Genomic DNA, 57,671 nt, shown 5'->3' with positions numbered 1-57,671 from the left:
CCCGCCGGCGCCCCGCACCTGGCCACCGGCGAGCTGCTCACCTCCGTGCACCTGCTGCTCGGCCTGCTCTGGTCGGGCGTGCTGGTGGGCTTCGCCCAGGCGCTGCGGGGCTGGCTGCGCCGCCCGTCCGCGCGCCGCACGCTCGACCGGGTCACCGGCACGGTGATCGCCGGGTTCGGGCTGCGGCTGGCCCTGGAAGGCTGACCGGCCGGGCCCGCGGGCCCGCGCGGCCACCGGGACGCGGCGGTCGGGGAGAATGGCCGGCATGAGCCGACGTACCACCAAGCGCCCGAAGACCGCCCGGCCCGAGGCGGCGCCGTTCAGCGACTCCTCCCCCTGTCCGTGCGGGCTGCCGGCCTCCTACGGCGAGTGTTGCGGCCGGCTGCACCGGGGCGCGGCCGAGGCCGTGACGGCGGAGCAGCTGATGCGGTCGCGGTTCAGCGCCTTCGCCGTCCGGGACGCGGGCTACCTGCTGCGCAGCTGGGACCCGGCGACCCGGCCGGCCGAGCTGGAGCTCGGGCCGCAGCCGCGCTGGGTGCGGCTGGAGATCCTGGGCGGCACGGACGGCGGGGCGTTCCACACCGAGGGGACGGTCGCCTTCCGGGCGCACTTCACCGAACGGGGCCGGGCCGGTTCGATGACCGAGCACAGCCGCTTCCGGCGGCACGAGGGCCGCTGGGTGTACCTGGACGCGCTGCCGGAGGACTGACGGCCGGTCACCCCGGCCCGCGCGAGGGCGGGCCGGGGTGACCGGCTCCTGGTCTAGAGTCCGCCGTTGACCACGGCGCTGCTGACCGCGCCGGACTCCACGTTCCACTTGGCGAGCAGTTTGTCGTACTCGCCGTTGCGGATCAGCTGGTCCAGCGCCTTCGAGACGACGTAACGCAGGTCGGCGCTCTCCTTGTTGACGGTGATCCCGTACGGGCCGGGCTGCAGGTAGCCGCCCGCCAGTTGGAAGCGGCCGCCGCGGTCGGCGGACTTGGTGTTGTACTCGGCCACCGGGTAGTCGTTCAGGTCGGCGGCGGCCGTGCCCGCGGCCACCTCCGCGAGTGCCTTGTCGTCGGTGTCGAGCGAGTGGATCTGCAGCGGCTTGCCGAGCTTGGTGCAGGCCGCCGTCTGGCGCTGCGCGAGCTCGTCCTGGACGGTGCCGCGCTGGACGGCGACGGTGCGCCCGCAGAGGCTGTCCAGGTTGTTGATGCCCAGCGGGTTGCCGGTACGCACCAGGATCGAGGTGCCGGTCATGAAGTAGTCGATGAAGTCGACGCCCGGGTTCTTCTGCCGGCCGTACTCGTCGGTGCCGTCCTGGCGCTGCTTGGTGTCGATGACGGCCGACATCGCCAGGTCGACCTCCTTGGCCTGGACCGCCGGGATCACCTTCTCGAAGGGCATGTCCACGAAGGTGACCTTCAGGCCGAGGTACCTGCCGATGGCGGCGGCGAGTTCCGGGTCGATCCCGGCCGGGTTGCCGTCGGCGCCCTTGAAGTCCACCGGGGCGTAGTTGAGGTTCGAGGCGATGCGCAGCAGCCCGGCCTTCTTGATCTGCTCCGGGATGCGGGCCCGCAGGCCGCTCTGGCCGCCGCCGGGGCCGACCTCGGCGGAGGCGCAGCCGGACAGCAGCAGGCCGCCCGCTCCGAGGGCGGCGAGGAGTCGTGAGGGTGTGCGGGAGTCGTCGAGCATGGTGGTGCCGCTTCCTGAGGGAGGGAAGGAGGTGAGGGGGGAATCGCGCCGCCGGGGCTGCCTGGGTGCGCAGCGCGGACCTCGTCCGTCGCCCCTGGGCCGCTGCGGGGATGGGCGGACGGCCGGCCGGCGGGGGCCCGCCGTCGGGGACGGAGCCTGGCCCTCCCGCCGGGGCCGGCCGGAGCGGCCACCGGGGTCGGGCCGTATCGGCGGAAACCGGGGCAGGTCGGGCTACCGGCGTTCTGTCGGGCCCCACTCTGGGGCATCGCCGACCGGTCGGGGAACTGTCGGTACCGACAAGGCGGGCGCCGCCCGGGGGCCGCGGGGCGTACGAAACGCCGGGCCGGCGGCGGTCCGTGCGGCGTGGCCCGCCGGGTCAGCCGGTCGCCAGCCGGGCCCGCAGGCGTTCGTCCGGGCGGCCCTGCTCGGTCGCGAGTTCCAGGGCCCGGCGCCAGTGCTCGGTGGCCGTCTCACGCCGGCCGCGCTCGTCCAGGACCGTGCCCATGAACTCCGCGAAGTCGAACTCCACGTGCGCGCTGCCCTGTTCGCGCCCGAGCGCGCGCAACTCGTGGATCCGGTCGATCGCCTCGTCGTAGCGGCCGAGCCGGTGCAGGATCTGCGCGTAGGTCTTGGTCGACACCACCAGGTACGGGTCGGAGCTGCGGCCCGCCAGCAGGCCCATCGACTCCTCGGCGTACGGCAGCGCGGTGGCCGGATCGCCGGACTTGGCCCAGGCGTTGGCCAGGTTGTTCAGCGCCTGGGCCAGCAGCCGCGGGTCCTCGCCCGCGCGGGCGGAGGCCACGATCGCCTCGGAGTCCGGGATCGCCTCCGCCGCCCGGCCCGACCGGACCAGCACGCTGGAGCGCAGCGCCCGGAAGCGGTGCAGCAGCATCGCCCGGTCGGCGGGCCCGGCCAGCAGGCTGGCCCGTTCGGACTGGCCGAGCGCCTCGTCGAACCGGCCCAGCCAGGCCAGCGCCAGGCTGTGGTTGGAGTGCAGGTGCGGCCAGCGTTCGGCGTCGCCCGCCGCGCCGGCCGCGGCCAGCGCCGCGCGGGCCGTCTCCTCCCACGGGCGGAACAGGCCGACGTCGTTGTAGAGGAACCCGGCGTTCTCCACCAGCCGGCAGGCCCGCTCGTACTGCTCCCCGGACTCCCCGGCGGCCAGGACCAGCTGCCGGACGGCCGGCTCCTCCCGGCGGAACCACGCGTGCACCGCCGCCGGGCCGTCGAAGGAGGGCACGGCGGTGACGGGCACGGCCGGGTGGTGCAGCCGGTGCCAGGCGCGGATCCGGCCGACCGCCGCGGCGGTCGCGGCCAGGTAGTGGTCGAGCAGCCGGACGGTGGCGAGCTGCCGCTGCGCGCCGTCGAGCTCCTCCTCGGCCAGCCGGCGGCAGTACAGCCGGACCAGGTCGTGCGCCTGGAAGCACCCCGGGCCGGTCTCCTGGAGCAAGTGCAGGCCGGCGAGCGCGGCCAGCGCACCCCGGCCGGCGCCGGGCGGGCGGTCGAGCAGGGCGGCGGCCGCGTACGCGTCGATCTCCGCCCCCGGGTGCAGCGCGAGCAGCGGCAGCAACCGGGACGCCGGCTCCGGCAGATGACGCCGGCTGAGGCCCAACTCCCGCTCCACGCCCAGCCGGTCGGGCCCGCCGAACGCGGCCAGCCGGACCTGCTCGTCCTCCAGCTCGCCGACCAGGTCGGCGACCGACCAGGCGGGGCGGGCCACCAACCGGGCGAGCGCGATCGCGAGGGCCAGCGGCAGGTGGTCGCAGAGCTCGGCCAGCCGGCGCGAGGCGCGGGTGTCCTCCAGCGCCCGGCGGTCGCCGAGGCGCAGCCGCAGCAGCTCGTGGGCCGTGGTGGTGGTGAACACCCCGACCGGGTGGAAGGCGGCCTCCCTGGTAACGACCAGCTCGGTCAGCGCGTCGCGGCTGCAGACCACCGTCATCGCGGGGCCGGCCTCCGGCAGGAACGGTTCGGCGTCGGCCGGGCGCGCCACGTTGTCCAGCACCACCAGCAGGCGCCGCGCGCGCAGCTGCTCCCGGAACAGCTCGGCGCGGGCGGCGGTGTCGGCCGGGACCGCCTGGTCCGGTACGCCGAGGGCGCGCAGGAAGCCGTGCGCCACGTCGCCGGGGTCGGCCGGCCCCTGCGGGCCGAAACCCTGGAGATCGCCGTACAGCTGACCGTCCGGGAACCGGTCGGCGGCGGCGTGCGCCCAGCGGACCACCAGGGTGGTCTTGCCGCTGCCGGCCGGCCCGGCGACCACCACCGGGCCGGGAGCGGCGGCTCCGGCGAGCTCGTCCAGCCGGGCCCACTCCTGCCGACGCTCGACGAAGCCCGCGAGCGGGCGGGGCAGGGTTCGCGGCGGCGTCGGGCGGGCCCCATCGGTGGTGGGGACGATGGTGGGTGTCGGGGTGGCGGCCGGGGGGTCGAGGGACGGGTCGGCGCACAGGATCCGCTCGTACAGGCGGGCCAGAGTCGGGCCGGGGGCGACGCCCAGGTCGGCGTCCAGCCGCCGGCGCACGTCCTGGAAGACCGCGATGGCCTCGGCCTGGCGGCCGCAGCGGTAGAGGGCCAGCATCGACAGCTCGCGCAGCCGCTCGCGCAGCGGGTGGGCGGCCGTGAGCTCGGCCAGGCCCGCGACCAGCTCGGCGTGCCGGCCGAGATCCAGGCCGAGTTCGGCGCGCTGCTGCTCCGCGTCGACGATCCGCTCGGCCAGGCGCTCGCGGTGGCGCTCGGCGTACCGGCCCGGCAGGCCCGCCAACGGGGCGCCGGTGGGCAGCGCCAGGGCCTCGGCGAGCAGGGTCTCGGCCCGCGCCGGCCGCCCCGCCGTCCGGGCCTGCGCGGCCTCGCGCAGCAGGTGCTCGAACCGGACGCCGTCCACGCTCCCGGGCGGTATGCACAGCAGGTAGCCGCCGTCGGACCAGACCAGCGGCCCCGCCGCACCAGCCGGGGCACCGAGGGTGCGGCGCAGCCTGGAGACGTAGCCGCGCAGCGTGGCGACGGCCGCTGCGGGCAGCTGCTCGCCCCAGACGGCGTCCAGCAGCACCTCGAGGCCGACCGGGCGGCCCGGGTCGAGGAGCAGCGCGGCCAGGACGACCTGCTGCTGCGGGCGGCCTGCGGCCAGCTGCACGGGCCCGCGCCAGGCCCGCACCGGGCCGAGCAGCGAGAACCGCAGCTCGTCGTCCACCGGATCCGGCATCCGCCACCCCACCCGAGCTGAAGGAACGTTCCCGGCGATTATTCCAGCCCCGGTGGGGGGTGGGGCGCGCGGGCCTTGCGGGGACGGGGGCGGGGTGGGCAGGCGCGTTGGCGGGTGCGGGGCCCGGGGGTGCTGACTCGCGCAGTTCCCCGCGCCCCTGAAGAGCTACTGCCGGGGGGCTGGCGTGGGGGCGGCAATCGGGTGGCCATCGAAGGGCAATCGTGCGCGACGACAATGCGTCCCGCCGTCCGCCCCGCGCTCGGTGGCGGGCCCGTGCGGCCCGGACCGGGTGGCCGGACGGCTCCCGCCCGGCGGGCTCCCCCGCTGCCGGCCGCCTTCAGAAAGGACCTCGCCATGCGCCTCGTGGCCCCCGCCACCGACCCTGCCGCCGTCCCGTCCCCCGCCGGGCGGCTCGCCGCCCGGGCCGGCTCCGCCCTCTCCGCCGCCCTGCTGGTCGCCCTCGCGGGCGCCGCCGCCCTTCCGGCCGCGGGCGCCGGCGTCGCCGTCCTGGCGGGCGGCGAGGCCCCGCCGGTGCCGGGCAACACCCACGTGTCGACCTGGAACAAGGGCCTCAACTAGGCACCGGCGGAACGACCCTGCGCGGGCACCTTCCGGCCGACCGGCCGGGTGGTGCCCGCGTTCGCGTCGGCGTCCGCGCGGGTGCGTCCGGCGCCGGGTCCGGCTGCCGTAACGGCCGCCACGGTCTCGTGGTCCGCGCCCTCCCGGAGGTATCGTGCGCACGACACGCTCCGGACGACCGAGGGAGGAGCCGTGGGGTCGACCGCCACCACCGCGCTGATTCCACTGGTGCTGCTGCTCGCGTCGGTGCTCTGGGTGTACCAGGACGCCTCGGCGCACGACGACCGCGGAGCGTCCGTCCGGTTCTCGGCCGGTTCGGTCGAGGTGAGCGGGCCCGCGGTCTGGGCGGTGGGCTGCCTGTGCCTGTGGGTCGTCTTCATGCCGCTCTACCTGGTCTGCCGGCGGCAGGCAGGCTGAGCGGGAGGGACCGCAAGCCGCCCGGCTACAGGGACTTCGCGGCGTCGCGGATCACGTCCAGCACGAAGTCCGGGTGGGAGAGCATCGGGACGTGGCTGCTGTCGACGTCGTAGGTCTTGGCGCCCATCCGGTCGGCGGCGAAGCGCTCCAGGTCCGGGTTCACGGTGCGGTCCTGGTTGGCGACGATGTACCAGCTGGGCTTGGTGCGCCAGGCGGTGCCGGGCACCTGCTGGTCGAACAGGTCCGCGGTGGGCACCGCACCGGTGGCCAGCACGAGCTTCTGCTCCGCCGCCGGCAGGTCGCCGCAGAAGTCCGGTACGCCCGAGGGCTTGAGCCACAGCCGCCCGTCGGCGACCTCGAGGTGCTGGAAGACGGGCGTGGGATCGAACTGTGCCTGGTGCTGCTGCGAGGTCTCGTTCTCGTCCGGGGCCAGCGCGGCGATGTAGACCAGCGCGCCGACCCGGTCGTGGGTGCCCGCCTTGGTGATCAGGGTGCCGCCGTAGGAGTGGCCGACGAGCACGAGCGGCCCGGGCACGTGGTTGAGCGTGAAGGTGACGCACGCGACGTCGCTCTCCAGGGAGTTGAGGCCGTGCTGCGAGGCGAAGACCTCGTGGCCCTCGGCCTGGAGGGCCGGGATCAGCTTGTTGAAGCACGATCCGTCGGCCCAGAGCCCGTGGGCGAATACGATGCCGGGCTTGCCCGCCATGTCGGTACCTCCTGCGTGAAGTCCTGCACGATGCGTTGCTCGAACTCCCCCCGGCGGCCGGGAGCGGCCGAGCCCGATCGTCCCGTAGTCCGTGCGTCCCGGCCCCGCGACGCCCCACGGCCGGACGGTTCCGTGACCCGTTCGGCGGCACCGGGGGCGCGCGTCGTCCGATCGACCTCCACCCCGTCCGGCCGTGCTGTCGGAGGCGGCTGACAGGATGCCAGAACACGGAGCCGGAAGAGAGAAGGAATCGATGACCCTGACGCACCACCCCCGCAGGGCCCCGCGCGGCGCGGCCGCCGCGATCGCCGCGACCCTGCTGCTCGCCGCCCTGGCCGGCTGCTCGGACGACAAGGAGACGATGGCCTCCTGGGCCCAGAAGGGCGGCAAGGACCAGACGGTGACCATCGCCCAGGACGTGAAGACCGTGATCCAGGAGTCCGAGCCGTCGTCCCGGTCGGCCGACCACTGCCGCCAGGTGCTCGCCGACGTGAAGGCGGCGAGGGCGTACCACCCGATGCCGGACCAGGGCACCCGCACCGTCTGGAACGAGTCGCTCGACCGGCTCGACACCGCCGCGACCACCTGCGTGCACAACGCCGAGGCCGGCACCGGCGGCGCCAGCCTCCAGGAGGCGATAGCCGCCGAGACCTCCTACCGCAGCTTCGCGGACAGTTACGGGCGACAGGTCAACGCCAAGCCCTGACGGGCGCCGGGCCCGGCCGGGTGGGCGACGGTCGTCGGGGTGCCGCAGTCAGGTACGGCGGTCACGGACGACGGGCACCACCCGCGCCTAGGATGCACGCATGCCCGCCTACGCCTTGGCTGTCGCCTTCTTCGTGGTCTTCGCCATCGGGGTGCGTCGTGACCGGCGACGGTTCGGGAACGGCGTGCTGCTCGGGCTGTCCGTGCTCTTCCTGGCCGCCGGGATCCTGGGCGAGCTGGCCCAGCTGCCGGACGTGGTCGTCGACACCGCCACGGCGGCGATCCCTGCCGCCGCGGCGCTCGGCCTGCTGGCGGTCGCCCTGTTCCTGCTCGCCAACGGCATCACGATGCTCCGCCAGGAGGGCGGCCGGTTTGCCAATCTGCTCCCCCTCCTGCTCGGCCTCGTCCTGCTCGCGCTCCTCGCCCTCCTTCTCGCCGCCGTCCACATCGACTCCCCGGCGCTGCGCGCCGTGGCGGGCGGCACGCTGCTGGTCGCCGGGTACTTCGGGTTCGTCTTCGTCTGCTTCCTCGGCTACGCCTTCCTGTACGGGCGGGTGACCACCCGTCGGGACGTCGACTTCGTGGTGGTGCTGGGCGCCGGCCTCACCGACGGCGACCAGGTACCGCCGCTGCTGGCGGCCCGATTGGAACGGGCCTGGGGCGTGTACCGGGCCCAGGCGGCCCGCGGCCGGCCGCCGAAGGTGCTGGCCTCCGGCGGCAAGGGCGACGACGAGCGGGTCCCGGAGTCGCAGGCGATGGCCGACCACCTGGCCGCCCTCGGCTGCCCGGCGGACCGGATCGTCCAGGAGGACCGGTCGGTCAGCACCGAGGAGAACCTACGGTTCAGCCGGGTCGTGATGGAGCGGCAGCACGGGCCCGGCTACCGCTGCGTGGTGGTCACCAGCACCTTCCACGTCCTGCGCTCCGCGGTCCTCGCGCGGCGGGCCGGCCTCCCGGGACACGTGCTCGGGGCGCACACCGCGCCGTACTACTGGCCGAGCGCCATCATCCGCGAGTTCGTCGCCGTCCTCGCCCTGTACCCGACCGCCAACGCGGCGGCGGTCGCGGTACTCGGCGCGGTCGGCGCCGTGGTCGGCAGGATCGCCTGATGCTCCGCCGCGCCTGCCACGGAGGCCGGCCCTGGTTCGGCTCCGCAGCCGGCTCAGGTCCGCCCGTAATGCGCGAGGTAGCCCGCGAGCTCGTCGTCCATGGTCTCCTCCCCGTAGCCGTTCAGCGCGCACCACAGGCGGTTCTCCACCCAGAAGCGGTACGCGAACTCCTCGAACGAGGTGGCGCACCGGGCGATCGCCCCGAACCAGTCCACCGGCACGTCCGGTTCGTCCGGGTCGGGCGCGTCCTCGAGGTCGAGCGGCGAGGCCACCACGTAGGCCCCGCCGGTCGGGCGGAGGTAGAGGTACCAGTGCACGCAGTCCTGCTGGTCACGCAGGAAGCGGACCAGGAAGGCGCCGGGCTCCACCGGGCTCGGTATCGGCTCGGAGACGTCCGTCCAGCAGGCCGTGGCCGACACCGCGTCCAGCGCCCGGTGGCTGTTGACGCCGGTCTGGAACGCGACGAAATCAGCGGGCAGGACGATCCCGACGCCCGCCAGCTCCCCGGCAAGGGCATCGAGGTGCCCGGCGAGTTCCGGCACCGCCGGGCCCGTGCCGCCGAGCCACCCGAACCCACCGTCGAACCGGGCCGGGTCCAGCGGCGGCAACGTGTCCGAGGCGTACCACTCGTACGTACCGCGGCACGGCCGATGCGGACCCAGGTCGGTGGCGCACCAGAAGGACTGGAAGACGGGGTTGTGGATCGGCCCGGTGGTGGCGGTCACGGCACTCCTCGCATGCGTTGCTGTGTCACCCGGATCCTGCCGGGCGCCACTGACAGTCCGCGGCGTGGGGCCTGGGACCGCGTTTGAGATCTGCGGCAAGCCGACGGCCTACTGAACGAAGTCCCGCCAGAAGGCGACGGTGGCGCGCGGGTTCCAGGCCTCGGGGTATTCGTGCCCTTCTTCGAACTCATGGCTGATGTACTCGGCAAGATCTTCGCCGTAGTAGATGATGTCCGTGCCCCAGATCGACAGGACCGGGTGACCGTAGGTTCCACGGCCTGCGGGAATGAACCGATGTGCGTACAGCGGCACCAGTTGGGGCACCGCCGCCAGGTGATCTTCTGCCGTAGCCCGGGCGTCTTCTGGTTCAGCGGGGCGCGTGCCCCACGAGGTGTGCCAGTAGCCGCGCACGACGGCCCGTTGTACTCCCTCGATCGGCCATACGAGGTGGGAACGGAGTTCGTCTGCGTTGCCGTTGCGCCAGTCGGGCCAGGGCTTGTCCCAGGTGGCGCCTTCTTCGGGTGGCGAACAGACGGGCAGGCCGGCCGCCAGGAAGGCGCGATGGTCGTCGGAGAACTGGATGCCGTACTCCGACTCGACGCGCTTGAACTCGTCCTCGCTGAGGCCGGGTTCTATGGTGCAGCAGTCGGCCTGTCGCAGGCGGCGGGCGGCTTCGGCCCCGAGACGGGCTCCGTCGATGTCGATCACGGCGGAACAGTAGCCCTTGCCGGAACGGACGGTCAGCTGGGGGTAGTCGGTCTGCAGTGGACAAGCAGGCGCGGACCGGGGCGGGTTGCCGCTCGGCCTCGGGCGAGTCGACGGACCATTACGCCGATCATCGCCCAGCGGATCATGGTCTCGGAGCGAGCCGGGCCGGTCTCGCAGTCCCGGGCCAGGCGCCGGTGGGCGGTGAGCCAGGAGAAGGTCCGCTCTACCGCCCACCGCTTGGGCTGGACCTGGAATCCGCGCTGGTCAGGGTCCTTGCGGACGATCTCCAGGTCGCGGCCGAGGACCGTAGCCGCCCAGTCGACCAGGCGGCCGGCGAAGCATTGGTCGGCCCAGACCTTCTTGACGCTGGGGTGGTCGAGCCTGGTCCACAGCAGCGGCCGTTTCGCGCCGTCGCGGTCCTGGATGCTCGCCGCGACGACGTGGACGGCCAGGACCAGGCCGAGGGTGTCTGTAACGATGAACCGCTTGCGGCCCTTCACCTTCTTACCCGCGTCGAAGCCGCTGGTGGCCGCAGGGACGGTGTCGGCGGTGCGGACGGACTGCGAGTCGATCAGGCCCGCGCCCGGCTCCGCATCGCGGCCATCGGTGTTTCTCCCGTCGACCGCCCTTCGGGCCCACCCGTGCAGGCGGGAGCAACGGCTCCACCAGCGCCCACTGCTCATCCGCCAGGTCCGACGGATACCCGCCCCCAACACCACTCACAGCATGCTCGACGACCCCTTCAGTGACTGGACACGGCAGATCTCAAACGCGGTCCGAGGACTGTCGGTCTCGCCGGCAGCCCGACAAACGCACCCAGGTCGGCCAGCACCAGCCAGGCCGCCTGCCACACCCAGGCGAGCCCCGTCCGGCGCCAACTGCGTACCGCAACCTGCTTCTCCAGCGTCCCCCTCGTTTCCACGGTTCCTGGAGAACGACATCATCGGTCGGGGCGCGCCTCCCGCCGAACGGCGTCAGGCCGAGCGCTGCACGACGATCTGCTCGCCCTCGCCGACCGGTTCCTCGAAGGCAGCCAGGTAGCGGCTGAACAGCGTCTCGTCCACCGTGACGGCGTTGGCGCCCTCGACGCTGTTGCGGAGTTCCAGGCGGCGTTCCAGCGTCGTCCGGTCGGCCTTGAGGTGGACCAGTTCCCAGCGGCAACCGTGGCTTTCGATCAGCAGCTTGTAGTCGTCACGCGCGGCACGGCTCCAGAAGCTGTAGTCCACCACCACGTCGCGCCCGGCCAGCATCAGCTCGATCAGCTCCTGCCGCTGTTCGCGGCGGACCTCTTCCTTGAGCCGGTCGTACGCCGCGGTTTCCAGCACCAGGCCGGCGTCACGCCGCCCGAGTCGTCGCCAGACCACCTCGTCGATCGACAGCCGGGCGTAGCCGCGTCGAACCAGGTCCATCGCGTAGGTGGTCTTGCCCGCTCCCGGAAGACCGCACATCAGCACCACCGTGCCCAATTGCTCTGCCACGCAGCCAGGTTAGACCCCGGATCGCGCCCCACCGGCGGCCACCGGCGGTCCGCGACCTGGCAGGGCGGCTCCCGGCGCGTTTCACTGGGAACTGAGCGGTGCCCCGCGGCAGGCGTGGGACACCCGCGCGATGCTGTCGACGACCGCATCCGGAGGTCACTGTGAGTGCCCGTGCGACGACGGATTTCGACCCCACCCGTGTGCCACACCTGTCGGGACCGTTCGCCCCGGTCACCGACGAGGTGGGTGCGGTCGACCTGGAGATCACCGGCGAACTGCCGGCCGCACTCGCCGGGACGTACGTCCGCAACGGGCCCAACCCTCGGTTCACCCCGATCGGCTCCTACCTCTACCCGCTCGACGGGGACGGGATGCTGCACGCCGTGCACATCGCGGACGGCCGTGCCCGCTACCTCAACCGCTTCGTCCGCACGCCCGCGCTCGTCGCCGAGGAGAAGGCGGGGCGCGCCCTGTGGGGCGGCCTGGAGTCGATGATCATCCCGGAGGCCGGTGCCGTCGGTCCGGACCTCGCCGGTACGTTCAAGGACCTGCCGGACATCAACGTGGTCCGTCACGCCGGCCGCATGCTCGCCCTGGCCGAGGCCGCCTGCCCGTACCGTTTCGACGCCGACCTCAGGACCCTCGGGCGCGAGGACTTCGAGGGCGCGCTGCCCGCCGGCATCACCGCCCACCCCAAGATCGACCCGGTCACGGGCGAGATGGCCGTCTTCTGCTACGCCCTGGAGCCGCCCTACCTGACCTGGTCGCTGATCGGCCCCGACGGACGGGTGAGCCGTGGGCCGACCCCGCTGGCCGGCGTGGACGAGCCCCTGATGATCCACGACATGGCCCTCACCGCGCGCTACCTGGTCCTGGTCCTCGCCCCGGCCTTCTTCGACCTCGACGCCGCCATGGCCGGTGGCTCCTTCCTCGCCTGGCGGCCGGAGCGCGGAACGCAGATCGTGCTCGTCCCGCGCGACGGCGGACCACCGGTGCGGGTCCGGGACGACGCCTTCTGGATGTGGCACTCGGTCAACGCCTACGACGACGGAGCCCAACCGCAGGCACCGGTCGTCCTCGACTACGTGGAGTGGAACCGGCTCACCGTCGGACCGGGCACCGGGGGCGGGTCCGACCCGGTGACCGCCCGCCTGGTGCGCGCCCGGATCGACCCCGCGGGCGGTCGCATGTCCCGGACGGTCCTGGACGACGCCCGGGTCGAGTTCCCGAGGATCGACGACCGGCTCATCGGCCGGCGCCATCGGCGTACCGCCCTGGCCACCGGGACCGGCCGCACCGATCTCCTGGCCGGCGAGTACGACGCCCTCCGCTGGTACGACCTCGACTCGGGCGCCACCGAGGTGTGGGACGCGGGCGACCTCGCGGTCGGCGAGCCGGTCTTCGCTCCCGAGCCCGGACCTCAGGCCGGTGCGGACGGCCACGGATACTGGATGACCTTCGCCACCGACCGCACCGACGGGACGAGTTGGTTCCTGGTGCTGCCCGCCGAGGACCCGGCCGCCGGCCCCGTCGCCCGCGCGCGCATCCCGGTCCGCGTCCCGCTCGGCCTGCACGGGGCATGGCTCCCCACCGAGGAGCCCTGACCGCAGCGCGGACCCGACCGGGGCCGGCACCCGGGTGGGAGGCGGCCAGGGCCTGTCGGGAGACTCGGTAGCAGGAGAATCTTTCGTGCGTTCACCGGCGGGAGCCTCGATGGACGAGGCATCTGCCGAAGAATTTCCTGCCTTGGGGGTCGACCCCGGTCCGGGGACAACGGGCACCGGCTGCCGGGCCGCGGGGGCAATCCCCACCTCCAAGCGTGCGGCGTGCCCCAGTGACTGACGCTGCGTCACATTGGAAAGCTGTGGGCATGACACCAGAGGCACAGCCCGCAGCGCACCACCCCGGCGCGTACCGACCTGCCCGCCGTCACCCGGCCGCGCGTCGGCGCCGGGCCGACCGCACCTCGGCCGCTGCCCTTCTCGCCGTCACCGGCCTGGTCCTCGCCGTCGGCGTGCCGGGTCGAGCGGTCGCCGACACCGCCCACGCCCCTGACCTCGCGCCCTCCGCGGCCTCGGATTCCACCTCCCTGACCGGCACCAAGGCCCGGCAGCGCACCCAACTGGAGTACCTGGCACGGGCCTTGGTCGCCGCCGGTGCCCCCGGGGTCGTCGTGCGGGTGGACGACGGCCGGGGCGAGCCGATCGAGATAGCCGAGCAGGCGGCCTGGACCGTACGCGATCACCGGCTCCGACCCGGGGACCAGGTGCGGATGGGTTCCAACACCAAGACCATGGTGGCCACCCTCGTGCTGCAACTGGTCGGTGAGGGCAGGCTCGCCCTGACCGACCCCGTGGACAGGTGGCTGCCGGGCCGGATCCCCAACGGCCACGCGATCACGCTGCGCATGCTGCTCAACCACACCAGCGGCCTGTTCGACTACACGCAGGACCCCGCGATGCTCCCCTCGATCATGGGGACCGACCGCAGGCCGCACTCCCCCGCGCAGCTCCTCGCGATCAGCGCCGAGCACGATCCGCTCTTCGCGCCCGGCGCCGGATGGTCGTACAGCAACACCAACTACATCGCGATCGGTGCCGTCCTGGAGAAGGTCACGGGGCGGAGCCTGGCCGATCTGATCCGGGACCGCATCGCCCGGCCGCTCCACCTCGGGAACACCTACCTGGCCACCGGCCCGACCTGGCAGGGACCGCACGCCCGTGGGTACGAACCCGACGCGGCCCACATGCCGCCGGACGTCCCGACCGAGCTGAGGACCTACGGCGGGGCCCGCCACGACGACCATGTGGACGTCACCGACAACAACCCCTGGTGGGCCGGGGCCGCCGGCGCGGTCGTGTCCGACGCCGCCGACTGGGGCCGCTTCTACACCGCCCTGTTCACCGGGAAGCTCCTGCCCGCCGCGCAGCTGGCGCAGATGCGCACCACCGTACCGATCTTCCCCGACCAGCCGGACGGGCCCGGCTACGGACTGGGCATCGAGACCGGCGAGACCGCGTGCGGCACGGTGTGGTCCCACGACGGCGGCATCGCCGGCTACCTGACCACCAACGCCACCGATCCCACCGGCACCCGCACCGTCTCGATCCTCGTCCAGACCGAGGCCTTCGCCGAGACCCCGGCAGCCTTCCCGGAGCTCTCCCGAGCCGCGCAGGAGCTCCAGAGCGCCGCGGTGTGCAGCATGTTCGACAAGTGACGCGGGAGGACGTCGACGCGACACCGGGCCCGCGCGGTCCGGCGCCGCTCGATCCCACGGGAACCGAACGGTGTCCGATCGCGTGCAGTGAGTGGGCCGGCCCGGCCCGGGAGCCGTTCGTCGTTTCGGGAGCACGCCGTGAAGATCCGTCACCTGACCACCGCCACCGCGCTGGCCTGCGGGGTGCTCACGCTGGCCGCCTGCGGACCGACCGGGACCCCGGCGGCGGCGCCGGCCACCCCGGCCGCGGGCACGGCCGCGAGCACGGCTGCCGGCAACGCGCCCGCGGCCGCCAGCGGTTCGCCGCAGCCCGGCGGGAAGCCAAGCTCGACGATCGTGGCGGAGGCTCCGGCATGCGGCGGCTCCGAGCGTGAGAGCGACATCACCGGCGAGCTGACCGAACTGGACCGGAGCGCCGCTCCCCGGTGGTCCGGCCTCATCAAGCTCACCAACACCTCCGCGCACGCCTGCAAGCTGTACGGACCGGCCGATGTGCGGACCGACGGCGCCAACGGCTCCTTCACCAAGCTGGCCACCGGAGTCCTGGGCAACGTCAAGTTCGTCACCGACAAGGCCCACGCGACGGTCGTCATGCCCGGCGAATCCCTCTACCAGGCCGTCAGCTGGTTCTCCTCCCCGCCGACCGCCCCGAACGCCAGCTGCACCACCGGCTCCCTGCTCGTCCTGGCCCGCAACGAGGAGACCCTGTTCGTGACCATCCCGGTCAAGGACGCCCGCTTCTGTCCCGTCACGGACATCGACTCCCCGCAGATCCTGATCGGCGCCCAGCTCGCCGTCCAGGCCCAGGCCCGCGCCCAACTGCAGGCCCTCACCACCAAGTAGCACCCCCGCCGATCAGCCGGTCGGGAGGGGAGCTCCGTAGGTGACGGCGACGCCGGCCCGCGCGGCGCGGTCGACGACGGCCGGGACGGCGCGTTCGGCCAGGGCAGCGATGGTGAGGGAGGGGTTGACCGTGAGGGAGGTCGGCACGGCCGCGCCGTCGGTCACGAACAGCCCGGGGTGGCCGCGCAGTTCGTGCTGGTCCGTGAGGGCGGAGGTGGCCGGGTCGTCGCCGATCCGGCAGGAGCCGAGCGGGTGCGCGGTGACCGCACCGGCGACGGCCTCGGTCCACGGCCTGACCTCCGCGAGCCCGTCCTTCTGCAGGACGGCCCGCAGTTCGGCGTCGGCGGCGGCCCAGCCCGCCCTGGTCCGGGCGGTGGCCGCGAAGGACATGCTGCCCAGGCCGATGCCCGGGGCGACCCGGGTGAACCCGCCGGTCAGCGGCGGGAGTCCGAAGCTGCCCTCGTTGTCGTCCTCGGTCATCGCCAGCAGCGTGAGCCAGGACGTCCACTCGTGCCGCATCCGCCGTTTGGCCACGCCGAACCAGCCGTCCGCCGCCTGCGCCAGGACGTTGGTGACCGGTGGGAAGTAGATCTGCTGCACCGTGAACCGGCTGAACTCCGGTGCGGTCGGGTCGAGATGGTCGAAGCTGGCGGCGGTGATGGGCTTGCCGACCGGCAGCGCGGCATAGGCGGCGCCGCCCGGGCGGGAGAGCCCGAGCAGGCTCGCCGCCTTCTGCTCGTCCACCACGGCGGTGCTGACCCGGTCCCCGTTGCCGGAGAAGTACCGGCCCACCGCGGCCGGTACGCCGCCCAGCAGCGGCGCCGAGCGCTGCAGGAGGACCGGGGTGCCGACCGCGCCGGCGGCCAGTACGACCACCTTGGCGTGGATGGTGCCGACCTCACCGGTGCAGGAGTAGTCCGCCGGGTCCAGCACCGCGAAGGTGGCGGCGTACCGGTGGCCGGGCAGCGGCGACGGGGCGAGCGTCTGGACCTCGTGCAGCGGCAGCACCTCGGCCCCGTGCGCCTCGGCGGCGGGCAGGTAGTTGAGCAGCAGCGAGCGTTTGGCGTCGAACCGGCAGCCGGAGAGCATCCAGTTGCAGTCGGTGCAGCGCGCCGTGTCCACCGCCACCGGCACGGGGTTGCAGGTCCGGCCGGCCCGGGCGCAGGCAGCGGCCAGGACGCCGCCCGCGTAGGAGACGTCCGGCCAGTCCAGGCGGGTGACCGGCAGGGCTTCCTCGACCCGCTCGTACCAGGGGTCGAGCGCGGCCCGGGTGAGCGCGGCCGGCCACAGCCGCCGGCGCAGGCTGCCGCGGCGCTCGAAGACGAAGGCGGGTGCGCGCAGCGAGGCGGCGAAGTAGACCACGCTGCCGCCGCCGACGCAGTTCCCGGCGATCACCGAGATGCCGTCGCCCTTGATCACGTCGACGATCCGGTTGTAGGTGCCGAGCCTGAGGCTGTGCGAGAAGTCGGCGGCGGCCAGCCGGGGCCCGCGTTCCAGGACGGTGACCCGGGCCCCGCCGGCCGCCAGGTGGTACGCCGGGATCGCCCCGCCGAACCCGCTGCCGATGACCAGGACATCGGTCGTCCAGGCGCTCATGCGGGGCTCCCCGAGGGGGTGGTGGCGGGGTGCAGGGGGGCGAGCGCGGCGCCGTACGAGTGGTCGGGGAAGCGCCACAGCCCGTCCGGGCCGGGGGCCGGGAAGTCCAGCCAGGTGAGGCCGGGGTGGCCGGCGCGGACCGCGGCGGCGGTGTCCAGCTGGGCGGCGGTGTCGAAGGCCAGGCTTACCAGCAGGGCGAGGACCTGCCAGATCGACCGGTCCAGGCCGTCCGTGCCGGTGAGTTCCCCGACCAGGCCGGTGCGGTGGGTGAAGGACAGGCCGACGAACGGCGGCACGGTGGGCGGCAGCAGGATCAGCCGGGCCGCGGCGTACGCCAGCGCGTGGGCGTCGAGCAGCGCGGCGACCTCGGGCAGCCAGGGGGCGAGCGGCAGGTCCGGGGAGGAGAGCACCGCGACGGCGCCGGCCTCGACCGCCCCCGGCCCCGTGACCGCCCCGGCCACGGCGCGGTCGCCGGGGAAGCGGCGTTGTCCGGGGACGAGGGTGTCGGCGAAGGCCTCCAGCGTCTGCACGCTCCAACTCCCGGGCGCGGAGGCGTCGGTGGCCGCCGGTGCGGTGTCGGTGGCGGCTGCGGCGGCCGGAGCGGCGAGGGTGGCGGGCGCGCCCGCGACCAGCACGGCGGCGGTGGCGGCCAGCGCCTTGAGCACGGCTCTGCGGTCGGTGGTCACGGCGTCACCCGGCCGTCGCGCAGGCCAGGTCGAAGCCGAGTCCGACCGTGGTGCCGCTCTCGCCGGACTCCTCGCCGTAGGTGGCGAGCACCTCGGCGATCTCGGGGTAGCGGGGGCGCAGCGCGGCGACCGCGTCACCGATGCCGACCGGTGTGCCGTCGACCCGGAAGTGGGTGAGGCGGGCCCCGGCGTGCCGGGCGGTCCGGTCCCACCAGTACTGGCCGTCCCACTGGACGTAGGGCACCGCGCCGGTGGTCGCCTGCACGCTCCAGTGGTCCTTCTGGTAGTAGCGGCAGGTCAGCAGGGCGACCGCGAAGCGGGACGGCTCGGCGAGCAGGAAGCGCAGCGCGCCGCCGTTGTCGAAGGTGATGTCGCGCTTGCTGTACTCCACGCAGAGCGGGTTCTGCAGCGCCAGCCACCACGGCGGCTGCTCGCCCTCGCCGAAGCTGTGCCAGGTGCAGGTCGCGGCGAACGACGGTTCGGTGAACGGGCCGGGCACCTGCACGGCGGCGGCCGGTCCGGGGGCGGGACGGCTCGCGGCGGACGCGGCACCGGGGAACGCGGTGCACAGGCCGAGCGCGAGTGCGAGGGCTGCGATCATCCTGCTGGGACGCCGGTCGGGCATGGGACCTCCTCGGTCGGTGCCGCTGCATGCCGCAGCGGCCCCGGCCGGGGCGGCGCGAGGCCGGGGTGCTCCCGAGGATGGGGCATGACTACTCGTCAGTACAAGAGGTGGAACAGTGACTCATCCACTGGACCACTCGGAGTCGCTCCCTGCCGGGAGGCGGAACGGCCGCCCCTCCCGCCCGCCAGGGAGCGTCCGAGCGGCCGTCAGGACGGGTGGCGGGCGTGCCGCGCGCGGTGCGAGGCGTCGTGCCGGCCGATCGCGGCGCGCGGGCCGCGGTGCCGGTGCGCCCTGGCCGGGACGGTGGCCAGCAGGACGGCCGCGAGCACGAGCGGCGCGAGCAGCAGCATCATGGCGGTGGACATCTGCACCTCCGGAGGTCGTCGGGTTCGCTGCACCCCGCCTGCCCGCCCGCACCGAAGTCATGCCGGCCGTCACCCGTCCGCGCGCGAACCGCCCGTCAGGCGGCGGCGGGAACGGCCAACGCCCGCGGCCCGGTGGCGCCCGCATCGGCGCCCCGGGCGCCCCCGCTCAGCCGTCGCGCAGGATCCGCCGGCCGAGACCGGGGGCGACCCGGAGCAGGGCGAGCAGCGGGCGGGCGGCGCCGACCGGCACCACCGGCCGGCCGCGCCGGATCCCGGCCAGGATCGCCTCGGCGGCCTGTTCCGGGGTGAGCTTGCGGGCCGGGCCCTCCCGGCCGGCGGTCATCGCGGTGTCCACCAGCGGCAGCACCACCTCCTGCACCCGTACCCCCGGGGTGGCGTTGGCGGCCTGGTGGCGGAGCGCCTCGACCAGGATCCGCAGCCCGGCCTTGGTGGCGCAGTAGACCGGCGCGCTGCGCTTGGGCGCGTAGCCGAGGCCGGAGCCGATCGCCACGAAGGCCGAGCGGTGTCCGGCGGCCAGGTGCGGCCAGCCGGCGACGGCCAGTTCGGCCACCGAGGCGAGGTTGACCTCGATCTCCTCGCGGACCCGTGCCAGCAGGTCGGGCTGCGGGCCGCCGGTGAGCGGACTCGGGTACTGCACACCGGCGTTGGCGATGATCAGGTCGAGGCCGCCGAGCCGGGCCGCGGCCTGCTCGACCACCCGGGCCGCCTCGCCGGGGCGGGCCAGGTCGGCCCGGATCTCGATCAGGTCGGTGCGGTCGGGGTCGGCGCGGCGCCCGCAGACGGCCACCTTCGCGCCGCGGGCCACCAGTGCGGTGGCGAGGGCCCGGCCGACTCCGCCGGTGCCGCCGGTGATCAGGGTTCGCTGTGCGTCGTGTTCCACGGCCCCGATGCTGCCGGTCCGCCCGCCGGTCGGCTTGTACGATCGCGCCACTACGATCACGCCATGCCCAGAGACCCCGCCGACCAAGCCCGCAGCGTGCACCCGGCGATGGCCCGGACCGTGCTGCGGGTGCTGGAGCAGCGCGGCGGCGCCGCGGGGCGCGCCGGGGTGCGGCCGGTGGCGGAGCTGCTGGAGCGGGGTGCGCCGGTGCCCGAGCGGCTGCACGCCGGTCAGCTGGCGGCGCTCTTCGCGCTGGGGCCCACGGCGCAGACCGAGGCGGCGGAGCGGCTGATGGCCGAGCCGCCCGCGCAGCTGGCCGCCCTGCCGGGCACCGCCGACCTGCACCGGCTGGCCGCGTTCTCGGCCCTGGTGGAGCCCTGGTTCCACGTCGGGCACCGGACCTCGGTGGTGGTCGACGGCCACGGGCTGACCTTCCGCCACCTGGGCCGGCTCGGTCGCGCCCCGCAGCCCGCCGAAACGCTGTTCGTGGCGGCGCTGTACGCCGCGGGCACCGGCTCCTTGGCGGGCCGGGCGCCGCAGGTCCGGCTGCTGGGCGCCGACGGGACGCAGCTGCCGCCCTCCGCCGGGTGGGGGCGCGCCGCGCTGCGGCCGGCCGGCTGGCGGCTGAGCTGGGGTTCCGGGACGGTGCTCGCGCCGGTGCCGCCCGTGGTGGCGGTCCGCGGCTGGATCGCGCGGGACCCGGCCGGCCCGTGGCGGCTGGCCCGGGCGGCCGAGCTGCTGGGCCGTTCGCCGCGCACCGTGCAGCGTGAACTGGCGGGCGCGGGCACCTCGTTCCAGGCCGAGCTGCTCGCCGTCCGGCTGGAGCTGGCGGCGCAGCTGATCGCGCGCACCGCGCTCCCGTTGGCCGAGGTCGCGGCGGCCGCGGGGTTCGCCGACCACGCGCACCTGGCGCACCGGTTCCGGCGGTCGTACGGCTGCGCACCGTCCCGCTACCGGGCGGCCGGCGGCCCGTCCGCGGCAGCGCCGGCTGCACGCACCCTGGACGAATCCTGACCTGAACATGTAAAAAGTCGTATCCCAGTGCCGCCCGTCGGAGCCGGTCCGGCTCCGCACGCCCTCAGGTACAGCGCCACGCCCTGCCGGGGACGGAGCGCACCCCTGCTCCCGCACCCCCGGACTCCCCCACGCACCCGAGGAGCCCGATGCGCACCAGGACCCGCACCACCGCCCTCGCCACCACCGTCGCCCTGGCGGCGGGCACCCTGCTCGCCGTCACCGCGCAGGCCGCGCCCGCCGCCGGCGCCGGCAGCCGGCCGACGCCCGCGACCGCGGTCGCCCGGGCGGACGCCGCGCTCGGCGCGCACGCGGCCGAACTCGGCCTCACCGACCGGCAGTCCCGCTCGGTGCGGGACGTGCTGATCGACGCCGACGGCAGCCAGCACGTCCGCTACGACCGCACCTTCGCCGGCCTGCCGGTGCTCGGCGGCGACCTGATCGTCCACCTCGCCCCCGGCGGCGGCTACCGCGGCGCCGACCGGGCCACCACCGCCGCACCCACGGTGCGCAGCACGGTGCCCACGGTCGCGGCGGACGCCGCGGCCGCCGCGGCCGAGTCCGCGCTGCGCACGGCCGTGCCCGGGCGCACCTCCGTGACGCCCGGCGCCGCGCCGGAGCTGGTGGTCGACGCCGGCCACGGCGCGGCCCGGCTGGCCTGGCGCACCACCGCCGCCGGACAGGACTACCTGGGCAACCCGGTGGCCCGTACCGTCCTGACCGACGCCACCACCGGGCAGCTGATCGACGCCTGGGACGGTCTGGAGACGGCGGCCGGGGACGGCGCCTCGCTGTACGGCGGCACGGTGCCGCTGGAGACCACCGCGTCCGGCGGCAGCTACCAGCTGAAGGACCCGACCCGGGGCGCCACCTACACCGGGGACGCGGCCAACAAGACCGACCTGTGCCTCGGCTCGATCTGCCTGTTCCGCGCCCCCGCGACGGTCTTCACCGACGCGGACAACCACTGGGGCACCGGCACCACCGCCGACCGCGCCAGCGCCGCCGTGGACGCCCAGTACGGCACCGACACCACCTGGGACTACTACAAGAACGTGCACGGCCGCAGCGGTATCGCCGGTGACGGCAAGGGCTCGTACAACCGGGTGCACTACGGCAGCAACTACAACAACGCCTTCTGGCAGGACAGTTGCTTCTGCATGACGTACGGCGACGGGGACGGCTCGACGTTCGGGCCGCTGGTCGCGCTGGACGTGGCCGGCCACGAGATGTCGCACGGGGTCACCTCGCGCACCGCCAAGCTCAACTACTCGGGCGAGTCCGGCGGCCTGAACGAGGCCACCTCCGACATCATGGGCACCCTGGTCGAGTGGTACGCGGCCAACCCGGCCGACCCGGGTGACTACCTGATCGGCGAGGAGATCGTGAAGCCCGGCTTCGGCAAGCCCGCGCTGCGCTTCATGGACCAGCCCTCCAAGGACACCAAGTCCGCCGACTGCTGGAGCTCGTCCGTCGGCGGCCTGGACGTGCACTACTCCTCCGGCGTGGCCAACCACTTCGCCTTCCTGCTCGCGGAGGGCAGCGGCGCCCGGGTGGTCGGCGGCGTCGCCTACAACAGCCCCACCTGCAACGGCTCCACCGTCACCGGCATCGGCCGGGACAAGCTCGGCAAGATCTGGTACCGGGCGCTCACCACCTACATGACCTCCACCACCAACTACGCCGGGGCGCGCACCGCCACCCTCAAGGCGGCCACCGACCTGTACGGCGCCGGCAGCGCCGAGTACGCGGCGGTGGCGGCGGCCTGGTCGGCCGTCGCGGTCAACTGATCCACCCGCACACACCCCTGCCGGGGCCCGACCGTCCGGGCCCCGGCAGCCCAGCATCGCCTGGCCCGGCCATCAATTGAGCGATGATATGAGGTATTTGCCCCGCATTGACGCGGTATCATCCGCTGCCTAGATTGGGGGTCAGCGAGCCGGCAGGCACCACCCGGGGAGAGTGCGCCATGTCCAGCACCGATTCCGCTCCGTCCTCGGCCATGCCGCCCGGCGTGCTGCTGTTCCGCCACCCCGACCATCCCGCGGTGTTCGCGCTCTACCCGAACGGACTGCGGATCCGGCTGCCGTGGTGCGTCCTCGACGCCTGGGGCAGCCCCCAGGTGATCCTGATGAACAAGGCGAACGGCACCGCGGACGGCGACTACGCCGACTTCGTCGCCTACGACCGGGCACTGCGGCAGTGAGCGCCCTCGCGCTGCGGCTGGCCGGCGGCGTGCCGGGCGGGCGCAGCCGGCAGCGGGACGCGGTGATCGCCCGCGCCACCGATCTGGTCGGCGTGCACGGGAGCGGCGGCGCCGACGGCCGATCCGGCGATCTCACCCCGTTCGGGCGGCAGTTCGGCGAGGACGGCGTGCCCTGGAGCCAGGTCTTCGTCCGGTGCGTCTTCGCCGACCTGCGCCTCGACCACCTGCTGTACGGGAAATTCGACCGGCCCGCCGCCGCACTGGCCGCCTTCCGGGCCCAGGGCCGGACCTCCTGGTACCCGGCGCTCGGTGCCCAGGTGCTGCTGGGCACCGCGGGGGCCGAGCACACCGGCATCGTGATCGGCTTCGACGCGACCACCGTCACCACCGTGGAGGGCGACCGCGGCGACCGGGTCCAACGGCTGACCCGGCAGCGGACGGACCCGTACGTGTACGCCTACGGGTACCCGGAGTACGCCGAGGGCACCGTCTCCGCCGACCCCGGCCTGACCGCCCCCGCGCCCGACACCCCGCAGTCGGGGCCGATCGGCCCGCGCTCCGTGCTGTTCGACCCGTACACCGGCGGCGGCGGCGTGGACGCGTGGATCCGGGCGGCCTGCCAGGCGGCCGGGCTCCCGTTCACCGAGGCCTGGCGCAGCGGGTACCGGACGCTCTGCGCCCGCGAGTCCTCCGGCGACCCGAACGCGGTCAACACCACCGATGCCAACGCGGTCGACCCGCCCGGGTACCGGACGGCCTCCGACGGGCACCCGTTCCAGTGCTCGCGCGGGGTCGCCCAGTGCATCCCGCAGACCTTCGCGGCGCACCACTGCCCCGGGTCCTCGCTGGACATCTACCACCCGGTGGCGAACATCGCCGCCTCCATCCGCTACGTGCGGGCCGCGTACGGGGTGGCGGCGGACGGCTCCGACCTCGCCGCCCGGGTGCAGCAGGCCGATCCGAGCAGGCCGCCGGCGGGCTACTGACCGCGGGCGGCGGTGCAGCGTGCCGTCCGGCTCAGGCCCGGCCGAGCGCCCGGTCCACGGTGATCTCGATCACCACGCGGTCGGGGTTGACCCGGGGCTCCCGGTAGCGCTCGGTGTAGCGGCGGACCCCGTCGGCCACCGACTCGGCGTCCTCGCGCAGCACGGCCACCCCCTCCAGGGTGGCCCAGCGCGCCCGGTCGACCTGGCAGAGCGCCACCCGCAGGCCGGCCTCGCCGGCCGCGCGGACGTGCGCGGCCTTGCGGCTGGTGCCGCTGGTGATCACCCGGGCGATGCCGGTGGCCGGGTCGAAGGTGGCCCCGACCGGCACCACGTGCGGGCTCCCGTCCGGGCGCAGCGTGGTGAGGGTGCACAGCTGGCGCTCGCGCCAGAACGCGAGGTAGCCCTCGTCGAGGGCGCTGAGGTCGTGGGCCATACCGGCATGCTGCCACATCCGCGGGCGGGGCCGGTGGGCCAGGTCGGGTCGGGCAGCGGTACGGTTCGACGCTGCGGGAACCGGCGGGGCCTGCGGGAACGTCAGCTGAGAGCGTGCGAGCAGAACGGAGTCCGGTGGTGGGGATGGGCGTGCAGACGGTGGACGGCAGAGGGACGGCCGGGCGGGGGCCGGCGGTGGCGGGGTTCGCGCCCTGGCCGCCGCAGGGCGGTGCCAAGGAGCGCGGCCGCGCCCTGCGGGAGAAGGCCCCGCGGGAGGCGCACGCCCACCTGACGGTGACGGCGGACCGGCCGGGTGTGGTGGAGGCCGTCGAGCTGGCCAACCTCGGGCGCCTGGCGGACCTGGTGCCGATAAGGATCGGCCGGATGGCGGCCTCGCCGTTCGCGTTCCTGCGCGGCTCGGCCGGGCTGATGGCGCACGACCTGGCGACCACCTCGGCGTCCGGCGTCACCGCCCAGCTCTGCGGTGACGCGCACGCGGCCAACTTCGGCCTGTACGGCGATGCCCGCGGCCACCTGGTGATGGACATCAACGACTTCGACGAGACCGTGCCCGGCCCCTGGGAGTGGGACCTCAAGCGGCTCGCCGCCAGCCTGGTGCTGGCCGGACGGCAGGCCGGCGCCGACGAGCGGATCTGCCGGGAGGCGGCGGCCGACGCCAGCGCCTCCTACCGGCGGACCATGCGCCGGCTCGCCAAGCTGCCCGCCCTGGACGCCTGGAACGCCGTCACCGACGAGCAGCTGGTCAGCTTCACCGACTCGCACGACCTCGGCGAGGTGCTGGCCGGCGTGTCGGCCAAGGCACTGCGCAACACCAGCGCCCGGTTCGCGGCGAAGGCCACCGTCCGCACCGAGGACGGCCGGTGGCGGTTCACCGCCGCCCCGCCGGTGCTCAGCGAGGTCCCGGACGCCGATGCCGCGGCGGTCTCCGCCTCGCTCGGCGAGTACCTGGAGACGGTGCCCGCCGAACTGCACCCGCTGCTGGCCCGCTACAGCATCCAGGACGTGGCCTTCCGGATCGTCGGCACCGGCAGCGTCGGCACCCGCTCCTACGTGGTGCTGCTGACCGACCGGCGGGAGGAGCCGCTGGTGCTCCAGGTCAAGGAGGCCCGCCCGTCGGTGCTGCTGCCGCACCTGGCCCGGGCCGGCTTCGAGCCCGCCGCCCCGATCACCCACGAGGGCCGCCGGGTGGTGCTCGGCCAGAAGCGCATGCAGGTGGTCAGCGACGTCCTGATGGGCTGGACGACCGTGGACGGACTGCCGTACCAGGTGCGGCAGTTCCGCAACCGCAAGGGCAGCGTGGACCCGGCCGCGCTGCGCCCCGCACTGCTGGACGACTACGCCCGGCTGACCGGCGCGCTGCTGGCCCGGGCGCACGGGCACACCGCCGAGGCCGGCGTCATCGCCGGGTACTGCGGCAAGGGCGAGGAGCTGGACACCGCGATCGCCGCCTTCGCGGTCGCCTACGCGGACCGCAGCGAGGCCGACCATGCGGAGCTGGTGGCTGCCGTCCGCTCGGGCCGGCTGCCGGCCGAGACCGGCATCTGACACCACGGTTCCTGACAGCACGTCATTCCGGCCGTCGGGCAACGCCGTTCACGCCACGGCTGCGCCCGATGGCCGGTTCGTGTCCTGTCCGTCCGGGCCCGTCCCCCGTACGGTCGAAGCGCGAACCGCCCCCGCGGTTCGCCCACGGCCGAACCGCCAGGAGGACGGATGACCACCGAGCCACGGCAGGCACCGGATGCCCCGCTCGTCCCGCTGCACTGCCTGCGCCACGCCGAACCGGGCCCGCCCCGGCTGGCCGCGCTGCCGACCGGCACGCCGGTCTGGGTGTGCACCCGGCACGCCGACGTCCGCCAGGTGCTGACCGACCCGCGGATCGGCCGCGCCCCGCTGTTCACCCCGGACGCGCCGCCGATCACGGCCACCCCCAACATCCTCGACGACCCCGACTCGATGCTGAACAGCGACGGCCCCGAGCACCAGAGAGTGCGCCGGACGGTGCAGCGGGCGTTCACCCCGCGCGCCATCGCGCGCTGGCGGCCCTGGGTCGCCTCGGTGGTCGAGGAGTTGATCGACCGGCTGGAGGACGCGGGATCCCCCGCCGAGATCATCGGCACCTTCAGCCGCCCGCTGCCGGTCGCCGTGATCAGCCGGCTGATGGACCTCGACGGTCTCGACCTGGACCGGCTCGCGCACTGGAGCGACCACGCGCTCTCGACCACTGCGTACTCCGCCGAGGAGATCGGCACCGCGATGCGGGAGTTCGGCAACTTCGGCTTCCAGCTGGTGGCCGCGCGCCGCAAGGAGCCCGGCGACGACCTGGTCAGCGACCTGGTGCAGGCCGCCGACCAGACCGGCGGCGTCACCGAGGAGCAACTCACCGCGCTGGTGTGCGGGTTGGTGGTGGGCGGCCACGAGACCACGATGACCACGCTCGGCAACGCGCTGGTCTACCTGCTCGACCAGGACCGGGACGCCTGGGAGCGGATCGGCGCCGACCCGCAGGCCGCGACCGCGGCCACCGAGCAGCTGCTGCGGACCATCCCGCTGGGCGAGCGGACCACCTTCCCCGGCATCCTGCGCCGGACCGTCGAGGAGGTGGAGATCGGCGGGGTGCTCATCCCGGCCGGCGCGGTGGTCGCCGCCGACACCACGGCCGCCAACCACGACCCCGACCTCTACCCGGCGGGACCGGCCGACCTGTTCGCCCCGCTCGGCACCCCCAGCCTCACCTTCGGCGCCGGCCCGCACCACTGCCTGGGCGCCTGGCTGGCCCGGATGGAGCTGGAACTCGGACTGCACACGCTCGCCCGCCGGCTGCCCGGACTGCGGCTGACCGCGCCGGTCGAGGCGATCGCCTGGCGCACGGGCCTGCTCACCCGCAGCCCGTCGGCCCTGGAGGTCGCCTGGTGAGCGCGGCGGACGAGCTCGTGGTGACGGTGGACCGGGCGCGCTGCGTCGGTACCGGCCTGTGCGCGGCCACCGCCCCCGGGGACCTCACCCTCGGCGCCGACGGCCGGGCGCTCGCCCGGCACCGGACGGCCGCGCTCTCCGCCGAGCTGGCCGAGGCGGCCGAGATGTGCCCGGTCGAGGCCATCGCCGTGCTGCGCCCCGCCACCGGCGAGCAGGTCGCCCCGGCGTACTGAGCACCGCCCCGGTCCGGGCCCGGCGGTCCCGCCGCGGGGCCCGGCCGGGGCGCGGGCCGGGGCACGAGTCAGGGCACGGACCGGGCCGCGGGCCGGGGCACGGACCGGGCCGCGGGCTCTCCCGGCGTCAGACGTGCTCCATCACGATCAGCGCGGTGGTGTCGGGCTCCAGCGCCCGGAACACGTGCGTGGCATCGCCCGGGTAGGCGATGTAGTCGCCCGGGCCGAGTTCCACCGGCTCCTCGGCCGGCCCGACCAGGGCCCGGCCGGTACCGACCACCAGGTGCTCGACCGTGCCGGCCATGTGCGGGTCGGAGACCCGGGACCCGCCCGGCTGCGCGTCGATCCGGTACAGGTCGCGCCGCGCGTTCGGCGGGCAGGAGGCCAGCAGGGTGGCCGCGTAGTCGGCCCGTTCGGAGTAGGTCACCGGGCCCTCGCCGGCCCGCACCACCCGGACCGCCGGGCGCGGCGGGTCGACCAGCCGGCTGAACGGCACGCCCAGCGCCACCCCGAGCGCCCACAGCGTCTCCACGCTCGGGTTCCCGGCCCCGGACTCCAGCTGCGACAGCGTGGACTTGGCGATGCCGGCCCGCTTGGCCAGTTCGGTCAGCGACAGCCCGACCCGGGCCCGCTCGCGCCGGATCGAGGCGGCGATCAGGGCGATCAGGTCCAGGCGCGGCCGGGCGACGTCACCCGGTTCGACGGTTTCCATGCGTTCGCTCCAGAAGTCCACTCGTTCGGGTTGACGAACACCCCGAGGGGCGTTCACTGTAGTGGACATGAGTTCATCATGGCGAACGCTCGACCGTGGCACGATCCACGACATCGCCCTGGTCTGCCTCGCCGACTCGCTGGTCGGCGCCTCCTTCGGTGCCATCAGCGTCTCCGGCGGCCTGCCGGCCTGGGTACCGATCGCGCTGTCCGTGCTGGTCTTCGCCGGCGGCTCGCAGTTCGCCGCCGTCGGCGTGCTGCTCGCGGGCGGCGGCCCGCTCGCCGCGGTCGCCACCGGCCTGGTGCTCAACACCCGGCTGCTGCCGCTCGGCTTCGCGGTCGGCGACGTGCTCGGCGGCCCGCGCTGGTCCCGGCTGCTCGGCGCCCACCTGCTGACCGACGAATCGGCCGCCTTCGCCCTGCGGCACCAGGACCCGGCCCGCCGCCGGGCCGCGTTCTGGCTCTGCGGCCTCGCCCTGTTCGCCTGCTGGAACCTGTCCGTGGTGCTGGGCGCCGTGGCCGGCGGGGCGATCGGCGACACCGCCGCGCTCGGGCTGGACGCCGCCTTCCCGACCGTCCTGCTGGCGCTGCTGCTGCCCGCCCTCGCCGACCGGGCCACCCGCAACGCCACCTTCCTGGGCGCGGCGGCCGCCCTGGCGGCGACCCCGTTCCTGCCGCCCGGCCTGCCGGTCCTGCTGGCACTGGTCGGCCTGCTCCCCGCACTGCTCACCAGGCCCGCGACCGCGGAACGGGCCACCGCAGCCGACCGCGCCACCGCACCCGATCGCTCCGCCGTGACCGCCCCGGCCGCCGCCCCCGCCCCGGAGGCCCCCCGATGCCCCTGATCGCCCTGCTCGCCCTCGCCGCCGGCACGTACGCGCTGCGCCTGGCCGGCCCCGCCTTCCGCGACCGGCTGCGCCTGCCGGACCACCTCCGGGCGCTGCTCGCGGTCGCCGCACCCGTCCTGCTGGTCGCCCTGGTGGCGACCGCCACCCTCACCGAGGGCCACGGCTTCGCCGGCTGGGCCCGCCCGGCCGGCGTCCTGGTCGGCGGCGTCCTGGCGGTGCGCCGGCTCCCGTTCCCGGTCGTCGTGGTCGCGGCGGCGGCGACCACCGCGCTGCTCAGGCTGGCCGGGGTGGGCTGAACCGCTCTCCCGAGCGATCAACCGGACGGGCGCATATGGTGATCGCACCATCACACTCCGCACTCCGGTGCGGCCCGAGGAGAGGACCTCCCGTGATCACAGCCCGTGACATCATGCACCGCGGCGCCCAGTGCATCGACGGCGACCAGACCTTGATGGAGGCGGCCCGCATGATGCGCGAGATGGGCGTCGGCGCCCTGCCCATCTGCGGTGACGACAAGATGCTCAAAGGCATCATCACCGACCGCGACATCGTGGTCCGATGTCTCGCCGAGGGCAAGGACCCGATGACCATGAAGGCCATGGAGCTGGCCGGGCACCTGCACTGCGTGCGGGCCGAGGACGACATCGAGGCCGTGCTCAAGAAGATGGAGCAGCACCAGATCCGCCGGATCCCGGTGATCGACGACGGCAAGCTGATCGGCATGATCAGCGAGTCGGACCTGGCCAGCGGCCACCGCGAGGGCAACCTGCTGACCGACCGCCAGATCATCGAGTTCATGGACAGCATCTACCTGAGCCACTGACCCGGCGCCCGCCTGCGGTCCGGACGGCGCGGGGGCCCGGCCCCCGCGCCGTCCGCGCACCGTCGGACGGTCAGACCGGGGCCGGCACCGGCTCGGTGCTCCCGATCCCCGCGGGCTCGACCGCCGGGGCACCGCGGCGGTCGGCCGCCCAGGAGACCACGGCGATGGCGCAGCCGACGGCCGCCAGCGCGGCGCCGACCAGGGTCGGCGAGGTCCAGCCGAGGCCGGCGCCGAGCGCGAGCCCGCCGAACCAGGCGCCCTGCGCGTTGGCCAGGTTGAAGGCGCCCTGGACGGTCCCGGACGCCAGGGTCGGCGCCCGGCGGGCCTTCTGCATCACCAGGGTCTGCACGGTGGGCACGGTCGCGAAGCCGAACATCCCGATCAGCACCACGGTCACCGCCGCCGACCAGCGCGCGTGCGCGGTGAGCGCGAACAGCGCCAGCGCCCCCGACATCAGCAGGAACGCGGCGCAGATGCTCGGCCGCAGCGCCCGGTCCGCCGCGTACCCGCCGATGGCGTTGCCGAGCGTCATCCCGACCCCGAACAGGGCCAGCACCAGCGTCACCGAGCCCTCGCCGAAGCCGGCGACCTCGGTGAGCGTCGGGGTGATGTAGGTGTAGCAGGCGAACAGTCCGGCGCAGCCGAACACCACCGTGGCCAGGGCGGCCCAGAGCTGGCCGCTGCGGAAGGTGGACAGTTCGGTGCGCAGGCCGGCCTGCGGGTGGCTGGGCAGGTGCGGCACCAGCCGGGCGGTCGCCGCGACACCGACCGCGCCGATCACGACCACCACCAGCATCGCGGCGCGCCAGCCGAGGTGCTGGCCGAGCAGGGTGGCGGCCGGCACGCCGAGGATGTTGGCGACCGTCAGGCCGGAGAACATCACCGAGACGGCGCGGGCCCGCAGGTGCGGGGCGGCGAGTTCGGCGGCGGCCACCGCGCCGGCGCCGAAGAACGCGCCGTGCGGCAGCCCGGTGATCAGGCGGGCCACGGCGAGCACGCCGAAGCCGGGGGCGAGCGCGCAGAGCAGGTTGCCCGCGGTGAACAGGCCGGCCAGGCCGATCAGGACGGCCTTGCGGGGCAGTCGGGCGCAGGCGGCGGTGAGCAGCGGGGCGCCGATCACCACGCCGATGGCGTACAGCGAGATCAGCCAGCCGGCCTGCGGGATGCTCACCCCGAGGTCGCCGGCGACCTGCGGGAGCAGGCCCATGGCGGCGAACTCGGTGGTGCCGATGGCGAATGCGGTGATGGCGAGGGCGACGAGCGCCAGTGGCATGAGGGGGCTCCGGGGTCGCCCTGCGGCGTTACGGGGTGCGGGCGATCGCCGGTGACCGCCGAGGGGACGGGCGGGTGGCCGGGCCGTGACGGTTCGGGCGGCCCGGTGCGTCGCCGTCGGGCAGTCTACCGGGCACCCGCCGGCCGGCCGGCGACGGTCAGGCGACCGCCGGGCGGCGGCCCGGTGGCCGGCTTCCGGCGGCGGTGAGCGCCTGGATGCGGTCGAGTTCGGCGAGGATGTCGGCCAGGGTCCGGCAGCCGTCGGCCTGGGCCGGGCGGGCCGCGGGCCGGGGGTCCGCGGGCCGGGCGTCGGCCGCCGGGGCGGCGTGCTCCAGGGCGTCGGCCGCCGCGTCGAGCGCGACGCCGATCCGGTGGGCCGCCACGGCGTCCGGCCGCGGGGCGCCGTACTCGATCCGTACGGCGCATGCGGTGGCGGCGTCCGCGATGCGCTCGGCGCGGGCGGTGACGCGCAGCCAGTCGGGTTCCGGGCCGGCGGTGAGCTCGGCGGCGGCGCTCTCCGCGGCCGCGCGGGCCTCGGCGAGCGCGTGGTAGGCGGCGCGGCGCAGTTCGGCGCGGGGGCGGCCGGGTGCTCCGGCGAGCACGTGGTCGAGGTAGTCGCGGGTGCGGCGCAGGGCGAGCGCGCAGCGGTGGCCGACCCGGGCGCGGCTGTCGGACAGCCGGGGCAGATGGCCGGTCAGCAGCACGATCGCGCAGGCGAGCGCGGTGTCCGTGAGGCGGGTGCCGGCGGCCTGGCGGTCCCCGGCGGCCGAGACGAAGGCGAGCACGGTGACGGTGACCACGGCCGTCTGGACGGCGAAGTGCCGGGCGGCGGCGGGGACCAGCGCCCCGGTGACAGCCACCGTGGCGACGGTGAGCCAGGGCCCCGCCGGGGCGGCCGTCAGGGCGGCGGCGACCAGCACCCCGGCGGCCGTGCCGGCGAAGCGGTTGACCACCCGGGAGAACAGCGGGCCGAAGTCGGGTTTGACCAGGAAGGCGGCGGTGGCGGGGAGCCAGAACCAGTGGCCGGTGTGCAGCAGCAGGGCCGCCACGGTGCTCGCGGTGACGCAGACGGCGACCCGCAGGCCGTACTCGCGTCCGGCCGGGCCGGCGGGGTGCGCGCCGTGCGCGCCGCGGTGCGGGATGCGCCGGGGGCCGCCCCGGTCCGGCGCCGGTGGGCCGGCGAACGCGAGGCCGGCGGCGAGGACCGCGCGGTCGAAGGCGGCGCCGGCCGGGGTGTCGGCGACCGGGGCCGGCAGGGCGCCCGGCAGGTTCCCGGCGCGGACGGCGGCGGCCAGCCGGCGGGGGCCGGTGGCGAGCCGGGCCGGGAGGCGATCCCCCTCCCAGAGCAGGGCGACGGCCGCCTCGCAGAGGGCCGCCGCGGCGGCCAGGCGTCCGGCCAGCACGGCCCGTTCGCGCGCGGCGCCGGGCAGCGGGAGCAGCCGGTGCAGGCGCAGCGCGTGGTCGGCCCGGTCGAGGGCGGCGGTGAGCCGGCGGCGGGCGGGTTCGGCGGCGGGGGTGCCGACGGCGTCCAGCGCGCCGGCGAGCGCGTCGAAGACCGCGGCGACGGCGTGCCGCTCGCCGTGGCGACGGCCGGGGGTGGTGGGCAGCCGCAGCAGGAGCAGCCAGCCCGCCCCGGCCAGGTACCAGCCGGCGGCGGTCGGTCCGGGCAGCGGCAGGGCCAGGCCGCTGCCGACGGCGGTGAGCACCAGCAGTTGCAGGGCGGCGGCCGAGCAGACCGGCCCGGCCACGCTGACCGCGCCGGAGACCAGAGCGACCGTCAGCAGCAGCGGCACCGCCCACCAGCCGGTCGCGACCCCGAGCAGCAGACCGACCGCGCCGCCGAGGGCCGGGCCGCCGATCTGGACCAGGCCGGCCCGGCGGGTGCCCGGCCGGTCGTTGATCCCGGCGAACAGGGCCCCGAGCCCGGCGAGCAGGCCGACCTCGGGCCGGCCGGCGGCCAGCGCGGCGCCGAGCAGCGGCGCCATCCCGAGCGCGCCCCGGAGGGTGGCGCCCCACGGGATCGGGCCGCGCTGCCAGCGCAGCGGATGGGCCAGCCAGTCGGGTGGGCGGCGGGGCACGGTCCTCCTCGGTTCGGTCCGCCCGGCCGCAGAGCCGTCCGGGCACCGGGGCACCGACAGGCCTGCGCGGCGGGCGTCCCCCGGAGCCTAACCGGCCTGCTTGTCGGTCCCGCTTCGTCCGGGTTACGCCCCGATGTCCCCCGCCACCCCGGCGCCGGAGACGCCTCGCCGTCCCCGCTGCCGCGGGCGCCGCTCAGAGGCTGACCGGGTGCGCCGTGGCCGTGATCGGGCTGGGCAGGGCGGTGTCGCCGGTCAGGTAGCGGTCGACGGCGGCGGCCACCGCGCGGCCCTCGGCGATCGCCCAGACGATCAGCGACTGGCCCCGGCCGGCATCGCCCGCCACGAAGACGCCCTCCGCGGTGGTGCCGAAGCCGGTATCCCGGGCGACGTTGCCGGCCGGGTCGAGCGCGAGGCCGAGCTGCGGGATCAGCCGGCTGTCGGGTTCGGGGCCGGTGAAGCCGAGGGCGAGCAGCACCAGCTCGGCGGGGACGGTGTGCTCGGTGCCCGGGCGCGGGGTACGGCCGGCGGGTTCGGCCTCGGCCAACCGGACGGCGCTGACCCGCCCGGCGGGGTCGCCCTCGAGCGCCACGGTGACGGCGGAGTACGTCCGGGCGTCCGGCGCCCCGGTCAGCGCGCGGGCCTCCTCGTGCGAGGCGGTGAGCCGGTACACCTTGGGGTGGACCGGCCAGGGCTGCCGCTCCGTGCGGGTGCCGCCGGGGCAGGGGTTGATGTCGAGCTGGGTGACCTCGGCCGCCCCCTGGCGCAGCGCGGTGCCCAGGCAGTCGGCGGCGGTGTCCCCGCCGCCGATGATCACCACGTGCAGGCCGGTGGCCCGCACCGGCGGGTCCACGCTCTCCCCCTGCGCCTCCCGGTTCGCCAGCGGCAGGTACTCCATCGCCTGGTGGACGCCGGCCAGCCGCCGGCCGTCGACCGGCAGGTCGCGGGGCGCGGTGGCGCCGATCGCGACCACCACCGCGTCGTGGCGGGTGCGCAGCCGGTCGGCGGGCAGGTCGGTGCCGATCGTGACGCCGGTGCGGAACTCGGTGCCTTCGGCCCGCAGCTGGTCGATCCGCCGGTCCAGCAGGCGCTTCTCCAGCCGGAAGGACGGGATGCCGTAGCGCAGCAGGCCGCCGGGCCGGTCGGCGCGCTCGTAGACGACGACGGTGTGGCCGGCCCGGGTGAGCTGCTGGGCGGCGGCCAGGCCGGCGGGGCCGGAGCCGACCACGGCGACGGTCCGGCCCGAGCGGTACTCCGGCGGGCGGGCGGCGGCCAGGCCGCGTTCCCAGGCCTGGTCGGCGATGGCGGCCTCGACGTTCTTGATGGTGACGGCGTCGCCGCCGTCGACGGCGAGCACGCAGGCGCTCTCGCAGGGGGCCGGGCAGAGCCGGCCGGTGAATTCGGGGAAGTTGTTGGTGGCGTGCAGGCGGTCCGCGGCGGTCTCCCAATCGCCGCAGGAGACCAGGAAGTTCCAGTCCGGGATGAGGTTCCCGAGCGGGCATTCGCTGTGGCAGAACGGGATGCCGCAGTCCATGCAGCGCGCGGCCTGGCCGTCGATGATCGGCAGCAGGCCGCCGGGCGCGTTCACCTCGGCCCAGTCGTGCACGCGTTCCTCGGCCGCGCGGCGGGTCCGCAGGACGCGCGGGGTGGTGAGGAATGCCTTCGGATCGGCCATCGGCCGCCTCCGTCGTCCGCGCCGGGGTCGTCCGCACCGGATCGTCCGCGCTGAGCTCGCAACGTGCACCGTGTGTGTGGCCGGACGGGGAGCGAAGCGCGCGTCGAGCCGGTCCCATGCAGCGCGCCGGTCGACGATCGGGGTCGTACGCGGCGTGTCAAGCCACCATACGTCCGTTCGGGCCGCGGTTCGATCGCACGGGCCGGCCGGGGCGCGGTGCCCCGGCCGGCCGTGGTCGCGGCGGGCTCCTCGGATCAGGCCAGCGGGCGGCAGAGCAGGGCGTCGGGCACCCCGCCGTGCAGCCAGCGCCAGGTGTAGGCGACGCCGGCCAGGTACTCGCCGTCCGCGCACTGGCCCTTGTAGTAGCCGGGCGCCCAGTCGCTGCCGGTGGAGCCGCCGCTCGCCGGGCGGTTGTCGCCGTGGTCGAACCAGACGTTGTGCCCGCCGGTGGGCAGGGCGTTCGCCGCCGGGGCGCAGAGCAGCGCGGACATCGCGTTGCCGCGCACGCTGAAGCCGACGGCGAAGGTCCGGTCGGGGCACTGGAGCTTGTTGTAGCCGGAGGCCCAGTCGCCGCCGGTGACGTACCGCTCGTCGGTCACCACCTGGTACGGCGCCGCGGTGCGGGCCGGACCGCCGGCGTCGGTGCACAGGCCGCGGCCGTCACTGCGGGCGAGGCCGGTCAGGCGTTCGGTGTCGGGGCAGCTGCCCTTGCGGGCGCCGCTGTCCCAGTCCGGCAGGGCGAGCATCCGTTCGGAGGTGTCGAGGTCGGCGTGGTCGAGGCCGAGCATGTTCCACCGGGGGGTCGGCGGCACCGGTCCGGTGCGGCCGGGTGCGTCGACCAGGCGGTGCCAGTCGGCGGCCCGCCAGTCGCCGGGGTCGTCGATGCCGAGCCGGGTGCCGGCGGGGTCGTAGGAGAGCAGCGCCCAGTTGTCCTGCGGGACGCCGTCGCGGGTCCAGCCGATCAGCGGCCAGACGGCGAAGTCGGTGTCGGCGGCGACCAGGATGTCGGTGAAGGCGTCGAGCCAGGCGCGTTCCTTGGGGTCGGTGGCGCCGCGGCCGGTGGCACCGAACTCGCTGATCCACACGGGTGCGGTGAAGTGCTGGCCGGCCCGGGTGACGAACAGGGCCTGCTGGTCGACCACCTGGGCGAGCTGGGCGGGGGTGAGGTCCTGGTAGCGCGGGTCGTGGGTCTCACCGAGGCCGGTCGCGCCGCTGTGGTTGGGGCCGGTGTAGGCGTAGAAGTGCGCGGAGTAGACCAGCTTGCCGGAGCGGATCAGGGTGTTGGAGAGGTTCTGCACCGGCGTGAGCATCGGCCGGCCGTGCGGCAGCCCGTCGAGCGGGATGCCCTGCCAGTTGATGCCCTCCATGACGATCAGCAGGTCGGGGTCGGTCTGCAGGATCCGGTTGCCGGCCGCCTCGAAGGCCGCGTACTCGTCGTGGGCGTCGCCCCAGCCCCAGTTCGGGTCGTCCCAGGTGTCGCGGCGGACCTCGTTGCGCAGGTCGGCGCCGACCACCCGCTTGTTGTCCTTGTAGCGGCCGGCCAGGAACACCCAGTCGGCGATCCACTGCTCGGTGCTCTGGCCGCTGTTCCAGCGTTCGTTGCCGTCCAGCCCGCAGCACCACCGGGCGGTGGTGGTGTGGTTGTTGAGGATCACGGCGAAGCCGTCGGCGGTGAGCGCGGCGATCACGGCGTCGAAGACCTGGAGCGCGGTCCGGCCGCGCAGCTGGGGGTTGGCGGCGACGGCGGCGTCCGGGACCAGCGCGGTCTGGTGGATCATCGCGTTGGAGAACGGGAGCCGGATGCTGTTGAGACCGAGCGCGTGCAGGTCGGCGAGGATGCTCGCGAGCGGCGCCCGGTCCAGGCCGAGCGGCAGGTCGGCGGAGGGTTCGCCGTGCTCGTGGTTGGCCGGGTCGGCGGTGTCGCCGCTGCCCAGCCAGTGCCCCTGGGCGCCGTCCCAGTTGCCGGACCTGAGCTTGAAGCGATTGCCGGCGGCGTCGACGACGTAGCGGCCGCTGGTGCTGAGCGGCCCGCTCCAGGAGGCGGCGAGCCCGGCGGCCGTGCTGGGGGCCGGCCGGGCCGCCGCCGTCCCCGCACCGGCGGAGCCCGCGAGCAGGGTGGAGAGGGTCGCCAGGACTGCGAGGGTACGGGTGAACAGCGTCTTCATGGGCCGGCCCCGAGGGTGGTGGGTGATGGGGGGATGTGGCGCTCTTCGTTCGACTACCCGTAGGTAATGTGACGATTATTCACATGAAACCCCAGCCACGCCAAGGGTGTTGACCCGTTCAGAACGAGATGGGCTGCCCCTCCCGCCCGGCCTGGCCGGCGGTGTACGCGACGTCGTGCACGGTGCGCCCGTCCGGGTCGAGCAGGGTGATGGTGCCGCCCTTGTTCCCGAGCCGCAGGCCGTCGCCGGTGCGGACGGTGACGGTCGCCCCGGGCTCCAGCCGCTGGGCGGGCAGCGTGAAGCGCCGGTGCTGGGCGTCGGCGAGCTGCCAGTGGGCGAGGTCGACCGGGGCGGCCGAGGCGTTGACCAGGGTGACGCTCTCGGCCCGGTCGTCGGGGCCGGCCGGGTTGACCAGTGCCGCCAGGATCCGCAGCGCGCCGCCCGGCGCGTCCGGCCCGCCCGCGCCGCCCACCGCGTGGCCGGTGCGGTCGTCGGTGTGCCAGGACTGGGACTGGAACGCCAGGAAGAGCGCCACCCAGCGGGATTCGGCCGGGATGTGCAGCAGCAGGAAGCCGTCCTGGTGGACGCCGTCGTCGCGGCGGTGGCCCGGGTCGTTGCCCTGGTTCATGTGGATGTCGTGGACCCCGTTGCCGGGCAGGAAGCCGAAGACCTTGTCCGGCAGGTGCGGCTCGGTCGGCCAGCGCTGCCCGAAGACGTACGCGGTCGCGGCGGTGTCGGCGAGCGCCCGCAGCACCTGCCGGTCCACCAGGTCGGCCAGGTCGTTGTCCGCGCCGGGCAGGTCGGGGGGCAGCGGGCGCATCGCGTCCCGCGCGAGGAGCGCGTCGCGGACGAAGTCCGGGCCGGTGCCGCCGGGGCCGGGCGGCAGCTCGGTCCAGCCCGAGGCGGCGGGCGGCAGCTGGGCCAGCAGGGGGTGCCGGAAGTCCTCGTCCAGCAGCTGGAGCAGCTCGGCCGGGGCCTGGTCGGAGAGCACTTTGACCGCGGCGCGGAAGTCGGTGCCGGCGGCGTCGCGCAGGTGCAGCTGGTAGTGGGGGGTGTCGCGACCGCCCTCGCGGCGTCTTGCGATCAGTCGGGCGGCCAGCACGCCGTAGTGCTGAAGGGGCATCTGTGGTCCTCGGTACAGGGGGCGTCCGGGCCTGGGCCCGGCGGGTCGTCAGATGCCTTCCCCGAGCGGGGCGGCCGCCATCTTGCGCCGCCGAAACGTTCGAGTGAACCTTGCGCGTCCCGGTTTACGCCGGTCCGACCGCCGCCCGCTGCCGCGCACCGGTCTGGCTCACGCCGGTACGGCCGCCGCCCGCTCCCGCGCACCGGCCAGGCTCACTCCGGTACGGCCGCCGCCCGCTCCCGCGCACCGACCTGGCTCACGCCGGTACGGTCCCCGCCCCCGGCCGGGCGGCCGGTCCGGCCGGGTGCCGGCGGCCCGCCGCGACCTCGACCGCCAGCTCGGCCAGCGCCCGCGGGGCACCCTGCTGCCCCCGGATGCCGGGGAAGGCGTTGATGTCGACGATCAGCGGCTGCCCGGCGACGTCCAGCACGTCCACCCCGTAGACGTCCAGCTCGAAGGCGCGGCCGGTGTCCAGCGCGAGCCGCGCGTAGCCCTCCGGCAGGTGGTCCGGGCGCTGCGGCGGCAGACCGGGCCCGGTGGCCAGCTCGGAGCGGCGTTGCTCGGCGAAGACCTGGCCGTCGACCACCCAGAGCTTGTGGTCCCAGCCGTCGCCCGGTGCGAAGTCCTGCACCACCACCGGCTCGCCGGGCCACCGCTCGGCGAGGCCGGCCGCCTCGGCGGAGCTGGTCACCCGGGCCACCAGGTCGCCGCGCCGGCTGTGCCGGCTCTTGACCACCAGCGGCCGGTCCACCGCCAGCCCGGCCAGCTCCGCGACGCGGGTGGCGGCGAACGGCAGCCCGGCCCGGTCGGCGTGGCCGGCCATCAGCAGCCGGTCCTGGCAGAAGGCGGTGGCGGCGGCCGAGTTGAGCACCGGTACGCCGCGCTCCTCCAGCGCGGTGGCGAGCGCCAGCGCGGCCGGGGTGCGGGCCTTCAGCAGGTACACCGCGGCCGGGTCGGCGGGCGGCGGCGCCGTCGGGGCCAGCACCTCCACCCGGTGGCCGCCCGCCCGCAGCAACTCCGCGGCCCCCGCCAGCAGCGGGTGGTCCGGTGCCGGGGTGATCAGGCCGATCCTCACCGGGTGCCGCCGATCACGGCCGAGGAGGGCATCAGGCGGGCGGCGGGCACCGAGGGCCAGGAGGAGCCGGTCCGGGCCAGCCGGACCACCGCGCCGGCCACCGTGTCCACCGCGTCCGGCACCTGCCGGAAGCTCGGGAAGTCGTTGACGTCCACCACCACCGGGCCGTCCGGGCCGAGCAGCACGTCGACGCCGTACAGGTCCAGCCCGAACACCTCGCCGACCTGCGCGGCCACCGCCGCCACCTCGGCGCTCAGCGCCACCGGCCGTTCGCGGTGCGGGTGGTGCGGATGCAGCGGCGAGGTCCGCTCGGTGGCGAACAGCTCGCCGCCGGCGCAGTACACCTTGAGGTCCAGCCCGGGATTGGCGACGTACGGCTGCGCGATCAGCAGGCCCTCGCCGGCCAGCTCGGCGGTGAGCAGCGGCAGCTGGTCCGCCCGCTCGACCAGGTGGACGGCCCGGCCCGAACTGCCGTCGGCGGGCTTGACCACCAGCGGGTAGTGCTGATCCGGTATCAGGGCGAACTCGGCCGGGTCCGCGGCCGCCCAGGTCTGCGGCACCGGGAGGCCGTGGTGCGCGGCGATCACCGCCGCCTGGGCCTTGTCCCGGACCGGCCGGATCGACCGGGCGTCGTTGACGGTGGTCAGCCCGAGGCCCGCCGCGGCCTCCAGCAGTCCGAGGCCCGGCCCGCCGGAGACCGTCTTGAGCACCCAGGCGTCGTGCCGGCCCGAGCGGACCAGCCCGCCCAGGTCGAGCAGCGAGCCGCCCGGCCGCAGGACGTCCACCTGGTGGCCCCACTCGGTCAGCCTGCGCACCACGTCCAGCGGCATGCCGTCGTTCCGGTAGTGCTCCTCGACCAGGAAGCAGAACCTCATCCCGTACAACTCCTGTCCCCCCGCGGTGACCGCGGCGCTGAATGTAGCGCCTCAGGATGCCACGGATTCAGCTGGGCAAGATCGCCCGGTCCGTCCCGGAACGGCCACAGCCGGGTCACGGCCGCCGCGGGGCCCGCGGAGGGCCCCGGCGGGCGGACGGTCCGGGGCGGCCCGCAGGTCCGCGGGGTGCTTCGTGCACCGTCACCGGCCCGCGGCCGCGCCCGGGATGTCACGGCCGCGTCCCGGAACGGTCCGGGCGGGCCACAGCCCGGTCACGGGCCTCGGACAGCACGGGCGGCGCCCATTACCCTTCCTTGGTCAAGCCTTTCCCCGGCACGGGGGCACCGGGGAGCGAAGGAGGGGGCGGTGCGCGAGATCCTGGGGCCGGCGCCCGCGCCGGCCGCCGCACCCGTACGTCCCGGGCCGCGCGGGGTGCTGCGCCCGACCGGACTGCACGACCTGCGGGGCCGCCGCGCCCCGGTGGCGCTGCACTACCCGCCGGCCGACCTGGTGGTGGTCTCCGGGCTGCCCGGCAGCGGCAAGTCCACCTTGCTGCGGCGGTGCGGCCGGGCCCGGGTGATCGACTCGCAGCACGTCCGCGAGCAGTACCGGTCGCGCCTGCCGCGCGGGCTGCCGTACGCGCTGTACCGGCCGCTGGTGCGGATCGGCCACTACCTGCGGCTGCGCCGGGCGCTGCGCGCGGGCGGCCCGCTGCTGGTGCACGACTGCGGCACGCTCCCCTGGGTCCGGGGCTGGCTGGCCCGCACGGCGGCCCGGCAGGGGCGCCGGCTGCACCTGGTGCTGCTGGACGTCAGCCCCGCCGAGGCCGCCGCGGGCCAGCGGGCGCGCGGCCGGCGGGTCTCCCGGTACGCCTTCGCCCGGCACCGGCACGCCACCGGCCGGTTGCGCGCCCGGCTGGCCGGGACGGACGGGCCGCCGGCCGGCTGCGCCTCGGCGGTGGTGCTGGACCGGGCCGGGGCGCTGGACCTCCAGGACCTCGACTTCCCCGGCTGAGCACGGCCCACCTGCTCACCGCCCACCACCGTCGCCCGCACCACGGCGATCCGGCCATCCGGCGCCGCACGGTTCCGGGCCGGCCCGGCCCGCTTCGGACCGGTCGGTACCGGGCTTTCCGCGCACCGGCGGTTCCAGCTGGTGGGACGGGCCGGGCCGATTGCCCGGTTCACCCGGCCGCACCGCCGTCCGGATGCGGTTTCCGGACCCGAATTCCCCGGATCGTGCCCGAGTGCTGCCCGGATCGCCGGCACCGGGACGGCCGCGGTGCGCTCCCGACCGGGCTGACCTCAATCGCTTGAGGATTTCCTGAGCTTTCATCAATTCGTATTCCGAACCGGTTCTGCCCGAACGGGCAAAAGCCCGGGTGAACACCGGAATTCGCGGCCGGATTGCATTTACACCGCCCGGCGGGCCGACCTAGAGTCCCTCATGCGAATTGTCGTGCCCACGCACGAAGGAATGAACTCCCTTGAGCAATCTGCTGGTCAGGCGTGCCCCGCGCGCCGAAAGTCCCGCCTTGCCGGGCGACGAGGTCGAACTCGCCGAACCCCCGGTGATGGGTGAACCCACCGGTCTGGATTTCGGCTCCGCGCTGATGTACCTGCCGATGGGTCTCGGTGCGGGCGCGATGGTGCTGATGTTCTCGGTGCGCTCCGCCGGGCCGACCACCTACATGATGTCGGGAATGATGGGCGTCGCGATGGTGAGCATGACGCTCACCCAACTCGGGCGCTCCGGCGGGGAGCGGCGCCGCCGCACCCGCGCCGAACGCCGCGACTACCTCAGGTACCTGGCGCAGAAGCGTCGGCAGGCCCGGACGGCCGCGGACCGGCAGCGGGCCGCCCTGCTGTGGGACAACCCGGAGCCCGGCGAGCTCTGGGCGCTGGCCCGCGGCCCCCGCCTGTGGGAGCGCCGCCCGAGCCACGACGACTTCGCCCAGATCCGGATCGGGCTCGGACTGCGCCGCGCCGCCCTGGAGTTCCTGCCGCCGCAGACCAAACCGGTCGAGGACCTGGAGCCGCTCTCGGCGGTGTCGCTGCGACGGTTCACCAAGGCGCACCAGACCGTGCGCCGGCTGCCCGTCACGCTGGCGCTGCGCCGCTTCACCAGCGTGGAGCTGGCCGGCGACGGCGAACCGGCGCTCGACCTGCTGCGGGCCGTCGTGGCGCAGCTCGCGGTGCTGCACTCCCCCGACGAGCTGCGGATCGCCCTGCTGGGCGACGAGGCCGCGCGTGCCGAGTGGGAGTGGCTGAAGTGGCTGCCGCACACCGCGCACCCGACCCGGCAGGACGCGGCCGGCCCGGTCCGGCTCGCGGCCGGCGACCACGACGAACTGCTGGAGCTGCTCGGCCCCGACGTCGCCGACCGGCCCGACCACGACCCCGCCGCCGGCCCCAGCATCGCGGAGCCGTTCGTGGTGGTCCTCGCCCAGGGCGTCCGGCTCCCGGAGACCTCCCGGCTGCTCCACGGGGGTTTGCGGAACCTGGTGCTGCTGGACGCCACCGGGGCGATGACCGGCGGCCCCAGGGTGCTGCGGCTGAGCGTGCACGGGCGGCAGGTGGAGATCCCCTCCGGCGCCGACACCGTGTCCGCGACCGCCGACCGGCTGCTGCCGGCCGAGGCGGAGACGCTGGCCCGGACGCTGGCGCCGCGGCGCACCGGCGGCGCCGTCGACCTGCTCGACCGTCCGCTGGAGCAGGACGTGGAACTCACCACGCTGCTGGGCATCCGAGACCCGCACCGCTTCGACGTGCCCACCCTGTGGGGCCCGCGGCAGGCGCAGTCCGCCCGGCTGCGGGTGCCGCTGGGTGTCACCGAGGACGGCGAGGTGGTGGAGCTCGACCTCAAGGAGTCCGCGCAGGGCGGCATGGGCCCGCACGGCCTGCTGATCGGCGCCACCGGCTCCGGCAAGAGCGAGCTGCTGCGCACCCTGGTGCTCGGCCTGGTCGCCACCCACTCCTCCGAGGTGCTCAACCTGGTCCTGGTGGACTTCAAGGGCGGTGCGACCTTCCTCAACCTGGACCGGCTGCCGCACACCTCCGCGGTGATCACCAACCTGGCCGACGAGATCCACCTGGTCGACCGGATGCGGGACTCGATCAACGGGGAGCTGATCCGGCGCCAGGAGCTGCTGCGCGAGGCCGGCCACTCCTCGCTGTTCGACTACGAGAAGGCGCGGGCCGCCGGGGCCGGTCTGACCCCGCTGCCCTCGCTGCTGATCATCGTCGACGAGTTCTCCGAACTCCTTTCCAACAAGCCCGAGTTCATCGACCTCTTCGTCTCCATCGGACGGCTCGGCCGCAGCCTCGGGGTGCACCTGCTGCTCGCCTCGCAGCGGCTCGACGAGAGCCGCATCCACAAGGTGGAGGGCCACCTGTCGTACCGGCTGGCCCTGCGCACCTTCTCCTCGATGGAGTCCCGCAGCGTGATCGGCGTCGCCAGCGCCTACGAGCTGCCCTCCGCCCCCGGGCAGGGCTACCTCAAGGTGGACACCACCAACCTGGTCCGGTTCAAGGCCGCGTACGTCTCCGGGCCGGCGCCGGAGGCGGCCGGCCAGGACGAGGGGCCGGCACTCCCCGACCGGCCCCGGGACGAGGTGACCGCCTTCGGCCTCGACCGGCAGGGCCCGCTGCTGCCCGACCCCGCCGGGCCGCTCGCCGAGCCGACGCGCCCCGGGCCGCCGGCGGGCACTCCGGGCGCCCCCGCGGCGGGCGAGTCCCGCAGCACCAGCAGCCTGCTGGAGGTACTGGTCGACCGCCTGGAGGAGAGCGGCCCGCCCGCCCGGCAGGTGTGGCTGCCGCCGCTCACCGAATCGCCCAGCCTCGACCAGCTGCTGCCCGGCATCGTGCCCGACCCGGTGCGCGGCATGAGCGCGGCCGACCACCCCGGCGTGGGGCGGCTGACCGTCCCGCTCGGCACGGTGGACCGGCCGTTCGAGCAGTCCCGCGAGCTGCTGGTGGCCGACCTGTCCGGTGCGGACGGCCACCTGGGCCTGGTCGGCGCGCCGCAGACCGGCAAGTCGACCCTGCTGCGCACCCTGATCCTCTCCCTCGCGCTCACCCACACGCCGGAGGAGGTGCAGTTCTACTGCCTGGACTTCGGCGGCGGCGGACTGGTCTCGATCGCCGGCCTCCCGCACGTCGGCTCGGTCGCCACCCGGCTGGAGCGCGACCGGGTGCTGCGCACCGTCGCCGAGCTCACCCAGCTCCTGGAGCGCAGGGAGCGCGAGTTCACCGAACGCGGCCTGGAGTCGATGGCGGCGTACCGGCGGCTGCGCGAGCGGGGCGAGGTGGACGACCCGTACGGGGACGTCTTCCTGGTGGTGGACGGCTGGTTCACGCTGCGCCAGGACTTCGACGACCTGGAGCCGCGGGTGATGGAACTCGCGGTGCGCGGCCTGTCGTTCGGCATCCACCTGGTGGCGTCGGCGGTGCGCTGGTCGGAGATCCGGCCCCGGCTGCGCGACATGCTCGGCACCAAGTTCGAACTGCGGCTCGGCGACGCGCTGGAGTCCGAGGTGGGCAGCCGGATCGCCGCAGCCGTCCCGCACCAACCGGGCCGGGGCCTGACGCCGTCCGGGTACCACTTCCTGGCCGCACTGCCGCGGCTGGACAGCGAGTCGGCGACCGCCGACCTGACCGAGGCCACCAAGGCGGCGGTCGCCGAGATCGGCACCTTCTGGACCGGCCCCGCCGCCCCCGGGGTGCGGCTGCTGCCGAGCCGCCTGCCGGTCGAGCAACTCCCGCCCGCCGAGGGCGATCTGCGGATCTGCCTGGGGCTGGACGAGCAGCGGCTGGAGCCGGTCTGGCACGACTTCGCGGCCAACGGGCACCTGATGGTGTTCGGTGACGACGAGACCGGCAAGACCAACGCCCTGCGGCTGGCGATCCGGGCCGTCACCGACCGGTACACGCCCGAGCAGGCCCGGATCGCGCTGGCCGACCCCGGGCGCGGCCTGCTGGCCATGGTCCCGGAGGAGTACCGGGTCGGCTACGTGGTCGACCGGGAGTCGCTCGGGAAGCTCGCCGCGAACACCGTGGTCTCGCTCGGCCAGCGGGTCCCCGGACCGGACATCACCCCCGAACGGCTCGCCCGGCGTGACTGGTGGAGCGGGCCACTGCTGTTCCTGGTCGTCGACGACTACGACCTGCTCGCCGCGTCCGCGGGCCAACCCGCGCCGCTGGCCCCGCTGGTGCCGCTGCTCCCGCACGGCCGGGCGATCGGCCTGCACATGGTGATCGCCCGCAGTACCTCCGGCGCGACGCGCGCCATGATGGACCCGGTGCTGCGGCCCCTGTGGGAGCTCGGCAATCCGGCCCTGCTGCTCTCCTACCCCAAGGAGGAGGGCAAGTTCCTCGGCGAGGCGAGGCCGCGCACGCTGCCGGCCGGACGCGCCCAACTCGTCACCCGCCGGTCCGTCCGGCTCGTGCAGACCGGATTGGTGACCGCCCCGTGAACCCCGCCCCGCGCGCCACGGCCCTCCGTGAGCCGTTCGCCGTCCCCGAGCTGTGCCGGATCACCGTGGACGGTCCGGCCGGCCGCAGCGACCTCGCGATCCCCGTCACGCTCACCGTCTCCGCGCTGCAGGCGCTCCTGCTGGACACCCTGCCCGGCCCGGCCGCCGACCCGGGCTCCGCGTGGGTGCTGCAACGGCTGGGCGACGATCCGCTCGACCCGGCCGGCACCGCGCAGACGCTCGGCCTGCGCGACGGCGACGTGCTCCACCTGCGGCCCGCCGAAACCGCGCTGCCCGCCCTGCAGTTCGACGACCTCGCGGACGGGGTCGCGCAGGTGGTCGCCGGCCGGGCCGGCCGGTGGCAGCCGCGCTCCACCCGGCTGCTGGCGCTCGCCCTGGCCGGTCTGGCGCTGCTCGCCCTGGCGGCGGCCCTGCTCGGCCGCGGGCCGGGCGCGTCCACCGCCGCCGTCGCCGGCGCCGTCGCAGTGGCACTGGCCGGCGCCGCCGTGGCCGCGCGGCGGCTGGCCCGGGACCGGGCGGCGGCACTGCTCACCGGCGGCGCGGCGGTACTGTTCGGCGCGCTCGCCGGGCTGGCGTCCGGCGGCCACCACCCTGACCCGCGCGGGGTGTTGATCGCCGCCGGCGCCGTGACCGTGCTGTCCGCGGTGCTGCTGGCGCTGCGCGCCGTACCGGTCGCCGCCGGCGCCGCCGCCCTGCTCACGGCGCTCGCCGCGGAGGCGGCCGCGGCCCTGGTCCGGCTGACGCCCTGGAGCGCCGCCCAGGCGGCCGGGCTGACGGCCGGGGCGATGTTCGTGCTCGGCCACTTCGGGCCGCGCCTGGCGCTGCGCGCCGCCCGGCTGCGCGCCCCGCAACTGCCCAACAACGCGGAGGAGTTGCAGGAGGACATCGAGCCGGAGCCGCAGGAGCGGGTGGAGCGGCGGGTGGCGACCGCGACCGCCTGCCTCGACGCGCTCGGTGTGGCGGGCGCCCTGGTGCACACCGCCGGCTCCTGGTACCTGACCCGGCTACCGGGATGGGTCGGCTGGCTGGTGCCACTGGTGCTCGCGACGGCCGTGCTCCTGCGCGCCCGCGGGCTGACCGGCACCGTGCAGCGGGTGACCGCGGTCCTGTCCGGCGCCGCCGGCCTGGTCGTGCTGCTGCTGGCCCGGGTCGCCCCGGCCGGGGAGGGCCCGCGGCTCGCCGTGCTCGCGCTGCTGCTGACCGCCGCCGCGCTGCTGCTGGTGGCCGCCCGCCGCCTGGCCACCAGCCGCCCGCTGCCGATCTGGGGCCACGCCGGCGACATCCTCGAACTCCTCAGCGCCCTGGCGCTGTTGCCGCTGCTGCTGCAGACCGTCCATCTCTACGCCGCCGTCCGGGCGCTCTTCAGCTGAGGGGAGGACAACCCGTGCAGACCCGACGCGACCACGTCCAGGCCTACCAGTTCGCCATGGGCCGGCTGGCCACGGCCCTGGTGAGCGGCGACCCGGGGCGGGGCGAGAGCCCGACCAGGCGCGCCGCGCTCGGCACCTTCCTCGGTGCCGGGGTGACCGCCCTGCTGTGCGCCGGCTCCGGCGTGTACGGGCTGATCTCGCCCGTGCCGTCGGCCGCCTGGCGCACGCCCGGCGCGATCGTCCTGGAGCGGCAGACCGGCAACCGGTACCTGCTCCTCGACGGCGAGCTGCGCCCGGTGCGCAACCGCGCCTCCGCCCTGCTGCTGGCCGGCAGCACCGCGCCGATGGAGACCGCCGACCGGGCGGCGCTGGCCGGCGCCCCGCACGGCGCCCCGATCGGCATCCCCGGCGCGCCCGACACCGTGCCCACCGGCACCGGACTGCTCACCGGCGGCTGGACCCGCTGCCTGCGGCCCGACCTGGCGACCGGCCAGAGCGTGGACTTCGCACCGCAGGGGCGCACCACGCCCGTACCGGCCGACCGGCAGGCGCTGCTGGCCGGCCCGGACGGCAAGCGCTACCTGCTGTTCGGTGGTGTCCGCTACCCGGTGCCCTCCGACAGCGTGCTGATCGCCCTCGGCCTCGACGGCGAGCAGGCCGTGCCCGCCCGGCCGAGCTGGCTGGCCGCACTGCCGCAGGGCGCACCGCTCGCCGCCCCCACCGTGCCGGACGCCGGCGCCCCGGCCGGTCAGGTGGCGGGCGCCGCCGTCACCGTGGGCCAGCTGTTCAGCACCGACTCGGGCGGCACCGACCGCTACTACCTGATGCGCTCCGACGGCATCGCCCCGGTCAACGCCAGCGAGGCCGCGCTGCTCGCCATGGCGCCCGGCGCGCCCGCCGTCCGCCGGGTCGGCGCGACCGACATGGCGAGCACCCCGCTGTCCACCGCTCCCCCGCCGGCGGACCGCCTGCCCGACGTCCGCGACGCACCCCCGATCGCCGCCGCCGGCCAGGCCCTGTGCCTGGCCCAGACGCCCGACGGCACGGCCGTCCGCAGCCGGGTGGTGCTGGAGGGCGGCGCCGCCGCCACCGGCACCCGGCCCGTGCTGGTACCGGCCGACAGCGGCGTCTACGCCGTCGACCAGACCCAGCTGGCGGCCCAGGCCCTCGCCCCGCGCAGCTACCTGATCGACGACCAGGGCACCGCCTACCCGCTGGGCGAGGGTTCCGCCGCCGCCCAGCTCGGGCTGGCCGGCCGGCCGCGCACGCCGGTGCCCGGTGACCTGCTCGCCGAACTCCCCCAGGGCCCGGTGCTGGACGTCGCCGCCGCCCGCGCGACGGCGGGAGGGCGGTGACCGTGCGACTCAGGACCCGTCCCCCCGTGCAGGCCCTGCGGTGCCGGACCGTCGGCCACGCCCTGCTCGTCCACCCCAAGGGCCGCCCTGACCCGCAGACCCTGGACTTCACGGCCCGGCTGGCACCGGACCCGCAGCACCTCCCGGTCGTCCTCGACCTGCCGTGCGGCGCGCCCGCCGCCGTCTGGGACGCGGTGGCCCGGCTGCTCGCCGGCCGCGCCGCCAGCCTGCGGCTGGTCTTCGGGCGGGCCACCCCGGCGGAGGCCCGGTGGGCCGGTCAGCGGATCGCCGACCGGCTGCGACGGGTCGTCCTGGTGCCCGACGGGCGGCCGGTGCCCACCGCGGGCGGCGGGCTGTTCGTCCCGATCGACCACGGCGCGGGCTGGCTCCAGCTGCGGCCGGGCGCCGCCGCCCGGCCGGAGTCGCGCCGCTACCCGCGCCCGATGTGGGAGTTCACCACCCTCGACCGGCCGTGGGCCACCAGCCCGTACGGCGTGGTCGAGTCGGTGCCGTGCGGTGTCTGGCTGCGCGGTGCCCGGCCGAACGGCCTGCTCGACGGGTGGCGCCGGCTGGTGGAGACGCTGCCCGCCGACCCGCAGGTGCTGACCGTGGTGCTCGGCAGCCCGGGCGGCCCCGCGGTGCCGCTGGCCGACGCCTTCCGGCTGTGGACCACCGTGCTGCCCTCGGTCCGCCGCCAGGTGCGGTTCGTCCCGTACGGGCCGCTCGCGCTGCCCCCGGGGGCCGGCGCGCTCGGGCAGGAGCTGGCCGACGCCTTCGGCGAGCACGTGGTGGTCTGCGCCGGCCTGCCCGTCCTGCCGGGCGGGCACGAGGCACCGCCGGACGTGCGCGGCCTGCTCGCCGACGGGACGCCGGGCTGGCAGCCGTTCGCCGCGCAGTACCGCTACGCCCCGCGCCGGCACCCGCTCGCCGAGACCGCGCCGCCCGAGCCGCTCGGGGTGCGCAGCCCGCTGCCGGGACTCGCGCCGGTCGGCTCCGCCGCCTGGGAGCTGGCCCCCGGCACGGTGCTGGAGATCGTGCAGTCCGGGCTGTGGGTGCGCCCCGCCCTGGAGCCGCCCGGCGGCAACGACGTACGGCGGCGCCCCGCCCCGTACGGCCACGCGGCGCTGCTGTACGACCGCAGCGAGCCGGCGAGCGCCGACCGGATGCACGCCTTCGCGCAGGACCTGCTGTGGCAGCTGCCGCCGGACGCCCGCGACGCCTACCGGATCGCCCCCGCCGACGCCCCCGGCCTCGCCTCGCCCGCCGGCCCGGCCGGTACGTGGACGCTGGGCGAGCCGGTGGTGATGGACGACAACGCCCGCCCCGGCACGGCCGTCCGGACGGTTCCGCAGCGGCCCGCGCACCTCGCGTTCTGGGCCACGGCGGGTACGGCGGCTGCCGTCGGACCGGCCGACGCCCCGGCGCGGCTGCTCACCCTCGGCGGGCCGCGGACCCGCCGGCGCGCCCGGCCCGCCGGGGGCACGGTGGAGGACCTCGTCGGTGCCCAGGCGGGTCGGGCGCCCGCGGGCGCCGGGCTGCCGGTGGCGGTGCCTTCGGTGCACCCGGCCCGGACCGGGTCCGAGCACCTCGGCGCGGTCGCGCGTCCGTCCGGTGCGCTGCTCAGCTCGGCCGGACCGGCGACCGGCACGCCCGGAACCGCGGGGCTGTCCGGAGTCGCGGGGCCGCCCGCTGCCCAGGCGCTGCACGCCGCGGCGGCGCCGGCACTGCCGAGCGCGCCGGCGGGTGCCACGGTCAGGGGCGGCACCGCGTCCGCACCCTCGCCGGTGGCCGCCCGGCCCGGCCCCGGCCGCCCGACGGTCGAGGAGCCCGCCGACCCGTTCCACACCCGCGTGGTACGCGCCGCCGGGCCGAGCCGGGACGAGCCGCCGACGCCACCGGTGCCCACGACCCCGGAGACCCCTGGGACCCCGGAGACCCCTGGGACCCCTGGGACCCCTGGGACCCCTGGGACCCCTGGGACCCCGGAGACCGGCGCGGGCGGACCGGAGGCGGAGGCGGTGCCGGCACCGGTGCCGGACCTCACGCCACCAGCCGTACCGGCTGCGCCTCCGGCCGGCCCGACCCCCGTCCCCGCGCTCCCGGAGGTACCCGAAGATCCGTCGGCCCCGGAGGCCACGCCGAGCCTCCCCGAGGCCTCGGACCCGCCGCCGGCGCCCGCCCCACCGGCCGCCCGGCCGGCGCGTCCCGCCGGGATCCGGCTGGAGTCGGTCGCGCCCCCGGCGTCGGCCCCGGCCGCGCCCCGCGCCGTACCGGATCAGGCTCCGCCCACCGCGCGGCCCGCCGCTCCGGCGGCGTCCCGCACGGTCCGGGTGCAGCCCGTCCCCGGGCCGGACGCGAGCGCCGTACCGCAGGAGCGCGGCATGGCCCGGGAACGGGAGTGGGTGTGGCGCACCTTCGCCCGGCAGTTCAACGCGGCGTCCGGCACGGTGTCCCGGGTGCTCTCGGAGTCCCCCGGGCTGCGCGGCAGCACCCGGGCCGAGGAGAGCGACGCCTTCACCGATCTGGCCGCCCTGCGGCTCTACCTCACCGGTGACGGCGCGGCCCTCGACACCGCGATCCGAACGGCGACCGTCGGGCCGCACGTCCCGCTGGCCCGCTGCGTGGCCGCCGGCCTGCGACGGCTGCCGTCCCACCGGGGCGCCACCCTGCTGCGCGCCGCGCTGCACCCGGCCGAGCGGGCCTGGTACCGCGAGGGCGACGTGCTGACCGAGTGGGCCTTCTGCACGGCCTGGTCCCGCGTCGCGGAACCGGTGACCGGCGCGACCGACTTCCTGATCTGGTCGCTGACGGCCCGCCGGACCGCGCTGCTCGCCCCGGCCGCCCCCGACCGGGTGGTGTTCCCGCCCGGCACCAGGTTCCGCGTGCTGGGCTCCGACGACCAGGACCGACTGCTGCTGCGTGAGCTCTCCACCTCGGAGGGCTCGGAGAACAGGAAGACGAGCGTGCCACTCGACGAGATCGCCCTGGACGGCCTGGCCCGGGCCGCCGACGGAGCCGCCCCGCCCGCCCGCGCGGGCGCCGCGGACACCGGACCCACCCCGCCACCGGGCGCCGCGCCCGGCCTGCTCCCCCGTACGGCCCCGAAGGCGGTGGCCGCGTGAGCCAGCGACTGCTCGTCTCCCGGGAGCGTCCCGGCGCCTACCCGACCATCGGCGCGGCGCTGGCCGACGCCGCCGAGGGTGCCCTGATCACCGTGGCCGCGGGCCGCTACGAGGAGGCGCTCACCATCACCAGGCCGGTGACGCTGGCCGCCGAGCCCGGCGAGGGACCGGTGGTGCTGCACTCGGCCACCGGCAGCACGGTGGTGCTGGACGCCGAGGCGGTGCGCCTGTCCGGCCTGGAACTTTCCGGCTCGGACGCCGAAGCGCCGGTGCTGGACGTGCGGCGCGGGCAGGCGGCGCTGGACGGCTGCCGGCTCTCCGGCGAGGCCTGGGCCGCCGTACTGGCCTGGCACGAGGGGGTGCTGGCGCTGCGCGGCTGCGAGGTGTCCAACACCCGCGGCGCCGGCATCGTGGTGACCTCCGCCGGCGCGAACCTGGTGGAGCAGTGCGTGCTCACCGATATCGCCTCCTCCGCGTTCGTCATCGCCGAGCACGGCGAACTGACCGTCCGGGACTGCTCGTTGGTCCGGCCGCGGGGCAACGGGATCTGCGTCAACGGCCGCGGCGCGGTGGTGGTCGAGGGCGGCCGGATCGAGGGCAGCGGCAAGCCGGCGGTCGCCGTCGAGCAGGACGGCCGCGCCCGGCTGGACCAGCTGGTCGTCAGCGGGAGTTCGGCGCTCGACGCCTATCTGACCGGCCACGGGGAGACCGTCCTGACCGGCTGCACCTTCACCGGCTCCCGGGGGACCTCGGTGCACGTGGGCGGCGGCGCCCGGCCGGTGCTGCGCGACTGCGGGATCGAGCGGGCCGGTGCCGGCGGCGTCCGGGTGGCGGAGGGGTCCGCGGTGCGGCTGGAAGGCTGCCGGATCGCCGGAACACCGGTCGGGCTGCTGGTGGAGGGCGACTCCGAGGCGGTCTGCGAGAAGAGCTCCTTCGCCGCGACCGGCACCGCCGCGGTGACCCTCGCGGACGCGGGCCGGCTGACGGCCCGGGAGACCGAGTTCGAATGCGACGGCGGCTCGGGGATCGTCCTGGGCGAGGGGACCAGCGCCGAGCTGGTCGGCGTGCGGGTGCTCGCCACGGGCGCGGATGCGGCGCTGACCCTGGACGCCGGCGCCGGCGCCGAGCTGGTCTCCTCCCTGCTGCGCGGCGGCCCCGCCCTGGTCGGCGACGACGCCCGGCTGGCCGCCCGGGACACCGAGTTCACCGCCTCCGGCGGCGACGGCGTCCGGGTCGCCGGGGGCGGCTCGGTCACCGCGGTCGGCTGCCGGATCACCGGTGCCCGCCGCCACGGCGTGCACCTGCAGCCCGCCGCCCGGGCGGAGTTGGACAACTGCGCGGTCTCCGACAACGGCGGTGACGGGGTGCGCTCCGCCACCGACGGACCGGTGCGGATCCACGACTGCGAGATCCGCGGCAACGCGGGCGCCGCCGTGGGCCGGGCCCGGGGCGCCGGGGAGCCGGACGTCGCCCGGCTGGACACCGACGGCGGCGCCCCGGCGCCGGCCGGAGCGGGCGACGGCCTGCCCACCGCCCCGGCCCCGGGTGCGTCGGAGGCGTCCGGCGTGGGCACCGGCCCGCTCGCCGACCTGGACGCCCTGGTCGGGCTGGAGAGCGTCAAGCGTGAGGTCACCGGCCTGATCAACGTCAACAAGCTGGCGCAGCGGCGGCAGGAGATGGGCCTGCCGATGCCGCCGATGAGCCGCCACCTGGTCTTCGCGGGCCCGCCGGGCACGGGCAAGACCACCGTGGCGCGGCTGTACGGGGCGGTGCTCGCCGAGCTGGGCATCCTCAGCCAGGGGCACATCGTCGAGGTGGCGCGGGCCGACCTTGTCGCGCAGATCATCGGCGGCACCGCGATCAAGACCACCGAGGTCGTCAAGAAGGCGCTCGGCGGCGTGCTGTTCATCGACGAGGCCTACACCCTGACCAACCAGTCCCGGGGCACCGGGCCGGACTTCGGGCAGGAGGCCGTCGAGACCCTGATGAAGCTGATGGAGGACCACCGCGACGAGATCGTGGTCATCGTCGCCGGGTACTCGGCGCAGATGGAGCAGTTCCTCGCCTCCAACCCCGGGATGGCCTCGCGGTTCTCCCGTACCGTCGAATTCCCCAACTACAGCTCGGACGAGCTGGTCACCATCGTGCAGGGCCTGTGCGGCAAGCACTACTACGAGCCCGACGAGGACGCGGTGGCGGCGCTGCACCGCTACTTCGAGGAGGTGCCGAAGACCGCCACGTTCGGCAACGGCCGGGTCGCCCGGCAGGTCTTCGAGGAGATGATCAACCGGCAGGCCTCCCGGCTCGCCGCGGAACCCCCGGACAGCGACCGGGAGTTGTCCCGGCTGGCCGGCTCGGACGTGATCACCGTGCCGGCCGGCCCGACGGACCGGGTCGGGGAGGACGGCGAGGACAGCCAGGACGGGGAGGGCGGCGAGGCCGGCCCTGCCGAGCGGGCCGCTCCCGGCGGTCAGGGCAGCGAGGCCGGGCAGCCCGAACAGGTCACGCCCGTCGGCCGGTCCGCGCTGGACCGCCTCGCCGCGCTGACCGGCGCCGACGAGGCCCGGGCCGCCCTGCGCGACCGCCTGCTGCTGATCGCGCAGGCCCGCCGGACCGGCGCCTCCACCGGCCCGACCCCGCACCTGGTGATCCAGGGCGCACCGGGCAGCGGCCGCCGCGCCCTCGCCCGGGTGTACGGCCGCGCCCTCACCGAACTCGGCCTGCTGACCAGCGGTGCGACCACGCACCTGGCGCTGTCCACCGTGCCGGCCCGCTGGCCGGACCAGCCGCTGGTGCGGCTGACCGCCGCCCTGGCCGACGCCGCGGGCGGGGTGCTGGTGGCCGACGCGGACCCGGCGTTCACGCAGCGCCCCCCGCAGGAGTGCGAGGCCGTGTTCGAGGCGCTGGCCACCGCCGCCCGGAGCGCCGCGGACACCGTACTGGTCGTCACCGGCAGCGGCCCGCACCTGGTCGAGACGCTGCGCCGCCGACCAGAACTGGCCGCGCCCTTCGTGCAGTTCGTCGAGCTCGCCGCGTACACGGCCGAGCACGCACTGGAGATGACGGTTCGTCATCTGTCGTCCCACGGGATGCGCCTGGACGAGGAGGCGGCCGGTGCGCTGGTCGCCGCCCTCGCCGCGCAGCCCGCCCAGCGCACCGCGTACGCGGCGCACCGGCTGGCCGAGCGGATGGCCGCCACCGCGTACGGGCGCACGGTCACCCTGGACGACCTCACACGTCCTCCGGCGGGCCCCGGCTCCCGCCCCGAGGCTGAACGACCCCAGCCGGAACCCGTTCCCGCACACTCTTGAGAGGAAACGCCATGGCACAGCAGCTGTCGCAGGTCGAACTGGCGGGCATGACCGCCGCCCAGGGCACGTTCCAGCACGCGGTGGACTCCGCCACCAACGCCTACGCCAACGTCGAGGGCCAGGTGGAGGCGCTCGCCGCCAGCTGGACGGGCGAGGCCGCCACCATCTACCACCAGGCCATGCAGCAGTGGCTGGCCGACTTCCGGAACCTCAACCAGGCGCTCACCACGATGCTGGAGACGCTGGCCGCGAACACCCACGTGTACGCCGACACGCACCAGAACACCTCGGACGTGGCCCACCAGGTCTCGCAGCAGATCAGCGCCGGCTCGGGCCTCGTCGGCTTCCCGCTCTGACCACGCCACCACCATCCCACCCCCGAACCGAGGAGACATCAGCATGAGCACCTACCGGGTCCAGATGGAGCAGGTCGAGATCGTCGTCGGCGAGATGACCTCCATCACCCAGCGGATCAACCAGACGCTGGCCGACCTCGACAACCAGTCCACGGTGCACCTCGCCGAGTGGACCAGCGCCGCGCGGGACACCTACGCGCAGGTCAAGGCGCAGTGGGACAGCGCGGCGGCGGACATGACCGAGAAGGCCGCCAACGCCGCCCAGATGCTGGGCACCATCAACGAGTACTACTTCTACGGCGAGCGCTCCGGCGTGCAGCTCTGGTCGTGACCCGCAGATGGCCGACAGCAATCAGGACAGGGCCTACTTCACCCACAAGGGCAAGGGCTCGTCGTCGAACGGCGCCGGCAACGGCGGCGACACCAGTGACGGCGACCGCAAGCACCCCGAGGACTACGCCGGCAGCACCACGGTCACGACCGGGCACGGTCAGTACGACTCCTCGGGCGGGTTCACCCAGCCGACCGTGCCGCCGCCACCGGGAAAGGCGGCGGCCGGGACCACGGTGGACACCGCGTCGCTGGACCGGTTCGCCGACAACATCGCCACGCTCATCCCGCCCGTGGATGCGGCGAAGGAGGCGCTCGGACCGATCGGTCTGCACCCGGGGAACTTCTACCACGCCTACGTGATCCAGACGAAGATCAACGGTCTGGATGAGGACGCGGGCCTGAAGCAGCAGTGCCTCCAGGCGCTCACCGACCTGGGGCACGCCCTGGGTGGTCTACGGGACGGCGTACGGCAGTTGAGCGCCAAGTACAAGAGCATCGAGGAGGCCAACAAGATGACCGCCAAGGACCTCCACGACGCCATGGACACGGCGAGCGGGAAGTTCAACACGTTCATCCACGACGCCGGCGGCGATCCCGCCATCGGTCCGGCCGGCGGTCCGACCGAGGGCGGCAGCCAGGGATCGGGCGGCGGCACCCACGGCGGAGCCGGCAACAGCGGTACGTCGGGCAAGAACAACTGATCGGCGCGCGGTCCGCCGCCGCTCCCGGGACGCGGGAGCGGCGGCGGGCGGCGCGTGCCGCGGCCAGGAGGGGACATGGGGAACAAGGACAGCGACACCGGCAGCAGCGACAACGACTTCACCAAGGGCGACGACGGCGCCCTGTTCGGCAATCCCACCGGGGGCGGCTTCCACGTCCACGACTACGACGTCTGGGACTGGCAGCACATCGAGGCCGCCATCGTCGGCATGAGCAACGCCGTCTCCTCCGCGTCCAACCGCGACCAGGCCCGGTCGGTGGCCGACCCCCAGTCGCTCCAGGACGCGGCCGACGCGTTCTACCGGGTCCAGCAGGTGTTCGAGGGCGTCTCCCAGTCCCTGGCCGATCAGGGCGCCGCACTGGCGGGGAAGGACGGCGTCTGGACGGGCCTGGCGGCCGACTCGTTCATGGACATGATCAAGATGTTCTCCAAGCAGGTCGGCGCCGTCGGCGAGGTGATCTCGGGCGGCGGGCCGGGCGGCAACTCGGTCCCCCAGCAACTGGCCGACAACGCGGTGAACCTGCGCAACGCCCAGAACAAGATCATCGAGATCGACAACTGGTACGCCAACCAGGCGGACCAGATGGGCTACCACGCGATCGGCAGCGGTCTGATCCCGGTCAGCAAGGCGCCCGGCGTGGTCGAGATGATGAACCGTGACATGCGGCGGGTGCTGAAGAGCCTCGCCGCCGAGTACCAGGTGACCGTCGACAGCATCACCTCGCCGGGCCCGGTCAACTCACCGCTCGGCGCCGGGGGCGGTGGCGGCGGGGACCAGCCGAACCCGGCGGACCTGGCGGAACTCAAGGGACTCGACGGCCAGGGCGACGCCGCGGCCCGGGCGGCCCTCGGCCCGGCGCCGACCCTCACCCACCTGGACGCCCTCGGCGGGCCGAACCCGCTGTCCTCCTCGGCGAGCCGGCTCGGGGACGGCCCGGGGAACGTGAAGACCGCGGTGTCCCCGTTCGGCGGTGGCACCGGCACCGGGGGCAGCGGCCGGCTGGGCGGCCTGCCGTCCGCCGCCGGTGAACTCTCCGGCTTCGGTGACCCGCTCGGCCTCGACGGCCCCGGCGCGCTCCGCTCCGGCGCGCTCGCCGACGCCCTCGACCCGTTCCACGGCGGGACCGGCACCGGCGGCACCGGCGGTCTCGACCAAGGACTGACGCTCCCCTCCGGTGCGGACCCGTTCACCGGGGGCACCGGCACCGGCGGCCTCGGCAGGCTCGGTGGTCCGGACGGCCTCGGCGGCCTCGGCGGCTCGGGTACCGGGGTGCCGCTGCCCGGCGCCTTCCCCGGTGGCACCGGGATCGGCGGCATCGGCACCGCGGGCGGCGGCACCACCGGCATCGGCACGCCGGGCCTCGGCGACAGCCTCGGGACGGCCGATCCGGGCACCTGGTCCCCGTTGCCCGCCCCCGGCGCGTTCCCCGGCGGCCTCGGCACCGGCGGTGTGGGAAACCTGGGCAGCGGCCTGACCGGCACCAAACCCGCCACCTTCCCCGGCGGCCTCGACACCGGCGGCACCGGGGGGCTGGGCTCCGGCGCCACCGGCGGCAAGCCCGTCGGGTTCCCCGGCGACCTCACCACCTCCTCCGGGCTGCCCGCCGGCCTTCCCGGTCCGACCTCGGGAGC

The 57,671-nt window shown here is 75.5% G+C and carries 49 protein-coding genes and 1 pseudogene (2 of these 50 running past the window's edge); 29 read left to right on the top strand and 21 right to left on the bottom strand.

Annotation, left to right across the window (positions count from 1 at the left end; translation table 11 throughout):
• Window positions 1–204 carry the end of a LysE family translocator gene (locus ABT014_RS13425; protein ID WP_350638843.1) on the top strand. 438 nt of this gene lie to the left of the window's left edge, so the window shows 204 of its 642 coding nt (coding positions 439–642); its start codon lies beyond the left edge, outside the window; its stop codon occupies window positions 202–204.
• Window positions 205–265: 61 nt separating this feature from the next.
• Window positions 266–709, top strand: coding sequence for a YchJ family protein (locus ABT014_RS13420; protein WP_350638842.1), 444 nt, complete (start codon window positions 266–268; stop codon window positions 707–709).
• A 53-nt stretch (window positions 710–762) separates the two neighbouring features.
• Here the strand turns inward: ABT014_RS13420 and ABT014_RS13415 are convergent, their stop codons facing one another.
• Both ABT014_RS13415 and ABT014_RS13410 read right to left on the bottom strand, forming a co-directional pair.
• Window positions 763–1,677, bottom strand: coding sequence for an ABC transporter substrate-binding protein (locus tag ABT014_RS13415; protein ID WP_350638841.1), 915 nt, complete (start codon window positions 1,675–1,677; stop codon window positions 763–765).
• Window positions 1,678–2,053: 376 nt separating this feature from the next.
• A complete protein-coding gene (locus ABT014_RS13410; protein WP_350638840.1) occupies window positions 2,054–4,867 on the bottom strand; it encodes an AfsR/SARP family transcriptional regulator in 2,814 nt (937 codons plus the stop codon).
• 354 nt (window positions 4,868–5,221) lie between these two features.
• Here ABT014_RS13410 and ABT014_RS13405 point away from each other — a divergent pair, with 354 nt between their 5' ends.
• Window positions 5,222–5,446, top strand: a complete 225-nt coding sequence (locus tag ABT014_RS13405; protein ID WP_350638839.1) for a hypothetical protein — start codon at window positions 5,222–5,224, stop codon at window positions 5,444–5,446.
• Window positions 5,447–5,638: 192 nt separating this feature from the next.
• Window positions 5,639–5,863 (top strand): hypothetical protein, encoded by a 225-nt coding sequence (locus ABT014_RS13400; RefSeq protein WP_350638838.1) that lies wholly within the window; start codon window positions 5,639–5,641, stop codon window positions 5,861–5,863.
• Between the two features lie 25 nt (window positions 5,864–5,888).
• Here ABT014_RS13400 and ABT014_RS13395 read toward each other — a convergent pair whose 3' ends face one another.
• Complete coding sequence (locus ABT014_RS13395) at window positions 5,889–6,569, bottom strand: alpha/beta hydrolase (RefSeq protein ID WP_350638837.1); 681 nt, start codon at window positions 6,567–6,569, stop codon at window positions 5,889–5,891.
• Between the two features lie 253 nt (window positions 6,570–6,822).
• Between ABT014_RS13395 and ABT014_RS13390 the strand changes: the two genes are divergently transcribed.
• A complete protein-coding gene (locus ABT014_RS13390) occupies window positions 6,823–7,275 on the top strand; it encodes a hypothetical protein (RefSeq protein WP_350638836.1) in 453 nt (150 codons plus the stop codon).
• Between the two features lie 100 nt (window positions 7,276–7,375).
• A complete protein-coding gene (locus ABT014_RS13385) occupies window positions 7,376–8,383 on the top strand; it encodes a YdcF family protein (RefSeq protein WP_350638835.1) in 1,008 nt (335 codons plus the stop codon).
• A gap of 53 nt (window positions 8,384–8,436) precedes the next feature.
• Here the strand turns inward: ABT014_RS13385 and ABT014_RS13380 are convergent, their stop codons facing one another.
• The 4 genes and pseudogenes from ABT014_RS13380 to ABT014_RS13365 all read right to left on the bottom strand — a co-directional run bounded on the left by ABT014_RS13380 (window position 8,437) and on the right by ABT014_RS13365 (window position 11,294).
• Window positions 8,437–9,108 carry a hypothetical protein gene (locus ABT014_RS13380; RefSeq protein WP_350638834.1) on the bottom strand — a complete coding sequence of 224 codons (672 nt, stop codon included), beginning with the start codon at window positions 9,106–9,108 and terminating at the stop codon, window positions 8,437–8,439.
• A gap of 108 nt (window positions 9,109–9,216) precedes the next feature.
• Entirely contained in the window at window positions 9,217–9,816 is a 600-nt protein-coding gene (locus tag ABT014_RS13375) for a hypothetical protein (protein ID WP_350638833.1), read from the bottom strand.
• Window positions 9,817–9,848: 32 nt separating this feature from the next.
• Window positions 9,849–10,539, bottom strand: a pseudogene (locus tag ABT014_RS13370) (transposase).
• 251 nt (window positions 10,540–10,790) lie between these two features.
• On the bottom strand, window positions 10,791–11,294 hold the full coding sequence (locus tag ABT014_RS13365) for a P-loop nucleotide/nucleoside kinase family protein (protein WP_350638832.1): 504 nt from the start codon (window positions 11,292–11,294) through the stop codon (window positions 10,791–10,793).
• A 161-nt stretch (window positions 11,295–11,455) separates the two neighbouring features.
• Between ABT014_RS13365 and ABT014_RS13360 the strand changes: the two genes are divergently transcribed.
• From ABT014_RS13360 to ABT014_RS13350, 3 genes are all read left to right on the top strand, one after another.
• Complete coding sequence (locus ABT014_RS13360; RefSeq protein ID WP_350638831.1) at window positions 11,456–12,898, top strand: carotenoid oxygenase family protein; 1,443 nt, start codon at window positions 11,456–11,458, stop codon at window positions 12,896–12,898.
• Window positions 12,899–13,164: 266 nt separating this feature from the next.
• The gene (locus ABT014_RS13355; RefSeq protein WP_350638830.1) at window positions 13,165–14,511 is read left to right on the top strand and encodes a serine hydrolase domain-containing protein; all 1,347 of its coding nucleotides are present in this window, start codon (window positions 13,165–13,167) and stop codon (window positions 14,509–14,511) included.
• A gap of 138 nt (window positions 14,512–14,649) precedes the next feature.
• Window positions 14,650–15,354 carry a DUF4232 domain-containing protein gene (locus tag ABT014_RS13350; protein WP_350638829.1) on the top strand — a complete coding sequence of 235 codons (705 nt, stop codon included), beginning with the start codon at window positions 14,650–14,652 and terminating at the stop codon, window positions 15,352–15,354.
• A gap of 12 nt (window positions 15,355–15,366) precedes the next feature.
• Here the strand turns inward: ABT014_RS13350 and ABT014_RS13345 are convergent, their stop codons facing one another.
• The 5 genes from ABT014_RS13345 to ABT014_RS13325 all read right to left on the bottom strand — a co-directional run bounded on the left by ABT014_RS13345 (window position 15,367) and on the right by ABT014_RS13325 (window position 19,527).
• Complete coding sequence (locus tag ABT014_RS13345) at window positions 15,367–16,950, bottom strand: FAD-dependent oxidoreductase (protein WP_350638828.1); 1,584 nt, start codon at window positions 16,948–16,950, stop codon at window positions 15,367–15,369.
• Entirely contained in the window at window positions 16,947–17,636 is a 690-nt protein-coding gene (locus ABT014_RS13340) for a DUF5987 family protein (RefSeq protein ID WP_350638827.1), read from the bottom strand. Before ABT014_RS13340 ends, ABT014_RS13345 begins: the two co-directional genes overlap by 4 nt.
• Before the next feature lie 4 nt (window positions 17,637–17,640).
• Entirely contained in the window at window positions 17,641–18,261 is a 621-nt protein-coding gene (locus ABT014_RS13335; protein ID WP_350638826.1) for a hypothetical protein, read from the bottom strand.
• 206 nt (window positions 18,262–18,467) lie between these two features.
• Window positions 18,468–18,626 (bottom strand): hypothetical protein, encoded by a 159-nt coding sequence (locus tag ABT014_RS13330; protein WP_350638825.1) that lies wholly within the window; start codon window positions 18,624–18,626, stop codon window positions 18,468–18,470.
• Between the two features lie 166 nt (window positions 18,627–18,792).
• A complete protein-coding gene (locus tag ABT014_RS13325; protein ID WP_350638824.1) occupies window positions 18,793–19,527 on the bottom strand; it encodes an SDR family NAD(P)-dependent oxidoreductase in 735 nt (244 codons plus the stop codon).
• A gap of 63 nt (window positions 19,528–19,590) precedes the next feature.
• Between ABT014_RS13325 and ABT014_RS13320 the strand changes: the two genes are divergently transcribed.
• The 4 genes from ABT014_RS13320 to ABT014_RS13305 all read left to right on the top strand — a co-directional run bounded on the left by ABT014_RS13320 (window position 19,591) and on the right by ABT014_RS13305 (window position 23,733).
• Window positions 19,591–20,541, top strand: a complete 951-nt coding sequence (locus tag ABT014_RS13320; RefSeq protein ID WP_350638823.1) for a helix-turn-helix domain-containing protein — start codon at window positions 19,591–19,593, stop codon at window positions 20,539–20,541.
• A gap of 149 nt (window positions 20,542–20,690) precedes the next feature.
• Window positions 20,691–22,331 carry a M4 family metallopeptidase gene (locus tag ABT014_RS13315; RefSeq protein ID WP_350638822.1) on the top strand — a complete coding sequence of 547 codons (1,641 nt, stop codon included), beginning with the start codon at window positions 20,691–20,693 and terminating at the stop codon, window positions 22,329–22,331.
• A gap of 179 nt (window positions 22,332–22,510) precedes the next feature.
• Window positions 22,511–22,747, top strand: a complete 237-nt coding sequence (locus ABT014_RS13310) for a hypothetical protein (protein ID WP_350638821.1) — start codon at window positions 22,511–22,513, stop codon at window positions 22,745–22,747.
• Window positions 22,744–23,733 (top strand): hypothetical protein, encoded by a 990-nt coding sequence (locus tag ABT014_RS13305; RefSeq protein WP_350638820.1) that lies wholly within the window; start codon window positions 22,744–22,746, stop codon window positions 23,731–23,733. Before ABT014_RS13310 ends, ABT014_RS13305 begins: the two co-directional genes overlap by 4 nt.
• Window positions 23,734–23,764: 31 nt before the next feature.
• Here ABT014_RS13305 and ABT014_RS13300 read toward each other — a convergent pair whose 3' ends face one another.
• Entirely contained in the window at window positions 23,765–24,166 is a 402-nt protein-coding gene (locus tag ABT014_RS13300; protein ID WP_350638819.1) for a pyridoxamine 5'-phosphate oxidase family protein, read from the bottom strand.
• 143 nt (window positions 24,167–24,309) lie between these two features.
• Between ABT014_RS13300 and ABT014_RS13295 the strand changes: the two genes are divergently transcribed.
• The 3 genes from ABT014_RS13295 (at window position 24,310) to ABT014_RS13285 (ending at window position 27,335) form a co-directional block, all read left to right on the top strand.
• Entirely contained in the window at window positions 24,310–25,731 is a 1,422-nt protein-coding gene (locus tag ABT014_RS13295; RefSeq protein WP_350638818.1) for a DUF2252 domain-containing protein, read from the top strand.
• Between the two features lie 168 nt (window positions 25,732–25,899).
• Window positions 25,900–27,102 (top strand): cytochrome P450, encoded by a 1,203-nt coding sequence (locus ABT014_RS13290; RefSeq protein ID WP_350638817.1) that lies wholly within the window; start codon window positions 25,900–25,902, stop codon window positions 27,100–27,102.
• Window positions 27,099–27,335 (top strand): ferredoxin, encoded by a 237-nt coding sequence (locus tag ABT014_RS13285; protein ID WP_350638816.1) that lies wholly within the window; start codon window positions 27,099–27,101, stop codon window positions 27,333–27,335. The genes ABT014_RS13290 and ABT014_RS13285 overlap by 4 nt, the downstream gene beginning before the upstream one ends.
• Window positions 27,336–27,462: 127 nt before the next feature.
• Here the strand turns inward: ABT014_RS13285 and ABT014_RS13280 are convergent, their stop codons facing one another.
• The gene (locus tag ABT014_RS13280) at window positions 27,463–28,047 is read right to left on the bottom strand and encodes a helix-turn-helix domain-containing protein (RefSeq protein ID WP_350638815.1); all 585 of its coding nucleotides are present in this window, start codon (window positions 28,045–28,047) and stop codon (window positions 27,463–27,465) included.
• Window positions 28,048–28,114: 67 nt separating this feature from the next.
• Between ABT014_RS13280 and ABT014_RS13275 the strand changes: the two genes are divergently transcribed.
• From ABT014_RS13275 to ABT014_RS13265, 3 genes are all read left to right on the top strand, one after another.
• The gene (locus tag ABT014_RS13275; protein ID WP_350638814.1) at window positions 28,115–28,891 is read left to right on the top strand and encodes an AzlC family ABC transporter permease; all 777 of its coding nucleotides are present in this window, start codon (window positions 28,115–28,117) and stop codon (window positions 28,889–28,891) included.
• Window positions 28,882–29,190 (top strand): AzlD domain-containing protein, encoded by a 309-nt coding sequence (locus ABT014_RS13270; protein WP_350638813.1) that lies wholly within the window; start codon window positions 28,882–28,884, stop codon window positions 29,188–29,190. The genes ABT014_RS13275 and ABT014_RS13270 overlap by 10 nt, the downstream gene beginning before the upstream one ends.
• A gap of 92 nt (window positions 29,191–29,282) precedes the next feature.
• A complete protein-coding gene (locus ABT014_RS13265; RefSeq protein WP_350638812.1) occupies window positions 29,283–29,717 on the top strand; it encodes a CBS domain-containing protein in 435 nt (144 codons plus the stop codon).
• A gap of 70 nt (window positions 29,718–29,787) precedes the next feature.
• Here ABT014_RS13265 and ABT014_RS13260 read toward each other — a convergent pair whose 3' ends face one another.
• The 7 genes from ABT014_RS13260 to ABT014_RS13230 form a co-directional block, all read right to left on the bottom strand.
• A complete protein-coding gene (locus tag ABT014_RS13260) occupies window positions 29,788–30,990 on the bottom strand; it encodes an MFS transporter (RefSeq protein ID WP_350638811.1) in 1,203 nt (400 codons plus the stop codon).
• Window positions 30,991–31,147: 157 nt separating this feature from the next.
• Complete coding sequence (locus tag ABT014_RS13255; RefSeq protein WP_350638810.1) at window positions 31,148–33,067, bottom strand: FUSC family protein; 1,920 nt, start codon at window positions 33,065–33,067, stop codon at window positions 31,148–31,150.
• Between the two features lie 193 nt (window positions 33,068–33,260).
• Window positions 33,261–34,739, bottom strand: coding sequence for a glutamate synthase subunit beta (locus ABT014_RS13250; protein WP_350638809.1), 1,479 nt, complete (start codon window positions 34,737–34,739; stop codon window positions 33,261–33,263).
• A 254-nt stretch (window positions 34,740–34,993) separates the two neighbouring features.
• Window positions 34,994–36,904, bottom strand: a complete 1,911-nt coding sequence (locus ABT014_RS13245; RefSeq protein ID WP_350638808.1) for a glycoside hydrolase family 5 protein — start codon at window positions 36,902–36,904, stop codon at window positions 34,994–34,996.
• A 118-nt stretch (window positions 36,905–37,022) separates the two neighbouring features.
• Entirely contained in the window at window positions 37,023–38,027 is a 1,005-nt protein-coding gene (locus ABT014_RS13240) for a DUF2278 family protein (RefSeq protein WP_350638807.1), read from the bottom strand.
• Between the two features lie 256 nt (window positions 38,028–38,283).
• Entirely contained in the window at window positions 38,284–39,102 is an 819-nt protein-coding gene (locus ABT014_RS13235; RefSeq protein ID WP_350638806.1) for an ATP-grasp domain-containing protein, read from the bottom strand.
• Entirely contained in the window at window positions 39,099–39,977 is an 879-nt protein-coding gene (locus tag ABT014_RS13230) for an ATP-grasp domain-containing protein (protein WP_350638805.1), read from the bottom strand. Before ABT014_RS13230 ends, ABT014_RS13235 begins: the two co-directional genes overlap by 4 nt.
• A 366-nt stretch (window positions 39,978–40,343) precedes the next feature.
• Between ABT014_RS13230 and ABT014_RS13225 the strand changes: the two genes are divergently transcribed.
• The 10 genes from ABT014_RS13225 to ABT014_RS13180 all read left to right on the top strand — a co-directional run.
• Window positions 40,344–40,991, top strand: a complete 648-nt coding sequence (locus ABT014_RS13225; RefSeq protein WP_350638804.1) for an AAA family ATPase — start codon at window positions 40,344–40,346, stop codon at window positions 40,989–40,991.
• Window positions 40,992–41,463: 472 nt separating this feature from the next.
• Window positions 41,464–45,450 (top strand): type VII secretion protein EccCa, encoded by a 3,987-nt coding sequence (gene eccCa / locus ABT014_RS13220; RefSeq protein WP_350638803.1) that lies wholly within the window; start codon window positions 41,464–41,466, stop codon window positions 45,448–45,450.
• Complete coding sequence (gene eccD, locus ABT014_RS13215; protein ID WP_350638802.1) at window positions 45,447–46,841, top strand: type VII secretion integral membrane protein EccD; 1,395 nt, start codon at window positions 45,447–45,449, stop codon at window positions 46,839–46,841. The genes eccCa and eccD overlap by 4 nt, the downstream gene beginning before the upstream one ends.
• A gap of 14 nt (window positions 46,842–46,855) precedes the next feature.
• Entirely contained in the window at window positions 46,856–48,196 is a 1,341-nt protein-coding gene (gene eccB / locus ABT014_RS13210) for a type VII secretion protein EccB (protein WP_350638801.1), read from the top strand.
• Window positions 48,197–48,222: 26 nt separating this feature from the next.
• Window positions 48,223–51,318: a hypothetical protein gene (locus ABT014_RS13205; protein WP_350638800.1), complete on the top strand. Its 3,096-nt coding sequence runs from the start codon at window positions 48,223–48,225 to the stop codon at window positions 51,316–51,318.
• On the top strand, window positions 51,315–54,629 hold the full coding sequence (locus ABT014_RS13200; RefSeq protein ID WP_350638799.1) for a right-handed parallel beta-helix repeat-containing protein: 3,315 nt from the start codon (window positions 51,315–51,317) through the stop codon (window positions 54,627–54,629). The genes ABT014_RS13205 and ABT014_RS13200 overlap by 4 nt, the downstream gene beginning before the upstream one ends.
• 11 nt (window positions 54,630–54,640) lie before the next feature.
• On the top strand, window positions 54,641–54,985 hold the full coding sequence (locus tag ABT014_RS13195) for a WXG100 family type VII secretion target (RefSeq protein WP_350638798.1): 345 nt from the start codon (window positions 54,641–54,643) through the stop codon (window positions 54,983–54,985).
• A gap of 43 nt (window positions 54,986–55,028) precedes the next feature.
• Window positions 55,029–55,316 carry a WXG100 family type VII secretion target gene (locus tag ABT014_RS13190; RefSeq protein ID WP_350638797.1) on the top strand — a complete coding sequence of 96 codons (288 nt, stop codon included), beginning with the start codon at window positions 55,029–55,031 and terminating at the stop codon, window positions 55,314–55,316.
• A 7-nt stretch (window positions 55,317–55,323) separates the two neighbouring features.
• Entirely contained in the window at window positions 55,324–56,019 is a 696-nt protein-coding gene (locus tag ABT014_RS13185; protein WP_350638796.1) for a hypothetical protein, read from the top strand.
• Window positions 56,020–56,094: 75 nt separating this feature from the next.
• Window positions 56,095–57,671, top strand: partial view of a hypothetical protein gene (locus ABT014_RS13180; RefSeq protein ID WP_350638795.1) — the 5' portion only. The gene runs 1,534 nt beyond the window's last position; only the first 1,577 of its 3,111 coding nucleotides appear in the window; the start codon lies at window positions 56,095–56,097; the stop codon falls past the right edge of the window.

Source organism: Kitasatospora sp. NPDC094015 (assembly GCF_040304075.1).
GTDB lineage: Bacteria > Actinomycetota > Actinomycetes > Streptomycetales > Streptomycetaceae > Kitasatospora.
The sequence above is the reverse complement of the archived record's forward strand: the minus strand, read 5'-3'. Positions and strand labels throughout refer to the sequence as shown.

Excerpts from the sequence above, each read along its gene's own strand:
- ABT014_RS13420 (WP_350638842.1), top strand. The coding sequence starts at position 266 with ATGAGCCGACGTACCACCAAGCGCCCGAAGACCGCCCGGCCCGAGGCG.
- ABT014_RS13415 (WP_350638841.1), bottom strand. The coding sequence starts at position 1,677 with ATGCTCGACGACTCCCGCACACCCTCACGACTCCTCGCCGCCCTCGGA.
- ABT014_RS13410 (WP_350638840.1), bottom strand. The coding sequence starts at position 4,867 with ATGCCGGATCCGGTGGACGACGAGCTGCGGTTCTCGCTGCTCGGCCCG.
- ABT014_RS13405 (WP_350638839.1), top strand. The coding sequence starts at position 5,222 with ATGCGCCTCGTGGCCCCCGCCACCGACCCTGCCGCCGTCCCGTCCCCC.
- ABT014_RS13395 (WP_350638837.1), bottom strand. The coding sequence starts at position 6,569 with ATGGCGGGCAAGCCCGGCATCGTATTCGCCCACGGGCTCTGGGCCGAC.
- ABT014_RS13390 (WP_350638836.1), top strand. The coding sequence starts at position 6,823 with ATGACCCTGACGCACCACCCCCGCAGGGCCCCGCGCGGCGCGGCCGCC.
- ABT014_RS13385 (WP_350638835.1), top strand. The coding sequence starts at position 7,376 with ATGCCCGCCTACGCCTTGGCTGTCGCCTTCTTCGTGGTCTTCGCCATC.
- ABT014_RS13355 (WP_350638830.1), top strand. The coding sequence starts at position 13,165 with ATGACACCAGAGGCACAGCCCGCAGCGCACCACCCCGGCGCGTACCGA.
- ABT014_RS13345 (WP_350638828.1), bottom strand. The coding sequence starts at position 16,950 with ATGAGCGCCTGGACGACCGATGTCCTGGTCATCGGCAGCGGGTTCGGC.
- ABT014_RS13335 (WP_350638826.1), bottom strand. The coding sequence starts at position 18,261 with ATGCCCGACCGGCGTCCCAGCAGGATGATCGCAGCCCTCGCACTCGCG.
- ABT014_RS13330 (WP_350638825.1), bottom strand. The coding sequence starts at position 18,626 with ATGTCCACCGCCATGATGCTGCTGCTCGCGCCGCTCGTGCTCGCGGCC.
- ABT014_RS13320 (WP_350638823.1), top strand. The coding sequence starts at position 19,591 with ATGCCCAGAGACCCCGCCGACCAAGCCCGCAGCGTGCACCCGGCGATG.
- ABT014_RS13315 (WP_350638822.1), top strand. The coding sequence starts at position 20,691 with ATGCGCACCAGGACCCGCACCACCGCCCTCGCCACCACCGTCGCCCTG.
- ABT014_RS13310 (WP_350638821.1), top strand. The coding sequence starts at position 22,511 with ATGTCCAGCACCGATTCCGCTCCGTCCTCGGCCATGCCGCCCGGCGTG.
- ABT014_RS13300 (WP_350638819.1), bottom strand. The coding sequence starts at position 24,166 with ATGGCCCACGACCTCAGCGCCCTCGACGAGGGCTACCTCGCGTTCTGG.
- ABT014_RS13295 (WP_350638818.1), top strand. The coding sequence starts at position 24,310 with ATGGGCGTGCAGACGGTGGACGGCAGAGGGACGGCCGGGCGGGGGCCG.
- ABT014_RS13290 (WP_350638817.1), top strand. The coding sequence starts at position 25,900 with ATGACCACCGAGCCACGGCAGGCACCGGATGCCCCGCTCGTCCCGCTG.
- ABT014_RS13280 (WP_350638815.1), bottom strand. The coding sequence starts at position 28,047 with ATGGAAACCGTCGAACCGGGTGACGTCGCCCGGCCGCGCCTGGACCTG.
- ABT014_RS13275 (WP_350638814.1), top strand. The coding sequence starts at position 28,115 with ATGAGTTCATCATGGCGAACGCTCGACCGTGGCACGATCCACGACATC.
- ABT014_RS13270 (WP_350638813.1), top strand. The coding sequence starts at position 28,882 with ATGCCCCTGATCGCCCTGCTCGCCCTCGCCGCCGGCACGTACGCGCTG.
- ABT014_RS13260 (WP_350638811.1), bottom strand. The coding sequence starts at position 30,990 with ATGCCACTGGCGCTCGTCGCCCTCGCCATCACCGCATTCGCCATCGGC.
- ABT014_RS13250 (WP_350638809.1), bottom strand. The coding sequence starts at position 34,739 with ATGGCCGATCCGAAGGCATTCCTCACCACCCCGCGCGTCCTGCGGACC.
- ABT014_RS13245 (WP_350638808.1), bottom strand. The coding sequence starts at position 36,904 with ATGAAGACGCTGTTCACCCGTACCCTCGCAGTCCTGGCGACCCTCTCC.
- ABT014_RS13240 (WP_350638807.1), bottom strand. The coding sequence starts at position 38,027 with ATGCCCCTTCAGCACTACGGCGTGCTGGCCGCCCGACTGATCGCAAGA.
- ABT014_RS13230 (WP_350638805.1), bottom strand. The coding sequence starts at position 39,977 with ATGAGGTTCTGCTTCCTGGTCGAGGAGCACTACCGGAACGACGGCATG.
- ABT014_RS13195 (WP_350638798.1), top strand. The coding sequence starts at position 54,641 with ATGGCACAGCAGCTGTCGCAGGTCGAACTGGCGGGCATGACCGCCGCC.
- ABT014_RS13190 (WP_350638797.1), top strand. The coding sequence starts at position 55,029 with ATGAGCACCTACCGGGTCCAGATGGAGCAGGTCGAGATCGTCGTCGGC.
- ABT014_RS13185 (WP_350638796.1), top strand. The coding sequence starts at position 55,324 with ATGGCCGACAGCAATCAGGACAGGGCCTACTTCACCCACAAGGGCAAG.